The 40,474-nt window shown below is 38.7% G+C and carries 33 protein-coding genes and 1 tRNA gene; 15 read left to right on the top strand and 19 right to left on the bottom strand.

Translation table 11 applies throughout. The annotated features are described in order from the left end of the window. Positions 1 to 102 precede the first annotated feature (102 nt). The 3 genes from AC27E9_RS18640 (at position 103) to AC27E9_RS18650 (ending at position 2,649) form a co-directional block, all read left to right on the top strand. Positions 103 to 187 (top strand) — tRNA-Tyr (locus AC27E9_RS18640). Positions 188 to 455: 268 nt separating this feature from the next. Beyond that, a complete protein-coding gene (locus AC27E9_RS18645) occupies positions 456 to 1,160 on the top strand; it encodes a response regulator transcription factor (protein WP_487132813.1) in 705 nt (234 codons plus the stop codon). A gap of 109 nt (positions 1,161 to 1,269) precedes the next feature. Beyond that, complete coding sequence (locus AC27E9_RS18650; protein WP_487132814.1) at positions 1,270 to 2,649, top strand: DEAD/DEAH box helicase; 1,380 nt, start codon at positions 1,270 to 1,272, stop codon at positions 2,647 to 2,649. A gap of 60 nt (positions 2,650 to 2,709) precedes the next feature. Here the strand turns inward: AC27E9_RS18650 and AC27E9_RS18655 are convergent, their stop codons facing one another. Continuing rightward, positions 2,710 to 3,153 carry a YaiI/YqxD family protein gene (locus AC27E9_RS18655; RefSeq protein ID WP_487132815.1) on the bottom strand — a complete coding sequence of 148 codons (444 nt, stop codon included), beginning with the start codon at positions 3,151 to 3,153 and terminating at the stop codon, positions 2,710 to 2,712. 119 nt (positions 3,154 to 3,272) lie between these two features. Between AC27E9_RS18655 and AC27E9_RS18660 the strand changes: the two genes are divergently transcribed. From AC27E9_RS18660 to AC27E9_RS18670, 3 genes are read left to right on the top strand one after another with little or no spacing between them, the layout of a single operon-like run. Continuing rightward, positions 3,273 to 3,749, top strand: coding sequence for an acyl-CoA thioesterase (locus AC27E9_RS18660; protein WP_487132816.1), 477 nt, complete (start codon positions 3,273 to 3,275; stop codon positions 3,747 to 3,749). 35 nt (positions 3,750 to 3,784) lie between these two features. Next, positions 3,785 to 4,171, top strand: a complete 387-nt coding sequence (locus AC27E9_RS18665) for a DUF2750 domain-containing protein (RefSeq protein ID WP_487132843.1) — start codon at positions 3,785 to 3,787, stop codon at positions 4,169 to 4,171. Positions 4,172 to 4,178: 7 nt separating this feature from the next. Continuing rightward, positions 4,179 to 5,426 (top strand): DEAD/DEAH box helicase, encoded by a 1,248-nt coding sequence (locus tag AC27E9_RS18670; RefSeq protein WP_487132817.1) that lies wholly within the window; start codon positions 4,179 to 4,181, stop codon positions 5,424 to 5,426. A gap of 23 nt (positions 5,427 to 5,449) precedes the next feature. On the opposite strand, the gene AC27E9_RS18675 is transcribed toward AC27E9_RS18670, so the two are convergent. The 6 genes from AC27E9_RS18675 to AC27E9_RS18700 all read right to left on the bottom strand — a co-directional run bounded on the left by AC27E9_RS18675 (position 5,450) and on the right by AC27E9_RS18700 (position 13,716). After that, entirely contained in the window at positions 5,450 to 6,712 is a 1,263-nt protein-coding gene (locus AC27E9_RS18675) for a sensor histidine kinase (RefSeq protein WP_487132818.1), read from the bottom strand. Positions 6,713 to 6,727: 15 nt separating this feature from the next. Next, positions 6,728 to 8,113, bottom strand: coding sequence for a sigma-54-dependent transcriptional regulator (locus AC27E9_RS18680; protein ID WP_487132819.1), 1,386 nt, complete (start codon positions 8,111 to 8,113; stop codon positions 6,728 to 6,730). Positions 8,114 to 8,231: 118 nt separating this feature from the next. Then, positions 8,232 to 10,727: an ABC transporter permease gene (locus AC27E9_RS18685; RefSeq protein WP_487132820.1), complete on the bottom strand. Its 2,496-nt coding sequence runs from the start codon at positions 10,725 to 10,727 to the stop codon at positions 8,232 to 8,234. Continuing rightward, positions 10,724 to 11,431 carry an ABC transporter ATP-binding protein gene (locus tag AC27E9_RS18690; RefSeq protein WP_487132821.1) on the bottom strand — a complete coding sequence of 236 codons (708 nt, stop codon included), beginning with the start codon at positions 11,429 to 11,431 and terminating at the stop codon, positions 10,724 to 10,726. Before AC27E9_RS18690 ends, AC27E9_RS18685 begins: the two co-directional genes overlap by 4 nt. 84 nt (positions 11,432 to 11,515) lie before the next feature. Then, entirely contained in the window at positions 11,516 to 12,754 is a 1,239-nt protein-coding gene (locus tag AC27E9_RS18695; protein WP_487132822.1) for an efflux RND transporter periplasmic adaptor subunit, read from the bottom strand. Between the two features lie 314 nt (positions 12,755 to 13,068). Further along, entirely contained in the window at positions 13,069 to 13,716 is a 648-nt protein-coding gene (locus AC27E9_RS18700) for a thiol:disulfide interchange protein DsbA/DsbL (RefSeq protein WP_487132823.1), read from the bottom strand. Positions 13,717 to 13,924: 208 nt separating this feature from the next. Between AC27E9_RS18700 and AC27E9_RS18705 the strand changes: the two genes are divergently transcribed. Next, entirely contained in the window at positions 13,925 to 14,674 is a 750-nt protein-coding gene (locus tag AC27E9_RS18705) for a TIGR00266 family protein (protein WP_487132824.1), read from the top strand. Positions 14,675 to 14,727: 53 nt separating this feature from the next. Further along, the gene (gene nhaD, locus AC27E9_RS18710; protein WP_487132825.1) at positions 14,728 to 16,122 is read left to right on the top strand and encodes a sodium:proton antiporter NhaD; all 1,395 of its coding nucleotides are present in this window, start codon (positions 14,728 to 14,730) and stop codon (positions 16,120 to 16,122) included. Between the two features lie 40 nt (positions 16,123 to 16,162). On the opposite strand, the gene AC27E9_RS18715 is transcribed toward nhaD, so the two are convergent. The 6 genes from AC27E9_RS18715 to AC27E9_RS18740 all read right to left on the bottom strand — a co-directional run bounded on the left by AC27E9_RS18715 (position 16,163) and on the right by AC27E9_RS18740 (position 22,051). Next, a complete protein-coding gene (locus tag AC27E9_RS18715) occupies positions 16,163 to 17,272 on the bottom strand; it encodes an alpha/beta hydrolase (protein ID WP_487132826.1) in 1,110 nt (369 codons plus the stop codon). Between the two features lie 74 nt (positions 17,273 to 17,346). Next, positions 17,347 to 17,781 (bottom strand): hypothetical protein, encoded by a 435-nt coding sequence (locus tag AC27E9_RS18720; protein ID WP_487132827.1) that lies wholly within the window; start codon positions 17,779 to 17,781, stop codon positions 17,347 to 17,349. A gap of 67 nt (positions 17,782 to 17,848) precedes the next feature. Further along, on the bottom strand, positions 17,849 to 18,058 hold the full coding sequence (locus AC27E9_RS18725; RefSeq protein WP_487132828.1) for a cysteine-rich CWC family protein: 210 nt from the start codon (positions 18,056 to 18,058) through the stop codon (positions 17,849 to 17,851). A gap of 16 nt (positions 18,059 to 18,074) precedes the next feature. Further along, positions 18,075 to 19,079 carry a LacI family DNA-binding transcriptional regulator gene (locus AC27E9_RS18730; RefSeq protein ID WP_487132829.1) on the bottom strand — a complete coding sequence of 335 codons (1,005 nt, stop codon included), beginning with the start codon at positions 19,077 to 19,079 and terminating at the stop codon, positions 18,075 to 18,077. Between the two features lie 82 nt (positions 19,080 to 19,161). Further along, entirely contained in the window at positions 19,162 to 20,697 is a 1,536-nt protein-coding gene (locus AC27E9_RS18735) for an MFS transporter (RefSeq protein WP_487132830.1), read from the bottom strand. A gap of 13 nt (positions 20,698 to 20,710) precedes the next feature. Then, positions 20,711 to 22,051, bottom strand: a complete 1,341-nt coding sequence (locus AC27E9_RS18740) for a GH1 family beta-glucosidase (protein ID WP_487132831.1) — start codon at positions 22,049 to 22,051, stop codon at positions 20,711 to 20,713. A 231-nt stretch (positions 22,052 to 22,282) separates the two neighbouring features. Between AC27E9_RS18740 and AC27E9_RS18745 the strand changes: the two genes are divergently transcribed. The 3 genes from AC27E9_RS18745 (at position 22,283) to AC27E9_RS18755 (ending at position 26,541) form a co-directional block, all read left to right on the top strand. Continuing rightward, positions 22,283 to 23,548 carry a sugar MFS transporter gene (locus tag AC27E9_RS18745; protein WP_487132832.1) on the top strand — a complete coding sequence of 422 codons (1,266 nt, stop codon included), beginning with the start codon at positions 22,283 to 22,285 and terminating at the stop codon, positions 23,546 to 23,548. A gap of 109 nt (positions 23,549 to 23,657) precedes the next feature. Beyond that, a complete protein-coding gene (locus tag AC27E9_RS18750; RefSeq protein WP_487132844.1) occupies positions 23,658 to 26,177 on the top strand; it encodes a glycoside hydrolase family 3 protein in 2,520 nt (839 codons plus the stop codon). 118 nt (positions 26,178 to 26,295) lie between these two features. Beyond that, complete coding sequence (locus tag AC27E9_RS18755; protein ID WP_487132833.1) at positions 26,296 to 26,541, top strand: TIGR02922 family protein; 246 nt, start codon at positions 26,296 to 26,298, stop codon at positions 26,539 to 26,541. 54 nt (positions 26,542 to 26,595) lie between these two features. Here the strand turns inward: AC27E9_RS18755 and AC27E9_RS18760 are convergent, their stop codons facing one another. From AC27E9_RS18760 to AC27E9_RS18780, 5 genes are all read right to left on the bottom strand, one after another. Beyond that, positions 26,596 to 28,086, bottom strand: coding sequence for a tryptophan halogenase family protein (locus AC27E9_RS18760; RefSeq protein WP_487132834.1), 1,491 nt, complete (start codon positions 28,084 to 28,086; stop codon positions 26,596 to 26,598). Between the two features lie 50 nt (positions 28,087 to 28,136). Beyond that, complete coding sequence (locus tag AC27E9_RS18765) at positions 28,137 to 29,165, bottom strand: cupin-like domain-containing protein (RefSeq protein WP_487132835.1); 1,029 nt, start codon at positions 29,163 to 29,165, stop codon at positions 28,137 to 28,139. A 2-nt stretch (positions 29,166 to 29,167) separates the two neighbouring features. Continuing rightward, a complete protein-coding gene (locus AC27E9_RS18770) occupies positions 29,168 to 29,902 on the bottom strand; it encodes a SapC family protein (RefSeq protein WP_487132836.1) in 735 nt (244 codons plus the stop codon). A gap of 25 nt (positions 29,903 to 29,927) precedes the next feature. Then, positions 29,928 to 31,490 (bottom strand): tryptophan halogenase family protein, encoded by a 1,563-nt coding sequence (locus AC27E9_RS18775; RefSeq protein WP_487132837.1) that lies wholly within the window; start codon positions 31,488 to 31,490, stop codon positions 29,928 to 29,930. A gap of 144 nt (positions 31,491 to 31,634) precedes the next feature. Beyond that, positions 31,635 to 34,625, bottom strand: coding sequence for a TonB-dependent receptor (locus tag AC27E9_RS18780; RefSeq protein WP_487132845.1), 2,991 nt, complete (start codon positions 34,623 to 34,625; stop codon positions 31,635 to 31,637). Positions 34,626 to 35,062: 437 nt separating this feature from the next. On the opposite strand from AC27E9_RS18780, the gene AC27E9_RS18785 reads away from it, so the two are divergent. Genes AC27E9_RS18785 through AC27E9_RS18800 form a run of 4 tightly spaced genes read left to right on the top strand, consistent with a single transcriptional unit; the run spans position 35,063 to position 40,195 of the window. Further along, complete coding sequence (locus AC27E9_RS18785) at positions 35,063 to 36,412, top strand: MFS transporter (RefSeq protein ID WP_487132838.1); 1,350 nt, start codon at positions 35,063 to 35,065, stop codon at positions 36,410 to 36,412. Beyond that, positions 36,412 to 38,823 carry a GH36-type glycosyl hydrolase domain-containing protein gene (locus AC27E9_RS18790; RefSeq protein WP_487132839.1) on the top strand — a complete coding sequence of 804 codons (2,412 nt, stop codon included), beginning with the start codon at positions 36,412 to 36,414 and terminating at the stop codon, positions 38,821 to 38,823. The genes AC27E9_RS18785 and AC27E9_RS18790 overlap by 1 nt, the downstream gene beginning before the upstream one ends. Positions 38,824 to 38,835: 12 nt before the next feature. Further along, on the top strand, positions 38,836 to 39,372 hold the full coding sequence (locus AC27E9_RS18795; protein WP_487132840.1) for a gluconokinase: 537 nt from the start codon (positions 38,836 to 38,838) through the stop codon (positions 39,370 to 39,372). Positions 39,373 to 39,406: 34 nt separating this feature from the next. Beyond that, the gene (locus tag AC27E9_RS18800) at positions 39,407 to 40,195 is read left to right on the top strand and encodes a sugar-binding protein (protein ID WP_487132841.1); all 789 of its coding nucleotides are present in this window, start codon (positions 39,407 to 39,409) and stop codon (positions 40,193 to 40,195) included. A gap of 84 nt (positions 40,196 to 40,279) precedes the next feature. Here AC27E9_RS18800 and AC27E9_RS18805 read toward each other — a convergent pair. After that, positions 40,280 to 40,474, bottom strand: a 195-nt coding sequence (locus AC27E9_RS18805; RefSeq protein ID WP_487132842.1) for a peptide deformylase, incomplete at its 5' end; no start/stop codon positions are given.

Consider the following 40,474-nt stretch of genomic DNA (forward strand, 5'->3'; position numbering starts at 1 on the left):
ATGCAGTAGCGCCGATGGTAGTGTGGGAGGTCCCATGTGAGAGTAGGACATTGCTAGGCTCCTTTTCAGAAAACCCAGCTTATGTTGGGTTTTCGTCCCCGTGGAGGGGTTCCCGAGTGGCCAAAGGGATCAGACTGTAAATCTGACGGCTCCGCCTTCGGTGGTTCGAATCCACCTCCCTCCACCATCATTCTAAAACCCGTAACTTATGTTACGGGTTTTTTCGTTTCTATCTAAAATATATCTATAAATTAATAACATACCTCATATTTTTTATATCTAATGATGTGATGGCGATCGTAGTGAGTTACATACGAGATACAATTATTAGCTGTTTCAGTATTGTCGTAGGAGGAGAAAAAGAGCAAACTCAAAATGTAAATAAAGTTCACTTTGGAGATAAGTCATTATGATTTAGGTGAATTTTACGAGATGTATATTTAAGGAACGCCATCATGAAAGAAATATTAATTGTAGAAGATGACAATGTGGTGTCCCTTACTTTAAAAAATCAGCTAGAAAGTAAAGGTTTTAGTGTTACTCAGATTTTTAATGGTTCGGCAGCACTCCGCAAGGTTATTAATAGTTTCCCAGATTTAGTACTTTTAGATATTGGGTTACCAGATGTAAATGGATATGAAGTCTGTAAACAACTTAGAGAGTTTTATCATCGCCCGATAATATTCATAACTAGCTTAGAAGATCCCACGGCGGAAATTAAGTGCTTTGAAGTTGGAGCTGATGACTTCGTCTTAAAAACAGCGCCATTTGAAGTGCTATATCAAAGGATAAAACGTTTAGGGTTAAGGCCTAGTAATTATCAGCCAGCAACTGTTTTAGACTTTGGTGATTTAAAGTTTATTCCTGCAGCAACTGATTGCTTCTATTGTTCTATACCATTAGGGCTTACACAGGAAGAATATGAGCTATTTTATTTTATAGCGACCAAGCAAGAAATGGCGGTATCAAGGCAGGTTATACTAAAAGTGCTAAAAGGTGCTGATTATGACGGAGTTGATCGTTCTATTGATATTAAAGTAGCTCGTATTAGGAATAAGCTTAAAGCTGTAGGCTTATCACCAGCAGTAATTCAATCTGTACGTTCTAAAGGGTATCAGTTTTGCTACGCGATGATTAACGAGCATGTTCCTATAGAGTAACTAGGTAGGTAGTTGAAAAGCGCGCTATCATTGCACTAAAGTCATCTATACTGTATTCTGCACCGCCGTTTGACATTGGCTCAAACCCTTGCGAAAAAGAGTACATTCTATGAGTTTTACTGAGTTAGGTTTATCTGCACCCATTCAAAAAGCTATTGCTGAAAAAGGTTATGATAAACCATCACCTATTCAAGCTCAGGCTATTCCTGCAGTACTTGATGGCAAAGATGTAATGGCGGCAGCGCAAACGGGAACTGGTAAAACAGCGGGTTTTACACTGCCAATTTTAGAATTGTTATCTAAAGGTGATAAGGTAAAAGCCAACCAAGCTCGAACCTTAATTATTACCCCTACACGTGAACTTGCTGCACAAATCGCTGAAAATGTAGAAATGTATGGTAAAAATTTGCCATTAAAATCAACAGTCGTATTTGGTGGGGTGAAGATTAACCCGCAAATGCAGCGTTTACGCCAAGGGGTTGATATCCTTGTTGCGACACCAGGTCGTTTATTAGATCTCTATAATCAAAATGCGGTTCGATTTAACCAACTTGAAATATTAGTTCTAGATGAAGCAGATAGAATGCTAGATATGGGCTTCTTGCGGGATATTAAGAAAATTCTATCGCTATTGCCTAAAACACGTCAAAACCTACTTTTTTCAGCAACATTTTCGCCAGATATTCGAGAGCTTGCTAAAGGGTTAGTAAATAATCCGGTAGAAATTTCAGTCAGCCCTAAAAACACTACTGCTGAAACTGTTGAACAGTTAGTTTATTCAGTCGACAAAAATAAAAAATCACCTTTACTAACACACTTGATAAAGGCCAATAATTGGCAACAAGTTATTGTTTTTATGAAAACCAAACATGGTGCCAATAAACTAACTAAGCAACTTGATGCTGCTGGGATTAAAGCGGCTGCCATTCATGGTAACAAAAGCCAAGGGGCAAGAACAAAAGCACTAGCACAATTTAAAGATGGCAATATTAACGTTTTAGTGGCTACTGATATTGCTGCTCGAGGTATAGATATTGACCAACTACCGCAAGTGGTTAATTTTGAGTTGCCAAATGTGCCTGAAGATTATGTTCACCGCATTGGCCGAACTGGGCGTGCTGGTTCTACAGGCCATGCCGTTTCACTGGTTTGTGCAGATGAAATAGACTTACTTAATGATGTTCAACACGTAATTCAAACTCATTTACCTAGAGAAATAGTTGCAGGCTTTGAACCTGTTCATGTTTTACCTGAGTCACGCAAACTTAGGCCGTTAAAAGCTAAAAAACCTAAGAAGATTAAGCAAGCAAAAAAAGAGCATGTGGAACACAAGGACGGTCAACGATCGGGTGATAATGCTCGGGGTCATAAGCCTACAGGTAAGAATAAGCGTCATACTGGTAATAAATCGCATAATCCTTATGCAAATAGTCCAGGTAAAGCCAATAATACAGGTGGACGTCGCCGGAATACACCAAGCGCTAAATAAAACTTAATAATCAAAAATGCCAACGTTAGCTTGGCATTTTGCTTTTATAGGTTCTAATCACTACTTTTTAGCCAGTAGCTTATCAAGATTATTGGCAAAGGCTTGTCTATCAGCTTGGCTAATTGGTGGAGCACCACCTGTTTCTATTCCGCTTGAGCGCAAGGTATCCATAAAGTCGCGCATATTAAGTCGTTGACGAATATTACTTTCAGTATAAAGCTCGCCTCTGGGATTAAGTGCTAAGCAGCCTTTTTCTACAACTTCTGCTGCTAGTGGAATATCTGCTGTGATTACTAAATCTTTAGCTGCTGCTCTTTTGACTATTTCATTGTCAGCTACATCAAAGCCGGCACTAACTTGCGTGAAGCTAATAACCTTTGACGGTGGTACTTTTAAGTAATGGTTGGCAAGTAATGTTGTAGGAGTTTGTGTTCGCTCTGCAGCGCGAAATAAAATCTCTTTAATTACTACCGGGCAGGCATCGGCATCAACCCAAATTTTCATGATATTCCTATAAATTTCTTCAATAGCTTAACTAATGGTAATGTACCTCTAAATACTATGCATTGTAAGCGCTGTCTTGTATTCGTTAAAATGCGCTTTTATAACGATTAGGAAAAGTCATGAATCAACCACAAAGAGATATTACCTTAAGATTTTTAGCTGAACCACAAGATGTAAACTTTGGCGGTAAAGTCCATGGTGGTGCGGTAATGAAATGGATAGATTTGGCGGCATATGCCTGTGCTGCTGGCTGGAGTGGACGTTATTGTGTTACTGCATATGCTGGTGGCATACGATTTGTTGCTCCTATTCATGTTGGCAGCTTAGTTGAAGTTGAAGCAAAAGTTATTTATACCGGTAACTCTTCTATGCATATTGCCTTGGAGGTGAATGCTTGTGACCCAAAATCGCTTAATCGTAGGTTAACAACCCATTGTATTGTGATCATGGTAGCTGTTGACCAAAATGGTCAATCTGAGCGTGTACCGCAATGGAACCCTGAAACTGAGGCTGATAAGAAACAACATGCCAGTGCAAAAAAATTAATGGAAATGCGCAAACAGATCGGCGAAGAGATGCAAATTTTTGTAGAATAGACAAATTAAATGAATGGTCATTTTTGATAGGAATTATCGTGTTAGAACAAGCCCAAGTTAAGCAAATTTTACAATTAGATGATAGCCAACGTGCAACGTACTTTTTTAAAGAGGCTGCAGCAACTAATCAACTATGGATATTAACTGACGAGCACGGTTGTGTAATGCTTAATACCGAAGATGAAGACTGCGTACCGGTATGGCCTAATCAAGAATTTGCCGAAGCATGGGCGACGGATGAATGGCAGAATTGTCAGCCAGAAGCTATTTCATTAAATAAGTGGTTTAGTCGTTGGAGTCATGGTTTAGCAGATGATGAGCTAGCGCTTGTTGTTTTTCCTAGTCAAAACGAGCAAGGGTTAATTTATTATCCTGAAGAGCTTGAACAAGAATTAAAGCAACAATTAAACAAAAAGCGATAGACCACTGATGAGCTTCTCTTCTTTAGCCTTAAACAAATCATTAACTGATGCTGTTAAAGCGTTGGGTTATCAACAACCAACTCCAATTCAAAAACAAGCTATTCCTGCGGTGCTAGCCAATAAAGATATTATGGCGGGTGCTCAAACAGGAACAGGGAAAACAGCTGCTTTTGCTTTGCCTATTTTACAAAAGCTGAGTGAAAACATCCCAACAGAAAGGCCGATAAGAGCATTAGTCTTAACGCCAACGCGAGAGCTTGCACAGCAAGTGTATAAAAGCTTTGTACGCTATGCAGAGAATACCGAGTTAAATATTGCTGTTGCTTATGGCGGGGTGAGTATTAAACCGCAAATAGACGCAATAGAAAAAGGTGCGGATGTATTAATCGCAACTCCAGGTCGACTACTAGATCATATTATCAATGGTAGTGTTTTATTAATTCAACTTGAAACTATAGTATTTGATGAAGCTGATAGAATGTTAGATATGGGCTTTAAAGATGAGATTGACCGAATTCTCAACAGGTTGCCACCAGAGCGCCAAACTTTATTGTTTTCTGCAACTTTTGATGATGCGATATTTAAACTAAGTAAAACATTACTGAATGATCCTGAGCTAATTGAAGTCAGTGAGCGTAATGCAACTGCAGCTAAAGTTGAGCAAGTTGTTTATACCGTGGATAGTGACCGAAAACGTGAGTTGACGTCATTTCTTATTGGTTCAAAAAACTGGCAACAAGTGCTGATATTTACTCGTACTAAGCAAGGCGCTGACGCACTTGCAAAAGAAATGTGCAAAGACGGTATTAAAACACAGTCAATACATGGCGATAAATCACAAGGTGCTCGAGATAAAGCGCTTGCTGAGTTCAAAGAAGGTAAAACCCGAGCATTAGTCGCTACCGATGTGGCTGCTCGTGGTATCGATATTAATGATTTACGTTATGTAATTAATTACGAACTTCCATACATTGCTGAAGACTATATTCACCGCATTGGCCGTACTGGTCGAGCAGGTAACGATGGTTTAGCCGTTTCCTTAATGAGCCCATCTGAAGCTTGGTTATTGGAAGCGGTAGAAGAAGTACTTGATAGTCGGTTAATGCAGCAATGGTACCCTGGTTATGAACCTGATCTCACCAAGACGGAGCCATCAGCCCGTAAAAATACTTTAGGTAAACAAAAGAAACAAGGGCGGCAGAAAGCCTTTGGCGATAAAAATAAATCTAGACCTAATCGGCAACGCCGACGTTAAGGTTACATAAGATGAGTGAGCCTTTATTTTAATGGCCAGCTCATCAATATTTTTGCGCCACCATTGTCGTTGTTATCGACAGAGAATTGGCCGCTGTGGTTATGAATAATTTCAACGCACAGTGCTAGCCCAATACCTGAACCGTTATTCTTTGTGGTATAGAATGGTGTAAGTACATTAGCTAAGTTGGCAAAACCAGGGCCAGTGTCATTTACTTCCAATATTTGTAGGTCGTTTTGATAATAAACATTAATGTTCACTTCAATATTTGTCTGGCATTGTTCAGCATTCTTAAGAATATTAATCATTACCTGCGTTAATTGTGCTCGATCACCAAAACATTGTTCACTGCCTAGCATGGTTACTTTACAGTTAGCAGTGTCAATCATAGCTTTGGCTTCTTCTAATAATTCACTAAATGAAAACCAGCTTGTTTTTGGTACAGGTAGTTGTGTTAATTGACTATATTCACTAATGAAAGTTAATAAGCGTTTACTGCGTTGTTGTATTCGAGCCAACACCTTACGGGTTTTTGCTTCGTCTAACTGTTCTGAACACAGAAGGGTATCTGTCATTGAATACATAGGCGTTAGTGAATTACGAAGTTCATGACTTAATACTCGAATTAAACTTTGTTGATTGTGACTTTGTTGTTGATTTAACAGTGGCGAAATATTGATGGAAGTAAACAGCCACTGCTTTTCTTGATGTTGATTATTGAGTTGATAACTAATAGTTTGGCTTTGCCATTTATTATTAAATTTTCCATGCTGTAATTGCTCATTTTCCAAACTAAAACCTAAAGATTGTGCTGAACTATTAATGAGCATTGGTTGAGCAATTTGTTGATTCATTGCCTCATTGCGATAAAGCAACTTTAATTGCTGATCAAATAAACAAACCGGAATTGGCCAGGAGTCTAAAATATTACTAATAACATGGTTAAGTGACTGCTGTTCTATATTTTTATTTAAACGTTTAGTTGCAAGTTGGTGTATTTGTTTTTGTAGGTCTAAAAGTAAATTATCGGGATGTTGCTTTTTAAAGGAGAGATTAGCCTCATTTTCTGCTAACACTTGCGTGTAGGTTGTTAACTGCATAATGGTTTGACACCAAAAATGGTAGCAGCGCCAAGCTAACCAGATTAAAGGATAACTTAATACGAAAACTAAGGTCACTATGGCAAGAGTACTCCATGCCATTTGCCAAGTGAGGGCCGCTATTAAAGATAATATTGTTAAAACGGTCAGGCTTAAGCCGGTGACTAGCCACTTTTCATGACTCAAAAATATATCCTTAATTTACTGGTTTGCATCAAATTTTATATTAAATTTTTCTAAACGACGGTACAAGGCGTTACGTGATATTTCCAGTAGTTTTGCCGCTTCAATAACATGACCTGATGTGGTTGCCATCGCTTTTTCGATTAATTTACGTTCAGCGGTTTCTAATGGTTGCAGTTCAACCTCTTGGCTAGCACTTGTGCCAGTATCTAGGAGTAAATTTTGTGCAGATATAATATTTCCTACTGTTAATAATACGGCTCTTTCAATGACATGTCCTAATTCCCTGACATTGCCCGGCCAATGATGGCTTTTTAGCTTTGCAATTGCTTGGTCGTCGAGTGTTAACGCTTGCTTGTGATACTTTTTACTAAAACTATTTATAAAGTTCTCAGCTAAAGCTGGAATATCTGCTGTTCGTTCACGCAGTGGTGGTAAAGTAATCACTAAGGTATTCAGCCGATAGAGTAAATCTTGTCGGAAGTCACCATTATTAACCAGTTGATTTAGGTCGGCATTAGTGGCACTGATTAATCGAACATTAGTTTTTTGCGTTTGGCTTGAACCTAATACTTCATACTGACCAGATTCTAAAACACGTAATAATTTTGGTTGTAAATTTAGCGGTAATGAACCGACTTCATCAAAAAAAAGACTACCTTGGTCAGCAAGTTGAAAACGACCAATTCGTTGTTGCTTAGCATCGGTAAATGCTCCTTTTTGATGACCGAATAGTTCGCTTTCGAATAAGTTGTCTGGGATAGCAGCCATGTTCACTGAAATTAGCGGCTGACTACTGCGCGACGATAGTTGATGAATACGCTCTGCTAAAACCGATTTACCCGTACCGTTTTCGCCGAGGATTAATATATTGGCGTCAGTAGGTGCAATTTGTTTAACGAGCTGTTCAATAGCTTGCATGGTAGGTGATTGACATACCCACTGTTGACTTGTTGCAGGTAAGTTTTGGCTTTTGCTTAAAAGTTGTCGATAACCCTGGTGTTCTTGCTTGATGCGTGAAAAATCTAATTGCTGAACAATACTATTAAGTAGCTTTTCTTTCTGCCAAGGCTTTTCAATAAAATCACTAGCGCCTTGCTGTAAGCCTTTAACGGCTAGTTCAATACTGCCCCATGCGGTCATTAAAATAACCGGTATATTACTTTTTTCTAACTGCTTTAGAATTGCTAAACCTTCTTGTCCGCTGGTGGTATCTCGGCTAAAGTTCATGTCGAGTAAAATCAGATCGGGCTTTTGCCTTTCACTTTCAATAACCACTTCTTTAGCTGTTCCTGCTTCTATGGTTTTATAGTTATTTGCGGACAGCAATAATTCAAGTGCAAGACGGATATCTTCGTCATCATCAGCAATTAAAATTGTGGCTTGTGGCTTATTTGTGTTCAAAACATTCCTTATTGTTTGGCGTTAATTATGGCTGCACCCGACGACATTGACGCCGTCGAGTGTAACGTACGAATTTAGTAGTATTCAAGTGAGCATGCTCAACTCATCATTGTTGATATTACTCTTCACGCAATGCTTGCATTGGATCTGAGCTAATAACTCGCCATGCAGGCGCTATGACGGATAACATCACAATAATAATTAAGCTTAAGTCTAAACTCGACATAGCTAACCAATTAAATGAAGGCAAAATTTCAAGCTGTTGTTCCAAGGTTTGGTAAACAAGTACTGAAATAACAAAACCCAAGCCTAAGCCAACCACTAGCATCCATAAGGCATCCTTTAAGATGAAGCCAACCAGTTTTATTTGCTTAGCACCTGTTGCCATGCGTACTGCCAGCTCATACTTTCTTTGATTGGTGGTCATTTGCGTTAACCCTGCAACGCCGATCGCGGCTAAAAATAGCGTTAATAACGTCATAATAACAACAATCCACATACTTAGACGTTGCTCTAGAGTTTGTTCATTCCAAACTTCTTCTAATGAGCGAACTGATAGGTTACCAAGACGAGGAAACTGGCGTGTTAATTCATCTTCTAACATTGCGGTTGTAATGACTTGGCCTGGAGGCATCATCACGGCAAAATTGATTAGTGAACTATTTATTCTATGTGAATAAACGGCAGGAAAAGACAATGCTTCTGTGATACCTGTTCGGCTAATCGTATTACCGCTAACACCACTAATAATTGGCTGAACGGCATCTTCGCCTCTATTTAGTGCCACAGTTTTACCAATGATTTCTTGATAACTTAAATCCGGAAATAGTGCTTTTGCCATGTTTTCGTCAATAACAATACGGTCCTCGTCATTGTTAATTTGTGTTTGTGTTAAATTGGCTCCTGCAAGCAGGGGAATTTTATAAGCACTGAAATATTGAGGGCTGAGAGGTTTCATTTGGTAGGTAATACGTTTGCCAGCATTTTCTTCCGAACGGTACCCTGACAACCTTATTTCATTAGATAGTGGTGCACTAGAGTTGACAATAACATTGCTGTTAGCCACTTTATTTTCAATAACAGCTGCAACATCGGTTAATAGTCGATTCATTTCACTGTCGTGGTAATTTTCAGTATCAGCTGTCAGCTGTTCACGCCATTCTTCGTCGTTAATGAATAACTCAACACTGTAACTATTACCAAGCTCATAGCCAACATCCCGATATACTGATTGATAGCTTTGTAAAGCTACCATTATCGAAGCTGTTAGCAAGACCGATGCGATAGATAACTGAGAAACCATTAATACTTTACTTAGCCATTGATTACTTTGTGCTTGAATACCTTTACCACTACTGTTGAGGTTATCAGCAATTGCATGTTTGTTAATATCTACCAGTGATAAGGCACTAAATAAGACATTTAAAATAATGATAATTAATAATGACATTAAAATGGTCAATGTATTAATGCCTATATCATTGATCATAGGTAGGCTATCACCAGCAATTAGCGGTAAGCTTTTAATTGCCCACCCAGCAACCAGTAATCCAACTGTTGCTGCCAACAAAAAGCTTGGTAAATTTTCTAAAAAAACTAACGTTCTCACCTTAAGTAAACTGGCCCCGAGACTGATTTGAATGGCGAATTCTTTGGTGCGACTTTGATAATGTGCGATAAACAAGTTTAATAAATTTAGCGTTGCCATAAATAGTAAACCGCATACGGCAAAAAATAACGCGACAATAAGATCTTCAGTGCTGCCGAGCAAATTACTACGATAAGGTGCTGCTCTAACAACCTTATTCATACTTTCCATGAAGTTTAAGGTTTCTTGCAGATTATCGTTGTTAATGTTGTCTTTTACATAGTCGAGTAGCCATTGTTCAGTTTGTGCTTGGCTTGGAAGGGTTATGGTACCGCTGGCGCTTTTATTAACTAAATAGCTCAGATCATTCCTAATAGCACCTACATCTGCAGGCTCAGACAAAGTTGCCTTTAAGTCGGTAATAAACCAGATTTGTTGTGGCAGTATCACGTCGTTACTTGTGACTGACATAACATCTTCAATGACGCCAGCAATAATATAAGACTGATTATTAACTTCTAATTGCTTACCTAAAACTGACTTAGCGCCTGAAAACGCGTATTGCCATAAGCTTTCTGAAATCCAAACATATTTTTCAGGTGCTGCTTTAGTGGTATTGTCACCCAGTATTAAATTGGTTCCCAATACATCGAGAATATTGTCAGATGCATTGTATTGTGTTGTCGGATAAACGACATTGTCGATAACAATATCTTGCTCGGCAGGTGAAATACCTGCCCATTCACCTAAATCGGGAAATGTTTCTTGGAATGATGCCAGTCTTCTCATATTCCAATATGAAATGCTTAGCACTTTAGATGGTTTGAAATTAAGCTCGAAAGTTTGTAATTGTACTTCGTTCTTAACTCCTTTTAATGGTTGGTAGAGTAGGGTGGAAGAGATAGCAATAACACTCAACACTGCACCTAAAGTAAGGCCCAAAGTCAGAATTAATGGAATACTCAATTTAGGCAAAGAAAAAACACGGGCAATACCGCCAATAAGCGACTTTTTAACTAAGCTCATGCAACCCCCTGTAAACTCTTTTCGCTATTAATTTGAGAAACAATTTTTCCATCTAACAGCTGTATTTGGCGACTGGCACAACGAGAGTAGCGACTGTCATGGGTAACCATCACGATAGTGGCGCCGTCACTATTTAGTTTTTCTAATAATGCCATGACCTGATCGCCGTTTTTGCTGTCTAAGTTACCGGTTGGTTCGTCAACTAAGATTAAGTCAGGGCTACCAACTAAGGCACGAGCAATAGCGATGCGTTGCTGTTGTCCGCCTGAAAGTTGATTTGGGCGGTAATTTTTGCGATGTAGCATATCAACTTGCGATAGCACTTTTTCTACACGTTGTTTAATTTCTTCTTTACTTGTTTTTCTATGCTCTAAAGGCAAGGCGATATTGTCAAAAACAGTTAAGTGGTCGATAAGATTAAAAGACTGGAAAACATAGCCAATATGTTGGTTTCTAATTTGTGTTCTCTGATCAACCTTTAAGCCGCGAGTGTCAATGTTAGATATTTTATAATCACCTTCACTGGCGGTATCCATCAAGCCCATTATCGATAGTAAGGTAGATTTACCACAACCTGAAGGTCCGGTGATTGCAACAAATTCACCTTGATTAATTTTTAGTGAGACACCTTGTAATGCGTGGGTTTCGATCTGTTGACCATCATAGTGCTTGTGGATGTTTTTTAATTCTACGACTGTTTTCATTATATTTCCTTATTTGACCCTGTACGTTATATCGTATTTCTGTTGGTTTAGTTAGGTTTGTCGAACTTGTATTCTTAAATAGCGCTAGTGTTCGATTGTTAATTGTTGAAATTGGTTATATTTTGAAATGTCGTTACTGACAATTTCATCGCCTGAGATCAAACCTTCAGTAATCACTAAGCGCCCCTGTGAAAGTTCTGCAAAGCTAACATCACGTTGGCTTAAGGTATTTTCAGCTGTTTTGACAAAAACTGATTGTTTGCTTTGCGGTCGAATACCTGAAACTTGATTAATGAACGTGGCATCTTTTTGATGCTTAACAAAAACCTGTGCCGAAATAGTCAATGATGGACGGGCATTCGATGTTAACTCACCGTCGATAATTGCTTCAGCGAGCACTGAACCATTGGTAACTACACTTTCTATGCGAGTAATGTGGGCAGCAATTTTTCCTTTTTGAGTATCAATAATTACCGGAGCGTTTATATCTATTTGGTCGGCTTGATGTTGTGGCAACCTTAATCGAGCAATTAACTGCTTATTACTACCTACTTTAGCCAATGACTCACCTAGCTGAACACTTTGACCAAGTTCAACTTCCAAATTTTGTAAAGAGCCGGCGATACCTGCTTTTACTTGCATATCCTCAAGTTGCTCTTCAAGTAATGATAGCTGTGCTTGCTGTTGAGATACGGTAATATCGCGTTGAGTTAGTTGGTAGCTTTGCATGTCGATAAACTGTTGGTATTTCTTTTTTTCGAAGGTAAGACGTTTTGATTGTTGTTTTACTGCTAAGTCCGCTCTTTGCAATTCAATTTTTGATGCCACCCCTAAGGTCATTAAGTTTTCGTTTACTGATAATTCTAGTTTTGCTTTTTCTATTTCAGCTTCGATATCAGCAATGCGACCTTGGTAGTCAAGTCGTTCACTTTGTTGTTCGTACTTGAAAGCTTCTCGTTGTGCTTCTAATTGTGCTAATTCCCCTCGAGCCTGACTAACTTCTTGCTCAAGTTTAGGGTTAGAAAGCGTTAAGATAACGGTATCTTCATTTACTTTAGTACCGGGACGAACAATGATCTCGGCAACTTTACCTAATGCCGGCGCTGTCAGTAATCTTTCCCGTGCTGAGGCAAACTCACCATAAGCGTTGCTGTAAATGTCAACAGCGCCACTTTGTACCGTTTGCAGTATAATTTCGTTTGCCGTAATGGTTTTACTGTTGGTGCTTGTTACAGCGTGTGCGGCATAAGCGATAGATAATATAAATAATCCAAGTGCTAACCACTTTTTCCATTGTGCTTTTTGTTGTAATTCAATTTTCATGATTAGTATTCTTGATGAATGTTGAATACTACATTGAAATATCTATACCAAAAGTTAAAAGTTTATATTTAACAATTAGTTAATAGGTTTAAGTTGTTGAGGGAGTAGCAATTTTGTTCGGTTTTGAAAGTGAGTTGTTCGTTTTTGAACTGAGAGTAAATGTTATTGAAGTAATAAATGTGGAAACTATAGTTACTGGGTTAATAATAAAACATGTGCGGTAAAAATGAAAAATAGCTTTAATTGATATACTCGTATGCCGTGTGGAAGTTTCTCCCCTAAACGCGTGATTGCATTCAGGGGAATATCAGTATTTAAAGTGTAAATAAATAGGCAATGAGCTCATTATATTCAGCAAAAAAGTTATTTCTATCGAGTGATTTACTGTCAATTAAGTATTTACCATTAACTACCATAGTTGGAACGCTAGTAAGTTGACGACTATTGGATAGTTTGTCTTGTATTTTTTTCTCTTTTTTAGCTTGACCGATCACCGAAAAGCTCTTCATACCTTTATCAAATTTTTGACCATCTCCACCACTTAAAACAAAAATATTGCGAATATCTTTTTCATTCGAAATTGTTGCTCTATCGGTTTGTAAATATTTAAAAACTGCAGCAGAAAATTTGTTATCAACACCTGTTTTTTCGGAAACTATCAGTGCTTTACTGAGCATAAACTGAATTTCTTCTGAAGTATGCCCCATAAAGTCGACATGTACTTTGTTGAATTTTGCTTGTGCCGGCATCACTTTTTTAAAGCCGTCTAAGTATGGTTCATAAGCACGACAGGTTGGACAGTAGTAAGAAAAGTATTCACTTAACTCTGGCTTTGCAGTTTTTTTCTCAGCAACAACACTATAGTGCGTCCCTTCTTTAAATGTTTTTGCCTGGCTACTGAAGGTAAGCGTAAGTAAAAGTGTTGCCGCAACCCCTATAAATAATGTTGTTATTTTTGTCATGAATATTCCCTAAAATTTAATAAAGTGTTTATTGTAACTCTATCTGGTTGCTTAATATTTTGGGGTATAGACAATGGTAGTGTCAAAATGTTCAGCGATAAATGTAAAAATTTACGTCTAGGCATAGTCAATACTGGCTAAATAACTGTTAATTTGCTTTGATAGCAATATAACTAATCCATCTGTAATCGGTTAACAAGGAAATAACATGCGAAGTGATGAAATAGATTTTAAAATTATTGGCCAGTCAATGCAGTTAGTTGAAGTGACATTAGATCAAGGAGAAACTGTTATTGCTGAAGCTGGTGCTATGAATTATATGGAAGATGGTATAGCTTTTGAAACCAAAATGGGTGATGGCTCTGATGCAAACCAAGGAATTATGGGGAAACTTTTTTCTGCCGGGAAGCGCATGATGACAGGCGAGTCGGTATTTATGACTCATTTTTCCAATCAGGATTACCAACGAAAAACAGTAGCGTTTGCAGCACCATATCCAGGTTCAATTATTAGTGTAGATCTTGCTTCGATAGGTGGCGGTGTGACTTGCCAGAAAGATGCCTTTTTATGTGCAGCATTAGGTACCAAAATTGATATTACTTTTAATAAGCGTCTAGGTAGCGGTTTCTTCGGCGGCGAAGGCTTTATTTTAGAAAGACTTGAAGGTGATGGGTTAGCATTTTTACATGCAGGCGGCACCATCATTGAAAAAGAGCTTAATGGTGAAACATTGCGTGTAGATACTGGCTGTTTAGTGGGATTTAGTGATGGTATTGATTACGATATCGAGATGACTAAAGGGTTAAAGAGTATGTTATTTGGTGGTGAAGGATTATTTATTGCTACATTATCTGGCCATGGCAAAGTATGGATTCAGAGTTTACCTTTTTCTCGCTTAGCTGATCGGGTTATTCAACATGCGCCAAATATTGGTGGTACGAATGCCGGTGAATCATAATTACTAAACGTTAGTTTCAAGCCTATAGAGTTCGCTTGAGAGGATCTTCGCGTATGAGATTTTTGCTGTTAACACTTTTGAGTGTTTTTAGTAGTTTTTCTACTTTTGCGAGTGACAATGAACCGCAAAGAATGTTGCTAACCACGCATTGGGTTGGCTTCTTAGCCCTTGCCATTTTTTTTGTTGCTTATGTGTTGGTGATCTTCGAAGAAAAACTCCATATGCGAAAGTCAAAACCTGTGCTTTTTGCTGCAGGCATAATTTGGTTGCTTATTGCTAGTGTTTATCAACAGTTGGGCGATAGCCATTCCGCTGAAGTTGCTATAAGGCATAACTTTCTTGAATACGCTGAGCTGTTTTTCTTTTTGCTTGTCGCCATGACGTATATAAACTCTATGCTTGAGCGGCAAGTGTTTGATGCTTTGAGGGATAAGCTGATTGTTAAAGGATTTAGTTACCGTACTTTATTTTGGCTAACAGGGATGCTCGCATTTTTTATTTCACCTATTGCTGATAATTTAACGACAGCATTAATAATGTGCGCTGTGATCCTTGCTGTGGGTCAAGGACAGACAAAGTTTATCGCTATCGGGTGTGTAAATATTGTTGTGGCAGCGAATGCTGGTGGGGCATTCAGCCCATTTGGTGATATTACAACACTGATGGTTTGGCAGAAAGGCATCATTGAATTTCAAACTTTCTTTAAGTTGTTTATTCCTTCGGTAGTTAATTTCCTTGTCCCAGCATTTATTATGCAATTTGCTTTACCTTCCGGAAAGCCAAAGGCGATTTCGGGTGAGCAAGTACAAGTTAAAAAAGGTGGTTTAGTCATTGTGGGTCTATTTTTATTGACTATTGTAACGGCAGTGAGTTTTCATAACTTTCTGCATTTGCCGCCAGTATTTGGCATGATGACTGGCTTAGCATACCTGAAATTCTATGGTTACTATTTGCGTGAATTCGGTTATGCGCATATAGATAAATCTGATATCCCGACTAGTCATACTGTTGAGGATGACTTTGATATTTTTGATAAAATAGCTAAGGCTGAGTGGGATACTTTATTTTTCTTTTACGGTGTCATACTCGCGGTTGGTGGCTTAGGATTCATTGGCTATTTATCCCTGGTTTCTGGTTACATGTACGGGGAATTAGGGCCAACATCAGCAAATATTATCGTCGGTATTCTTTCCGCAATTGTCGATAATATTCCGGTGATGTTTGCAGTATTGTCGATGCAGCCAGATATGGGGCAATTGCAATGGCTATTGGTAACCTTAACAGCGGGAGTTGGTGGTAGCATGCTGTCAATTGGTTCAGCTGCTGGTGTAGCTCTTATGGGACAAGCGCGTGGTCAATACACATTCTTTAGTCATTTAAAATGGACACCAGTAATCGCACTTGGTTATTTTGCTAGTATTTGGATGCACTTTTTGGTTAATGGCTAACCAAGTAGAGGTTATTTCTACTTGGTTTTTTATTTTTAAATTAAACCAAACGCCATGTCTGTGTTGATTGAATATCTCTTTTACGAGAATTAGCATTGTTTGCAACATCGTCGATACTCTGGCGGATATCTTCATTTACTGTTGCCCATAAATAATAACTATGTTCAGTTAATCCTCCGACTATATCTGAGCAATTTATTTGGGTTATTTTATTATGTAACTGTAGTGGTCTCGCGGCACCATTATGACCAAGTCGATCGGGATTGCCCTTAGTGTAATCAGAAATGGACATAGCTAAATCCCCATTGTTGTAATATACATTTACCTGGCGGGCTAATTGCTGGACATTCGCCATATTCTGACCGCATTCGAATATATTATCATCTACATCAGGGGCGCACATGAATATATGCTGGAAAAGGCGCGGAAGATGTTTTTGATTATTGATTTCTTGCAGTGAATCTAAAGTGTGTTGCAGAACATAATTGCCCATCGAGTGACAGAGTAAGTGCAATTGTTGCCCACACTCTCTAAGCTGAGGATTATTGTGTTTAGGTGCTAATGATGTTAAAAAGTCGCGTAATTTTAAAAAACCACGAGCGATGGCTAAACTGGAGTCTTCAGCATCTTTTCTATCTGATAAGTAAGCTTTATTTTTCAACATATCGCCATTTGATGGCCATGAAAAAAGAAAAACTTTAGTATCTTTTAGGGAATTAATATCTGCAGAATGACGATTTAACATCAGTTCAAGTGACATAGCTGATGCAACGGCTTCAAACCAGTCAACATTAAAGCCATGAATGAAAATAACGACATCTTTATTGGTTTCCATCGTTGATTTAATTTCATGAAAAGCAGTTGTTGAGGCAAGAGGTTCGTTTTTTGACTCTTTAAAGGCGACTATTGACTGTTTTTTGCGAAGTTGTTCTGTAATGTATCCAGCTAATCCTTCTCCATCTCCTGCCCGTTTATTTACTTTTTTAGTCAGGTATTTTGTTATTTTTGCGTGTTCAAGATCTATAGATACTTTGCCAAACCGTAAATTACTGGATCGATCGCCACTGAAATTCTGACCATAATATCGAGGTGCCCAACGTGGGCCAACATGGTTTCTATTGGTGGCGAAATAAAGTGTGATGGTTATCATGTGAACATCCTTTCCAATCGAAGTCCTAGATGATAAGTGTAGTAAATATTAGGCCCTGAACAAGTTGAATACACTCAGCTAGTTTTGAAGTGTCTGGCTAATTTGCTTATAAAACTTGCTTGTGAGTTTGCTATATCTTCAGCACTATAATTAATATTTAATACTTTGATGCGCATAGAATAGGTTGCACCATGTCCCCATGGCCACCAAATCATTGCCAGAGCAGGCGAATCTTCAGTTGCTGGTCGAGTAAAAACCAATTGTTCTTTATTGAGTTGCGCTAACTGACCAAGTTCTTCTTTCAATGCTTTAGGGGCTTTTTTGATGCTTTTTTTATTCCACTCATCACTAAATAATTGACGTAATTGCTTTAAGATACGTTCTTTTTTTTCCCAAGAAAATTCAGCTAATAGTGCTGACATTTTATCTTCCCAGCGCCATTTTAGCTCGTCGCCAAGCGGTGTTGTAACGGAACTAAAAATGCGTTCTTGTTGCTCGTTGCCGGTCACAAACATTCCTTGTTGTTTTAGTTTATATATTTGGAATGACTTGATATTAACATTTTATTTGCACTTGTTAAGTCCTATCGACAATTATTGCAGTATTGAATTTATCAATGCATTTTTGACATACACATGCCTTACCTGAGAGATTCTTTGGTACCTGTGCTAATAAATCAGGCTTAATATCACTACTGCCACACCAGCATGGCTCTGCACCATTGACACCACAGTGATTATTTTTCTGGCATAACGGGCATTGTGCTTGATCTATTGATGAATCCATAAGTACGGCAATAGTCTTAGTTAGTCAGTAATTTTGTTGAATCACGGACAATCAAAGATGGCTTAAATATTTGCTGAATATTAGGCTCTTTAATTTGATATATTTTCTGTAGCACCAATTTAGCGGCCATTTTTCCCATTTCATTTACTGGGTTTAAAATGGTGGTCAATTTGGGATGGATGTAACGAGCAAAGATAACGTCATCAAAGCCGACAACGGATAAATCTTCAGGTAAAGATAAGCCATTTTCTCGCGCGTAGTTCATAGCACCTGACGCCATTTCATCGTTACCACAAATTAAGCCAGTAAATTTATGTTGTTGTTTCATGATGTGGGCTATACCTTCACTACCACCTGTTTCTTTAAAGTCGGCGCTATAAAATAGCTCTTCTTTAAATGGAATGTTGTATTCAGCTAATGCTCTTTTGTAGCCTTTGAAACGCGCTTTGGCATCAAACTTATATTGCGGCCCAGCAATGCAGGCGACTTCGGTATGGCCTAATTCCAAAAGCGATTTTGTTGCTAAATAACCACCTAGTTCATTATCTAAACTGATGCATTGTTCCGCGAGATCTTCCACGTAACGACTGATAATAAAAATAGGTGTTGTACCTTTGCTTAGCTCTACGAGGTATTCGTCTGAAACGGCTTCAACATGTAAAATGATAGCGTCGCAATTTCTACTGATCAGAAACTCAATGCCTTCCTTCTCTTTATCTTCAATACTATGACCTGTGGTAACTATAATATGTTTACCAGCAGCACGAAGCTCACTTTCAACACCTGCCATCATTTCGCCAAAAAAAGCACCGTCAAGTTCTGCTACTAGTAAACCTATGCTATTGCCACGACTAGAGGCGAGAGATTGTGCAATAGAATTTGGGCGATAGCCGAGTTCTTTCATGGCCGATAAAACTTTTTCTCGGGTTTTATCGCTTACCTTCGCGTTACCATTCATCACGCGCGAAACGGTGGCAAGAGATACTTTTGCTAATTCCGAAACTTGGTAAATGGTTGCCATGATTTTCCTTTTATTTTTTAATTCTTCATGCACAAAAGAGCATTGAATTATATCATATACAAAGTGCTAGCTGTGTGAAATTTTAAATGATTTCAGCATCGCTTCGACGTTGTGCTAGCTCTTTACCTATTTGCTGGTTTTTTTCATTGCTTAATGGATATATTAGAAGCAAAGCTGCACTAATAATTGCGAAAATAGCGGGTATCCAGCTCATTAATAATTTCATGCCAGGTAAAGCTGCTGCGATTGTATTTTGGTCCATGCCATTATAGCCATAGGCAGCCAAAACTATCAGTACTAAAGCGCCAGCAAAGCCACCCCCTGTTTTTTGTACAAAAGTACCTGCCGAGTATATTAAACCGGTTGCTCGACGTTTGTTCTTCCACTCTGAGTAGTCAGCACAATCACCTAGCATGGTGAAGAATAATGTTGGCATCATAGCGGCGAAGAACTCAGCACAACACCCGAGAATAAATATCGCAGTGATATTGTCACTGTTCAACCAATAAAATGAGATGGTGAATAAAGCACTGGCAAGCAATGCAACTATAAACAATTGCGGTTTTCCCCAGCGTTGGGCAAAATAATGTGTGCATAAAGCACCTAAAATTGAGACAACGAGCAAGGCAATAAAGTATTGGCCTGCCATCAATTCATCGCCAACATAGTATTTAAAATAGTAGGCAATTACGCCGTACTTTACCCCGTTAAACATCATGGTAAGAAAGCCAAGTGCAAGCAATATTAACCATGGCTTATTAGTTAACAAATCAACCATATCTCGTTGAGTACTGGACAGCTTTTCAGTTGGCGTTTGAATAAAGCGTTTGATGACAAATCTCATGATCACCATAACAGTAATAAAGAATAAACCGCTGATGATATCTCGGTAATAAAAAAATAAGCTCATTGCTAATAGCGGTAGAACAATCATAGGTAAGTTTTTAGCGAGGTCTTTTAGCTCTTGAGAAAGCCCTTGAGAGTCTGACGCTGAAACAGTTACTCGTTCTTTGGTACTGACAAAGGTAATCACTAATAAGAAAACCAATATTGCGGCAAATACGTACATGGTGGTTTGATAACCCACGGCATCGTTACCTTGACCGAAATAAGCGACTAATTTTGGCAAGAACCCCATAACCAGCAAGCCACCAGCAAAAGCTCCTGCAAAACGAAACCCTGACAAGCTCGTTCTTTCATTGTCAGAGCTAGTCATCACTCCCATCAATGCAGAGTAAGGAACATTATTGATCGTATACGCTAGCGTTAAACCTATATAGGTAAAATAGGCGTATGCAAGTTTACCATTCTCACTAAGGTCTGGAGTACTAAAACACAACACCATAAAGAGTCCAAGCACTGGGGCTGAAAACAATATCCAGGGTCTAAATTTCCCCCACCTGCTTTTTGTTCTATCGGCGACCATTCCCATGATAATATCGGTAACACCATCAGATAGACGGACGACTAGAAATAACATAGCGGTAGCTGCTGCGGTTATTCCAAAGGTGTCTGTGTAAAATACAGCTAAATAGGCTAGGGCACCTCGCCACACTAAATTGGCGGCAGCATCGCCGACGGCATATCCGACCTTTTCTGAAAATGGGAGTTGAGTCATTTTATTGTTCTTATTATTTATCTGTTCTTGAGGCTATCAAATTACGATAGGCTAAGCCACTGGCTTTAATGGTTCGACATTGCGTTTCATAATCAACATGTACAATGCCGAATCGTTTACGATAACCTTCTGCCCATTCAAAATTATCCATTAAACTCCAAGCGAAGTAGCCCTTGATATCAACCCCTTGCGATATCGCTTGTGCAACAGCTGATAAATGTTGGTCGTAGTAATCAACACGACCATAATCGGCAACTTCACCATTGATACAGATATCAGCCATAGCGGCACCATTTTCGGTGATGAATACTGGTGGCAAGGTATATCGAGTATCTAAAGATACTAATAATTCGGTAAAAGCTTGTGGATAAATTTCCCAACCAATATCAGTTCTATCAACATTAGGTAATTGAATTTCTTCATATATATTCGCTAAGTTGTGTCGATATACGGCGCGCGTATAGAAGTTGATACCTAAAAAGTCCAGTGGTTGAGAAATAATCTCCATATCTCCAGGTAATATTTCCGGCTGTTGTTCTTTTGGAAGTTGTTGATTAATTGCGGGATATTCACCGTCAAGAATAGGTTTTATATACCACTGATTAAAATAATCGTCTGCATATTCAGCCGCTATTTTATCTCTTACTGAATCAGTTTCTGGATATGCTGGCGTAAAGTTTAAAACAATACCATTTTCGGTATCAGGGCTGTATTTTTTTAGTGTTTCCATGGCGAGACCATGAGCTAGCAGTAAATGGTGTGCTGCTTTTTTACCGTAGTTTACATCGGCATGGCCAGGCGCATGAATACCTGCTTCATAGCCAAGATATGCACTACAAAAGGGTTCATTTAGTGTTGCGTATGAATGTACCTTATTGCCAAAGGCTAATACTACTTTCTTGACATAATCTTGAAATTTATAAGCGGTTGCTCGGTTAAGCCAACCACCATCATCTTCTAAGTGTTGCGGTAAATCCCAATGGTAAAGAGTGACATAAGCCTTTATGCCTTTATCTCTAAGTCTATTCAAAATTGATGAATAGTAGCTAACGCCAAGTTCATTAATACTGCCATCTTTTTTGATAAGCCTAGGCCATGAAAGCGATAATCGATAAGCGTCAACACCAAGAGAAGAGATTATCTCAATGTCATCTTGCCAACGATGGTAGTGATCGCAGGCGATATCACCGTTTGAGTTGTCAGCGATTTTTCCGGGTGTTGCGCAAAATGTATCCCAAATACAAGGGAGCCGGTCTTCTACACCTCCTTCTATTTGAAAGGATGCAGTAGCTACACCATAAGTAAAACTTGTAGAGCGCATTGGAGAATTCTTTGGCAAAGATAACTTCATCATGATTTACATCGTCTTTTTCTTTTCAACATTGAGAGAAACTCAGCCGTCTCTATAGCAATATTAAGTTTCGGCTTAGATTTATTTTTTGTAAGCGCTTACATTGTGCTTGAAAAAAATTTGAGCTTCTGTAAGAATGAATCCCAAATGAAAGCGCTTACATTTTTAGATGTTAGTGGCTAATATAAAAAAGGTCAACTGGTTTTTATTTAATCGAATAATTTCGGGGGCAATATGGCAGGGCTATCAACGCAAGAGAATATATCGCATCAGGCGGTTAATGAAGGTACAGACTATCGCTTTGCGTTAGGGTCTTTAACTACACTGTTTTTTCTATGGGGGTTTATCACATGTTTGAATGATATATTAATCCCACACCTTAAGGCCGTATTTGATTTATCGTACGGTCAAGCAATGTTGATTCAGTTTTGTTTTTTCAGTGCTTATTTTCTTGTTTCTATTCCCGCCAGTAAAATTGTGGAAAAATTCGGCTTCCAAAAAGGTATTGTTATTGGGTTGCTCGTTGCGGCTGTTGGTTGCGGGATGTTTTACCCTGCGGCATTCTCACATAGCTATCCAGTATTCTTGAGCGCATTGTTTACCTTAGCGAGTGGCATTACCATATTACAAGTTTCTGCGAACCCTTATGTTAGTGCTCTTGGTCCAACTGTTACCGCATCTTCGCGGCTAACAATGACACAAGCCTTTAATTCCTTAGGCACTACAATAGCGCCATTTTTTGGTGCATATTTGATTTTAGATCAAGCATCCTCTGCAATGTCAGCAAGTGAGTCTGCTGCGGCAGTTCAACTTCCTTACTTACTATTGGCGGCTTCGCTTTTAGTCTTAGCGGCACTATTTGCATGGCTAAAACTTCCTGAAGTTGAGCAATCAAAATCGACAGCTCAAAAAGAAAGTCAAGAGGGGAGTATTTGGCAACATCGTCATCTAATTTTTGGGGCCATCGCGATATTTGTATACGTTGGTGCTGAAGTCGCGATTGGCAGTTTCTTAGTGAGCTTCTTATCTCAGGAAAATATTGCTGGCATCGGTGAATCTGAAGCTGCTAAATATGTTGCTTATTATTGGGGAGGCGCAATGGTTGGGCGCTTTGCAGGCGCAGTTATAATGCAAAAAATTGCTGCAGGTAAGGTATTAGCTTTTAATGCCTTTAGCGCGGTTACATTACTGGCGGTAGTTATTTTCTCGGACGGCATGATAGCAATGATAGCTATTTTATTGGTTGGCTTATGTAACTCAATTATGTTTCCCACCATTTTTAGCCTTGCTGTTACCAAGTTAGGGAAATATACCAGCCAAGGTTCAGGTATATTGTGCTTAGCAATTGTAGGTGGTGCTATTGTGCCATTATTACAGGGATTTTTGGCTGATATTGTGGGTATTCATGTCGCGTTTGTTTTGCCAATGTTTTGCTATCTCTACATCGCATATTACGGCCTTTCCGGCCATAAAATTCAGCATAAAAACATAGAAAATTAATGAAATGACGTTATAAACGGTTGGGAAGGTAGTGATAATGAATAAGAAAATACAAAGTAGTGCTAGAGGTGCCAAAGGCGTTGCGCGAATAGGTATTATCGAACTGGTAATGGGTTTAACTCTTGTTAGTGTACTGGGTTGTGGTAGTGGGGAGCAGAAAGAAAACAATGTAGTCGCAAAGGAAAAAGTGGCGGTTGCAGATTTTTGGCCTGTAATACCGCAAGCGCTTAATCCTGATCCTGAGCTTGAGCGTAAAATTCAAACCATGCTGGCAAAAATGACACTTGAGCAAAAAGTAGCGCAAATGATTCAGCCTGAAATTAGAGATATTACCGTTGAAGATATGCGTGAATATGGTTTTGGATCATATTTGAATGGTGGTGGTTCGTTTCCAAATGATAATAAGCAAGCAACGCCTCAAGACTGGATCAAGTTAGCAGAAGATATGTATCAAGCTTCAGTCGACAGTAGTCTAGATGGTTCATCGATACCAACTATGTGGGGAACAGATGCAGTACATGGGCATAACAATGTAATAGGTGCAACCTTGTTCCCACACAATATTGGATTAGGTGCAGCTAATAACCCTGAACTTATTGAAGAAATTGCTGCGATAACAGCTGTGGAAGTAATGGTTACGGGTATTGACTGGGTATTTGCGCCTACAGTAGCCGTTGTTCAAGATGATCGTTGGGGTCGTACTTATGAAGGCTACTCGGAAGATCCCAGCATTGTTAGAGATTATGCTAGTGCGGTTGTTAAAGGACTTCAAGGTTCGGCAAACAAAGACTTTCTTGCTGATAATCGAGTTATAAGTACGGTAAAACATTTTCTTGGTGATGGTGGTACAGTTGCGGGTGATGACCAGGGCGACAATATTTCAACAGAGCAGCAACTATTTGATATTCATGCGCAAGGCTATGTTGGAGGATTGGCAGCAGGCGCGCAATCGGTAATGGCCTCATTCAATAGCTGGCATGGCAAAAAAAATCACGGTAATAAATATTTATTAACCGATATCTTAAAAGATCGAATGGGCTTTGATGGTTTTGTGGTTGGTGATTGGAATGGCCACGGACAAGTTAAAGATTGTACTAATGAAAGCTGCCCACAATCAGTGAACGCTGGTTTAGATATTTTCATGGTGCCAACAGACGCATGGAAGCCACTCTATGAAAATACCATTTCACAAGTAAAGTCTGGTGAAATAGCGCAAAGTCGTATTGATGATGCAGTAAGCCGTATTTTGCGAGTCAAGCTTCGGGCGGGCTTATTTGAAAAACCTAGTCCAACGAACCGAAAATTGTCCGGCAAGACCGAGTTAATAGGACAAGAGAGTCATAGAAACGTTGCTCGTCAAGCCGTGCGTGAGTCACTTGTCCTTCTAAAAAACAATCGCAATATATTACCAATTGACGCCAGTAGTCATATTTTAGTGACCGGTGATGCCGCTGACAACATTGGCAAACAATCAGGAGGTTGGTCGGTTACCTGGCAGGGAACGGGTAATAAAAATAGTGACTTTCCTGGTGCTCAATCTATTTTTGATGGTATTAAACAGCAAGCACTGTTAGCAGGTGGTACTGCTGAATTAAGTATTGATGGCAGCTTTTCACAAAAACCTGACGTCGCTATTGTCGTTTTTGGTGAAGAACCTTATGCAGAAGGTCACGGAGATCGTGATAATTTAGAGTATCAGCGCGGTAATAAGAAAGATTTAGCGTTGTTGAAGAAGTTGAAACAGCAAGGCATTAACGTAGTTTCGGTATTCATTAGTGGCCGTCCAATGTGGGTTAATGCAGAGCTTAACGCTTCCGATGCCTTTGTTGCAGCTTGGTTACCAGGTACCGAAGGGCATGGAGTTGCAGAGGTGCTGTTAACAGATACTAATAATAAGGTAAATAACGACTTTACCGGTAAACTTTCTTTTTCTTGGCCTGCAACTGCCGAACAATCTGCAACTAATCATTATGATAGTGACTATCAACCGTTATTTAAATTTGGCTATGGTCTAAATTATCAAGACTCTGTGATGATTGAGAATACTTTAGACGAAACTGCAAAAGCTTCACAGAATAAAATTGAAACCTTAGTGTTATTTGCTGGCGCAGCGAATATGCCATGGAGAATGCAATTAAAGTCAGGTGGAGAAAGCAGTGCAATAAATTCAAGTAAACAAACCCTAGGTGCTATTACTGTACAAAGCCAAGATAAAGTCGTGCAAGAAGATGCTCGTCGTATTGCATTTGATGGTTCGAACCAGGCAAGTATCGCATTAGTGAGTAACTTCCCTGAAGATTTACGTGCTTACTTTGAAGCAAGCGCTACTTTAAGCTTTTCAGTACAAGTGAACGCTGAAGATGCAGATAAAGTGAATTTAATGATGAGATGTGAACAAAGTTGTCAGAATTCGTTTAAGTTAAGCCAGTTTTTAGTAAATGCTGCGACAAAGGGCTGGTATGACGTGGCCATTGATTTACAGTGTTTCAAAAAAGCCGGAGTAGATTTTTCTCAAGTTGTTAGTCCGTTTCAGCTAAGTAGTGTAAGTTCAGCTAAAGTTAGCTTTGCCAATATTATTATCAAACCAAATAATATTGCAGCCGCAACGATGAATTGCTCGGGGGAATAATACTAAAGTTTGTAGGATTACAATTTGTTGCAGTATCTGCTCAGTTTTACAACAGTAATTGATTGTTGGTTTGGTTAAAATAACAACAATTAACGCTGAACTGAGCAGGGAGCACTATATGCTAACATCTGTGAATACCAACTTCCCTTTAAAAGAAGTGACAATTATATATTATGGAGAAGAGTCACTTGAGTTAAAGCATGGTGTAGAGAGTTTTCCACAATTAAAAAATGGCCGAGTCGTTATTCCTGAAAGCTACAAGCAAGATAAATCAATTATTGCGGTATGCGAAGGTCGGGTTAACATTTTAAATAAATTTGGTGAGCGTATTGAATTTAAAACGCAACCAAATCAAGCGGTATAATATTTATAAAAAAGCAGCCAGAGGCTGCTTTTTTTTATGCGAGCAAGAAAGTTCTTAGATCGTTGACGGACAGTATTGCTTAATAAAGTCACCGTGCGCAGGCAGCTGAGTTACAACATTAGCAATATTGCTTTTTATATGTTTCAGAAACTTAATTAATTCCTCTTCACTCATATTATCAACAATAGGGTGATAGCTTTTAGGCGTTAGCCCTTGCCCAATCATGACTTGCATCCAAGAATCATCAAAAAGCTCATTATTTTTTCTAAATACTCGTCCAGTATCTTCAAACAGTTTGATTCGATGAGCTAGTTGTTGTGGGATTTCCATGTTACGGCAGTGACGCCAAAAAGGGCTGTCGTTACGGTTAGTAACCTTGTAATGTAAAATGATAAAGTCTCGAGTCGTTTCCCATTCAAAACGTGTCTGTTCATTGAACTCGTCGATATCTCCATCATTAATGTCATGCTGAGGGAACATTCTTAGTAACCTAACAATTGACTGTTGAATTAAATGAATACTGGTTGACTCTAATGGCTCTAAAAAGCCACTTGCCAGACCAACGGCAACACAGTTTTTATGCCAATGCTTTCTGCGCATTCCTGTTCTGAATTTTATTACTCGTGGTTCTGTAATTGTTTCTCCTTCGATATTATTAAGCAAAGTTGATTTTGCCTCGTCATCGCTTACATATTGACTGCAGTACACTATGCCATTTCCAACACGATTTTGAAGCGGAATGCGCCACTGCCAGCCAAAGTTGTGTGCTATTGAGCGTGTATAAGGCTTAGGTTGTTCTGTTGCTTTAGTTTGCACGGCGATGGCCGAGTCATTTGGTAACCAATGAGACCAGTCTTCATAACCAGTGTGAAGAGCACCCTCAATAAGTAACGCTCGTTGTCCTGTACAGTCTAGAAATAAGTCACCTTCTATTTCTTCACCATTTGTTAAAGTAAGAGAGGATATAAAGCCAGTACTATGGTCGAGATTTACCTGATCAATTTTTCCCTCTTTTCTTATAGCACCATTTGATTCAGCTATTTTTCGAAGAAATTGCCCGTATCGTGTTGCATCCATGTGATAGGCGTAATTCAGGCCATTTTTAGGTAGTTGAGCAAACTTCTCATTTAAACCGACCACATTCTCCAGACAATATTCCCCAAATTCCCCAGCAATACCAGCGCTCTTCCCTTTCAGCCAAAAGTGCTGAAAGCCCGCAGCCCAACAATCATTTCCCGTTACCCCAAATGCATGCATGTAATCTTCATTAACATCTCGCCAGTTCTCGAAGTTGATACCTAGCTTAAATGTACCATTTGTTGCAGCTAAAAATTCTGACTCATTAATCTTTAGCAGTTGGTGAAAATATTGCAATGTAGGAATTGTTGCCTCACCAACACCAACGGTTCCGATTTCGTCTGATTCCACTAAGACTATATCTAGATTTTTACCAATGGTTTTAGCTATAGCCGCAGCTGCCATCCAACCCGCAGTTCCGCCGCCCGCGATGACAACCTTTTTAATGTTTGTATTTTTATTTGTCATGTGTTTTCCGTTTGTTACTTGGTATTGTTCAGAGCTCTCTAATCTTGTGATTAACGATTAAGTTTATTTAATAATATAGAGCGAATTTTACGAGCTGCTAGCTCGGAGTCCTTTTCTAAGATCCCAAGTTTATCTTCAGGAATATGTGCTAAAGCTTTGCTATCACCATTGAAAATATAATAATTAAACATGCTTTGAACTGCTTGTTGCTGGTCAGTTGAAAGGCTGTTAATAGACAAAAGGGCATGGTATAGCGCATCGTAGGGAGAATCGGTGTAGTTTGCTGTATTTTGCCACCAGTAATTAACGAGTACATTGCAAGAAGTTAAGCTATCAACAGCATGCCACCATAGGCTCGGTAATAATAATGCATCTCCAGGTTCTAATTCAGCAACAAGAGCATTTTCTATCGCAAATTTAAATTTTGGATATTTAACAAAATCAGGGTTATTTAGATCAACCAAACTTATAGGTTGCCCTGCTGGCGTATGATCAAGAGGTCCAATATATAAATTGTCGATCTGCTCAGGAGGAAATAAAGTAAACCTTCTTTTACCAGCAATGCAGCATGCTAAATTATTCGGAAAATCTTGATGGGCAGCAATGCTCGTTTGGCTACTTATCCAAATACTTGAAAGCGCATTTTTATTCGATAACGCTTTTACATTGTGGCTTTGTTTGAACTCAGGCATTAAATGATCAATATGGGTGGAGCCCATATAATAACCGTATGGTTTTTTATGTTCCTCTTGTGAAAACAATGCAGATATAAACTCTGAAAAGTCGCAACTACTGCGTTCGAAATTAAAACCTGATAAGTCACTGTTATAAAATAGTCGGCCTTTTTCAGCCCATGGAATCTTACCAATACCAACTTGTATTGACCGACTCCATTTCAATAAATACTCTTTTAGCTTCGCATTTGACTGTTTTGTTTCACTTATTATTGGCCATTCATCAACCAAGCCTTTTAGTACTATCGGCTTTTCAATGCTGTTAATGTAATTCGATAAATCTTCGTCTGTATATGCTGTTAGCGTTTTGACTTGATTTAACTCAACTTGATTATCTGAGCTCATAGTTACAGGCTATTTTGGCTTTTTACACGTTTATCTTTTTTTTGAATCAGTGATGTTAAGTTGGCGTGAGATGCTATTACCATATAAATTACGTGCAATAGTCCTGATTTGTTAAGGCTTTCAAGTTGTTGGCCGCTAAGATTGGCAAGCTTATCTTCATTAATCGTATGAAAGCCACTTAGGCGATTATTTGAACCGTCGTTTAATTGTATATCTAAATTTAGCGGCTCAATTAATTCTAGGTCTTGAATAGTGTTGAGAAATAAATCTGTGGATTCCTTACTATCATGAAGCGTCTTTAAAATAGTACTAATACGGTTTAAATACTCACTGTTTCCGCCATGCTCTAAAAAGACATTAATGCCTGCCTCTTCATTTACTCTTGGGCTATCCATATCAATATGAATTAATGGCTGTGCTTCACCATTTGATTGTTCTTGTTGAAAACCAATTAAAAAAGGCTCTCTTTCAACAAACATTGGTATGTAGCTCGCTTCCCAGCCTTCATCAGATAGGAATAAGTTTTCCCCTTGTTCAAATCCAAACAATGCAATGGCAGAAAACTGGGTAGTGTCCTTATCTTTCAAAAAGAATATTGGGTAGTCAGCTTGTACATGCTTAAACTCAAAAGGAAAAATGACTGAGTAAGCTACCTTACTACCTAAAAATTCAGATTTCTCAGTAAGTACTTTTAAGTTTTTATGCGTAATATTATTTAGTAATTCATGCTTTGCCATTGGTAATTCCTATTCATCATTGTGATTAACTCGCTATTTTTTGTTGGTATTGTGCGGTTAAGTATTTAATTAATTCACGGTTGCTCGGTAACCCCGCAAGGTATTTACTTGTAAGTTGTTTATTTTCCATAAAGTGCTTTTCTGCCGTTAAATGGTTGTTAAAACGACTTGAAGTTGTGCGAGATTGAGTTTGAAAATTCATTCCATATAAAATGTACTGGTAACTAGCCGCTGGAAATATTTCCTCAATTTCAGTGAAATCATTATAACTAGGTGGTTGAAACTTCCACAAAGACATTAGTTCTTGTAAACGATTAGGAATGGAAGCTATTTTGCGATTGTCTTGCCAATATGTAGATGTACGATCACTTAAAATATAATGTAGTTTTAAGAATTCTACGATACGCTCCCAGCGATAATTAAATCGTTGGTTAAAGCGATTAGCTGTAATTGGCATGATACTGAGATCGGCAGGCAGCTCTTTTGCAATCATTTTGGCAGATAGCTCTACAAGGGCAAGTGCGGAAGCTTCAAGTGGCTCGATAAACCCAGCAGCCATTCCTACGGCAACACAGTTATGATGCCATAAAATATTCCTGTAACCCGGGGTAAACTTAATATCTCTAAATGTGAGCTTATCCACTTCTTTAGCTGGTATTGTTTTGGATAAATACTGATGTAATGTTTGGTGAGCATCTGATTGTGTTAAATAGTTTTCAGCGTATACGCATCCAACCCCGCGTCTTGATGGCAACCCTATGTCCCAAATCCAACCATTATCATGTGCCGTTGAAATTGTATGGCTGCTAATACAAGCTTGTTGATCTACGTATGGTACTTGAACAGCAACGGCACTGTTGTTAAATAACGTATCTTTTAGGTTTACTAAGGGTATTTTATAATGTTTTTCAATAAGTAATGAGTTTAGCCCAGAACAGTCTATAAATAAATCAGCACTTAATTTTCCATGCTCTTTGGTTACTATTGCTTGGATATTTGAATTTATTTCGCCGATAACATTTATAACATCATCTTGTATGTGTTTAACCCCTAGTTTTTCAGTGCAATGACGGGTTAATAATGCGGCAAATTTTCCAGCGTCAAGATGGTAGCCATAATTTGTTACACCAGCAAATTCAGGTGTTTGAAATTGCTTAGGTGCTTTATGTTGATCACATAAATGCGGCTGGCAACTTAGTGCATGTGCAAATGAGGTATCGGAGTGTTTATTTTGCCAATAATCAACTTGATTGGAAGTTCCTAAGCCATGTGGAGCGATAAAGGGGTGGTAATAACTGTCATTAGCATTGCCATTTTTCCAGCCAATAAATTTTGAACCTTGCTTAAATGAAGCATCACATGTTGCGATAAATTCAAACTCTTGAATACCTAAAGTAGTAAGGGTTTCTCGCATCGTTGGCCAAGTGCCTTCGCCAACACCAATCGACGGGATATTTTTTGATTCTATTAGGGTAACTTTAACGCCGGTACTTGCTCGGGCGTTATGTTCGGCGGCGATTATACCCGCAGTAAGCCAACCAGCGGTTCCTCCACCTAAAATAATGATTTCTTTCAATGGTTTATTCATACGGCTTATATCCATTGGTATTTAGTAGTAACGTTATATTTAAGGTTAGCCTTATTAACACGAGCTTGTAAACTTGTAACTAATAGCAATGTATTCGAAAGTAGGGCAAGCAAATACTGCTTGCCCTAGTCATTTCTATACTAATTAAAACTTATATCTTAGGCCGATATTATATCTTGGGCCCATTTGTTGAATATTCTTCACCATCAATTTATGGCGCCCGTAAGAGCGGGTATATTCATCAGTTAAGTTTATACCTTCAACAAAAAGTGTTAAATTTTCGTTGTAGTCATAGCTTATATTGGCATCAAGCTGGCCATAGTCTTCAACATAAACTGGGTTTGAACCTTGTCCATCGTTAAGCCCTTGCAAGAAATCGTCACGCCAGTTGTATGCAAGACGCATTTGTAAGCCGTCTTTATCATAAAATGCCACGAGGTTGTATGAATCACTTACACCGAGTAAAGGTGTATTTTCATCACCGTGATCAGCATTATCGTACTCAACATCACTATCTACTATGGTGTAGTTAGCAATAACACCAAAGCCAGAATCTCCGAATAAATGTTGTAAAGCAAATTCAAAGCCATCAACTTTATTAGAACCTTGGTTATAAGGCTGACTGATTTTAACTGACAAGGTGTCGTTAGCTGTAGGGTGTCCCCATATTTGATTTTTGACTGGATCTCCACCCGGGTCGACAATTATTGAGCTATCGCCACCGTAGGTTGCCACTAAATACGCTCTTATTGCAGCACTGTTTGATGGATCGCCACCGGTAGCTGCAACCGCCTCTTGATAACGCGCACCTTCAGCTGGGCTATTCACTGCCCAAGGTTGTTCAATGGACTCACGAGTACCAATAACATTATCAACATCCTTTTGGAAGAAACCAATTGATGCGTAGCTACCTTCGTTGTAGTAATACTCAAATGATAAATCAATATTTTGAGACTCAAGTGGCAATAAACCAACATTGCCTCGATTACCCGTACCATTATCAACATTGCGTACTACGTCTAAAAAATTACCTGCTGTTAAATTACCATAACCTGGGCGTGTAATTGTTTCACTATATGAAGCACGGAAAACTATGTCGTCGGTGACTTCAATGTCAAAATCTATATTAGGCAATAGGTAGTCATAATCGGCTTTATCGTCATAATATTTCGCTTCACCTCTTACAATTTCAAATTCATTTGTTGATACCCAGCCTATTGCTATAGGATCAGGCGATAAAGTATTTGATGCGACATCTGTTTGTTCGTAACGTAGGCCTACAACTAAATTGGCAGGACGATCGCCAATTTCAAAACTCATATTGGCTTTAACATATGCATGAACAGACTCTTCTTTAGTTCTTCGGTCAGTTTCAAAGTTATTAGGTGCACAAATATCTGTTCCACATGGCGAATCGGCCGGTGAGCCATATCTAGTATGAACTAAATCGGCGATGGTATTGAAATCAACCGCCCAAAATTGGTTAATCATGCTAGATTTATCGCCAGGTAAATTATCGAAGCGGTCAACCATTGTACTCATGCTTGCTAATAGAAAGTCGTCATCAATATCATCTGGCGAGCCTGTTCCGCCCCAATTTGGTCGTTCAGCTTTACCAAATGCGTTACGGTTTTCAACGTTATTAAATCCAACGCCAAAATCAACACTTTCTACGATACCTTCGTCAAAAATATATGCGCCATTCAGTTGCAGTTGGTCAATTTCCGAACGAGTATAGCTATTTCTGAAACTAGTACCTGTTGTTACAACACCTTCAGGCGTTAACCCTGAAGTGCCGTTTGGAAATACCACTTCTACAACAGGGAAGCCCGATGAAAAATCTACTTTTGTTTCTGCACGCGTCCATGTCGCCATTTGGATAGTATTGCTGTTGCCATAAATGCTATCAGGCTTTGACTCTGCAGTAGAGCTATGGAAATCTAGATTAAATGAAAGGTTATCGTTAACTATGTACTCTAAATTAAAACCAATTGATTTGTTTTCATTTACTTTGGCACTTTGCTCAACTTGGCTTACTAAATCAGATGGACCGTCAGTATCATGCAACAGCAGTGGGGCTGCAACATTATCACCGTTAGGGTCTGTCCAAACAGAACCATTAGGTAAACCAGCATAATTTAAGCTCATCCACACTGAATGAATATTTTGATTAAGCTCTTCTTCAAATTTAGAGTAGGTATAATCAAGCGTAGCCGTAAGGTTTTCTACTGGACGATATTGTAAGGTCAGTTGCCCGTTAGTTCGTGTTCTTTCAGTTTCACTAAAGCCATAGAGAACATTATGTGGAACCGCATATGTCACACCATCACCAGGTACATTAACCTGAGTAGGTCCTGGGCCTACAGAGCCCCAATCGCCAACACCACCAGTTTGTGGGCGCCAGCCGTTATCAACTCCAGCACGAGCAGAGCCACTGTCTCGTTCTTGACGACTTGCTGTTACCGCTACACCGAAAGTGCCATCAGCAAATGTATTACTATAAAGAGCAGATAACTCTGGTGTTAAACTGCTACCATTTTCAGACGAAGTGTCATGCACCCCTTTGATACCAAAAGAAGCCTTTTCTCCTACAGATAAAGGCTTAACAGTAATGATGTTAATTGTTGAGCCAATACCGCCTGTAGCGATATCAGCACGACCTGTTTTATAAACTTCAACTGCATTTATACCTTCAGAGGCAATATTTGCAAAATCAAAAGAGCGTGAATCAGAAGCACTGGTGTCATTGATATTCGCCGTTGGCATTTGTCGGCCGTTTAGCGTCACCATATTGAAATCTGGACCAAAACCTCGAACGGTTACCTTTGAACCTTCACCATTATCTCTATCAATTGATACACCACTGATACGCTGTAAAGATTCAGCAAGGTTAGTATCTGGGAACTTACCCATATCTTCAGCGTTAATGGCATCAACGACACCATTAGAATTTCGTTTAATATCCATTGCTTTCACTAAGCTGCCGCGAATACCGGTTACTTGAATGACTTCAATTTCTTTTTCTGCGTTAGTGCTTTCTTCCGCATAAGTTGGTGCAACCGAGCTTACGCCTAATATCAGCGATAAACTTGTTGCTATGCGTGATTTTTTATAAATTTTTGTGTTCACTTGCATCTCCCCTCGAGACATTTAATCACATTCGATCCAGATATTCATATAGTAATTTTGTAAGCGCTTACATTTGTATTTTTTTAAAAAAGGCTATTTAAATTGTAAGCGCTTACATAAAGTTAGTTGAAAAAAATATTAACGTCAATAAGTTTTTGGTTATTAATTGAGCTTTTGTTTTTATTGTTATGATTTTAAAGGGCTTAATTTGTACTGCTTATCGTTAAATAATCAGTAATAGTAATTTCAAGCATCAAGACAACGGTAGAATAAAAACCATAACAAAATAAAATGAAAGCGCTTTCATTTTGTCGTAAATTATGATTAAACTAAAAAGTGAAGTGTGCGACGTTACGGCTATTGATAACAATTAATAGCTATTTATTACGTTATGTTAAAAAAGTATTTTCTGCGTCGCTATTAAATAAGTTAAGGCAGTTATTATGCAAACTCTTAAATTGAAAGAAAAAATATCATATGCCTGTGGCGATGTAGCGTCTAATTTCTATTGGCGTGTATTTGATGTTTTTCTATTTATATTTTACACCGATGTTTTCGGACTTCATCCGGCTGCCGTTGGCACCATGATGCTAGTAACACGTTTGATTGATGCATTTTCAGATCCAATTATGGGCGCGTTGGCTGATAGAACACAAACTCGTTATGGCAAATTTCGTCCGTATTTACTGTGGGGAATAATTCCGTTAGCTGCCGCAGGTGTGTTGGTTTTTACCGTGCCTGACCTGCAAGATGGCGGTAAGCTAATTTGGGCATATGCTACCTATATATTTATGATGCTGGCTTACACCTTCATCAATGTACCGTATGGTGCATTACTTGGTGTGATGACCGGAGAAAGCCAAGATCGAACAACATTAACAAGCTTTCGTTTTATCGGAGCATTTTCCGGTGGTAGCTTAGTCGCATATTTTACACCAACATTAGTCAATGAGTTAGGGCAAGGGAATCAAGAGCTTGGCTGGCAATTAACCATGGGCCTGTATGGTGTCATTGCGGCAATTTTGTTTGCGATTAGTTTTTACAATACCCGAGAGCGTATTACACCGCCTAAGAACCAAAAAACACCAATTCGTACAGATCTAAAAGATTTACTCAACAATAAACCTTGGTTGATTCTATTTAGTTTAGCCTTGATCGTAATGATGACAATTACGCTCAGGGCGAGCTCTGGCACCTTCTATTTTAAATACTTTGTTGGTAGAGAAGATTTAATCGGCAGTTTTTCTTTTGTTTATATGATTGCGCTAGCGTTGGGTGCAGCTTGCACACCGTTAATGACCAAATTCTTTGATAAGCGTACCTTATTAATGATGCTTATGCTGATAGTTGCTTTGCTTTCCAGTGCATTCTACTTTGTAGATAAAAGCCAAATAAGTTTGATGTTCACATTACAAATAGCCATCGGCTTTTGTTTAGGACCAAAGTCGCCTTTGGTGTTTTCTATGTACGCCGACACTGCTGATTATTCCGAATGGAAAAATGGTCGCCGCGCAACTGCAATGGTATTTTCTGCTGCCGCATTTGCCCAGAAGCTAGGTGGCGCTTTTGCTGGTGCGTTAATGGGTTGGTTACTTGCATCACTTGGTTATGTGGCAAACCAAATACAATCGGACGAATCTGCTAATGGCATCGTATTATTGATGACGATTATTCCGGGCGTATTTGCTGTGCTCTCTGTATGTATTATTCGTTTTTATTCCCTGTCAGATGATGCAGTAAAGAATTTACAGCAGGATTTGAGCAAACGAGTACCAGCTAGGGAGTCAACTTAGTGATTAACAGTAAACAAGATTCCGTCAGCCAGGTACTTCCGTATCAACATGATGTTGTAACGAAACGCATAAACTGCTTTAACCCAATAAATATGAAGTTTGCCAGTGGCTTTTTATGGAACAAAACCATGATGATCCATATGAATTGTCGAGGTTATGCCGTTAGTCAATTTATGCAACCTGAACCAAGTAAGTATTCAGCTGCCCCTAATATTGAAGCAAAAACTTTTATGCAACCCGAACAGGGGTATTTTGCTCATCATCCGGGACGCTTTTTCTATGTTAAGTGTCATGAAACTGATGAAGTATTTTCAATACCTTTTGAGCCAGTGCGTAAACCGTTAGATAAATTCACTTTTTCTATTGGCCTTGCCGATATCGTATGGCGAATAGAACATTTATCGATTGAGTTCATTTTAACGCTGACCTTGCCGGTAGATGGCAGTCATGAATTATGGCAATTAGAAGTTAAAAACTTAACCAACGAAGCCAAGAATATTAGTATATATTCTTATTTTTCTGTTGGTTATAAATCATGGATGAATCAATCTGCCAATTATTATCCTGAAAATAATGCAATTTTAGTTAAAGGTATTACACCTTACCAAAAGCTTGAAGACTACTATAAAAATCAGCCACTAAAAGACGATACTTTTTTACTAGCTGAACGCACACCATGTAGCTGGACAACCAGCCAACAAGCATTTGAAGGGGAAGGTTCGTTACATTTACCTGAAGAAGTTAACATTAAAAACCTTTCGAAAACTCCTGCTTGTTATGAAACGTCAGTTGCCGTAATGCAGTACAATATCGAGTTATCTGCTCAGCAAAATCAGCAATTTAAGTTTGTTTTTGGAGCCTGTAAAGGATTGGACGAAGTTGAATCTATTAGAAAGCGTTATTTTAAAAATGAAAACTCATTTGAGAAAAACCACAGTGAATATCAACGATACATCCAGCAATCACAGCAGAGTTTTAGTTTTGAAAGCGAAGATAAAGCACTAAACCAATTTGTTAATCATTGGCTGCCCCGACAAGTTTATTATCATGGTGATAGCAATAGACTAACAACAGATCCACAAACCCGAAATTACTTACAAGATTCCATGGGCATGTGTTTTATTGCGCCAGAAAAAACTAAACAGGCTTTGTTAACCACTCTTTCTCAACAAAAGCGTGATGGCTGTTTGCCCGACGGTATTCTTTTACACCCTGACGCAGAAATTAAATATATTAACTTAATTCCTCACAGTGACCATTGTGTGTGGTTACCGATTTGCCTAAAAGTATATTTAGATGAAACTAATGATGTCGACTTCTTACAAGAGCAAATCGCTTTTGGTGATGATGATAGCCTATACACCGTAGCAGAGCATGTGGAGTTGGCGCTTGATTATTTACTAAATGCCACAGATGAACGTGGCTTAAGTTACATTGAGCAAGGCGACTGGTGCGACCCATTAAATATGGTAGGCCACAAAGGTAAGGGCGTTTCTAGTTGGCTATCGTTAGCAACGGCTTTTGCTCTAAAGCAGTGGTGTAGTATTCAGCAAGACTATGGCAAAGCAAATAATAGTAAACTTAAAGAGTATCAGTTTGCCGCAGATGCAATGAATAGCGCAGTTAATCAGCATTTATGGGATGGCAACTGGTACGCAAGAGGGATCACCGATGACGGTAATTGCTTTGGTATTGCAAACGATATTCAAGGAAGAATATTTTTAAATCCACAAAGTTGGGCAATACTTAGTGGCGCAGCTAACAAGCAAAATATACCCGATATTTTGTCTGAAATTGATAAGCAATTATCGACACCGTTTGGCCCTATGATGTTAGCACCAAGCTATACAGAAATGCGTGAAGACATCGGTCGCTTAACACAGAAATACCCGGGCACAGCGGAAAATGGCTCCGTGTATAATCATGCCAGTATTTTTTATGCTTATAGTCTGTTTCAAATTGGCGAGTCAGATAAAGCACTCGCCATTATTCAACAAATGTTGAGTAGTGAAAAAGATGTTTTGGTTCGTCAGCAATTACCGGGTTTTATTCCCAATTATTACCGTGGTGCTTATTATCAATTTCCAGAAATGGCGGGGCGCTCAAGTCAATTGTTTAATACTGGCACCGTCGCCTGGGTTTATCGCTGTATTATTGAAGAACTATGTGGATTAAAAGGGCAAGCTGGCAATTTGCTTGTTAAGCCTAAACTTCCTGAATCTTGGCATAATTTAACTGTCGAGCGTAAATATCGAAATGCGATTTTTAAGGTGAAAATATCTCGTGATGAAAAAGTGCAACAGCAATTATTGCTTGTTGATGGCGTGCGCTGTGTTAATAACAAAGTCGAAAATATTCAATCGGGCAGATGCTACATGCTGAATGTTGTTTTACCTTTATCTACCCGTTAATTTAAGGGCGACATGACGAATTTATTGATTATTATGGGAGTTAGCGGCAGTGGTAAGTCAACAGTCGCTGAACAACTGGCAGAGAAAATAGATTATAGTTTTATCGATGCAGATGACTTTCATAGCGGTAGTGCAAAAGAAAAAATGGCTGCAGGTGATGCACTCACCGATGAACTTAGAGCGCAATGGATGCAACACCTGCAGCGTTTTTTAACCATTAGCGCTAAGCAAGAAACATCTATTGTTTTGGCACATTCAGGTTTAAAAAAAGTTCATCGTGATATGTTAAGAGCATCAGGCTTTAGGGCGCACTTTTTCTTTTTAGAAGGCAGTGAAAGTTTAATAGCAGAACGTATGCAAAAACGCTCAGAGCACTTTTTCCCCGCCAGTTTACTACGCAGCCAATTTCAAGCACTTGAGCACCCAAAAATATCACAGCAACAAGGTGAGGAATTAGATGTTAGTATCATTAGTATTGAGCACAGTGTTAACGAGATATTGAGGCAAATAGAACAAGCAGCAATAGAGTTCATCTCACAAAATACATAACATTAAAAATGCAGGCGATATTCGAGAATTCAGTATGATAACTAAAAAAATTAACAGCTTAACAAAAGTATCTTTGCTCAGTAGCTTGTCAGTATTTGCTGCAACAGGCCATGCCCTAGAAGCTAAGCAAGCAAAAGTAGCACCTACTATTGACGGCGTTATGGACGCCTCATGGCAAGCCGCTAAATGGCAACCACTTAACCATCATATATTAGGGGAAATGCCCAGTGCTGAAGACTTCTCTGGTCGCTTTAAAATTATGTGGGATAAAAATAAAATTTACCTTTTAACTGAAATTCAAGACGATGTACTTTTTGATAATCACCCCGATCCATTAAAGGCCTATTGGGATGATGATTGCCTAGAAATTTTTATCGATGAAGACAGATCAGGTGGTGAACACCAATTTAACTTTAATGCCTTTGCTTACCATGTTGCACTCGACAACCAAGCGGTTGATATTGGCTATAAAAAACCAAATGGCCAGCCTGATTTTATGTTGCTTAATGACCATCTTAAAAGTGCATGGAAGCGTCAAGCCATAGCGCCTCATAAGCTTATTTGGGAAGTAGCATTAGATGTTTACGATGACAGCTTTGATTACGTAACCACTAAAACAGGTACTAAAGAGTTTAATGATGCGAAGCCAGTAATATTAACCGCTAATAAAGAGCTCGGTTTTATGCTCGCTTATTGCGATAACGACGGTAGCGCTAGCCGAGAGCATTTTATCGGTTCAGTGGCTATAGAGCCTAAGAACGGCGATAAAAACTTAGGTTATAAAGATGCAGGTGTTTTTGCACCATTAACTTTGGTTGAGTGATTTGGAATAGTCGCGCTATATGAAGGCAATATAGCGCCTATCTACATTGTTATCCGTTTGGGAACTTGTTGTAATTTTCTATTTTTATGCAGCAGCTTTGATTGCTTTTTTTACCTTTTTTAAAGCCATTTTTTGTTTTAATGGCGAAAGGTAGTCAATAAATAGTTTTCCTTTAAGGTGATCTATTTCATGCTGCAAAACGATTGCCAAAAAATCATCATTCTCTATTGTTACTTCTTTACCTAAGCGATCTAAACCTTTTACAGTTACACTGGTAAA

It is taken from the genome of Colwellia meonggei, from assembly GCF_057537295.1.

What these genes read in the sequence shown, in the direction of transcription:
- AC27E9_RS18645 (WP_487132813.1), top strand. Translation starts at nt 456, where the DNA reads ATGAAAGAAATATTAATTGTAGAAGATGACAATGTGGTGTCCCTTACT.
- AC27E9_RS18650 (WP_487132814.1), top strand. Translation starts at nt 1,270, where the DNA reads ATGAGTTTTACTGAGTTAGGTTTATCTGCACCCATTCAAAAAGCTATT.
- AC27E9_RS18655 (WP_487132815.1), bottom strand. Translation starts at nt 3,153, where the DNA reads ATGAAAATTTGGGTTGATGCCGATGCCTGCCCGGTAGTAATTAAAGAG.
- AC27E9_RS18660 (WP_487132816.1), top strand. Translation starts at nt 3,273, where the DNA reads ATGAATCAACCACAAAGAGATATTACCTTAAGATTTTTAGCTGAACCA.
- AC27E9_RS18670 (WP_487132817.1), top strand. Translation starts at nt 4,179, where the DNA reads ATGAGCTTCTCTTCTTTAGCCTTAAACAAATCATTAACTGATGCTGTT.
- AC27E9_RS18685 (WP_487132820.1), bottom strand. Translation starts at nt 10,727, where the DNA reads ATGAGCTTAGTTAAAAAGTCGCTTATTGGCGGTATTGCCCGTGTTTTT.
- AC27E9_RS18690 (WP_487132821.1), bottom strand. Translation starts at nt 11,431, where the DNA reads ATGAAAACAGTCGTAGAATTAAAAAACATCCACAAGCACTATGATGGT.
- AC27E9_RS18695 (WP_487132822.1), bottom strand. Translation starts at nt 12,754, where the DNA reads ATGAAAATTGAATTACAACAAAAAGCACAATGGAAAAAGTGGTTAGCA.
- AC27E9_RS18700 (WP_487132823.1), bottom strand. Translation starts at nt 13,716, where the DNA reads ATGACAAAAATAACAACATTATTTATAGGGGTTGCGGCAACACTTTTA.
- AC27E9_RS18705 (WP_487132824.1), top strand. Translation starts at nt 13,925, where the DNA reads ATGCGAAGTGATGAAATAGATTTTAAAATTATTGGCCAGTCAATGCAG.
- nhaD (WP_487132825.1), top strand. Translation starts at nt 14,728, where the DNA reads ATGAGATTTTTGCTGTTAACACTTTTGAGTGTTTTTAGTAGTTTTTCT.
- AC27E9_RS18715 (WP_487132826.1), bottom strand. Translation starts at nt 17,272, where the DNA reads ATGATAACCATCACACTTTATTTCGCCACCAATAGAAACCATGTTGGC.
- AC27E9_RS18725 (WP_487132828.1), bottom strand. Translation starts at nt 18,058, where the DNA reads ATGGATTCATCAATAGATCAAGCACAATGCCCGTTATGCCAGAAAAAT.
- AC27E9_RS18730 (WP_487132829.1), bottom strand. Translation starts at nt 19,079, where the DNA reads ATGGCAACCATTTACCAAGTTTCGGAATTAGCAAAAGTATCTCTTGCC.
- AC27E9_RS18735 (WP_487132830.1), bottom strand. Translation starts at nt 20,697, where the DNA reads ATGACTCAACTCCCATTTTCAGAAAAGGTCGGATATGCCGTCGGCGAT.
- AC27E9_RS18740 (WP_487132831.1), bottom strand. Translation starts at nt 22,051, where the DNA reads ATGATGAAGTTATCTTTGCCAAAGAATTCTCCAATGCGCTCTACAAGT.
- AC27E9_RS18745 (WP_487132832.1), top strand. Translation starts at nt 22,283, where the DNA reads ATGGCAGGGCTATCAACGCAAGAGAATATATCGCATCAGGCGGTTAAT.
- AC27E9_RS18750 (WP_487132844.1), top strand. Translation starts at nt 23,658, where the DNA reads ATGGGTTTAACTCTTGTTAGTGTACTGGGTTGTGGTAGTGGGGAGCAG.
- AC27E9_RS18755 (WP_487132833.1), top strand. Translation starts at nt 26,296, where the DNA reads ATGCTAACATCTGTGAATACCAACTTCCCTTTAAAAGAAGTGACAATT.
- AC27E9_RS18760 (WP_487132834.1), bottom strand. Translation starts at nt 28,086, where the DNA reads ATGACAAATAAAAATACAAACATTAAAAAGGTTGTCATCGCGGGCGGC.
- AC27E9_RS18765 (WP_487132835.1), bottom strand. Translation starts at nt 29,165, where the DNA reads ATGAGCTCAGATAATCAAGTTGAGTTAAATCAAGTCAAAACGCTAACA.
- AC27E9_RS18770 (WP_487132836.1), bottom strand. Translation starts at nt 29,902, where the DNA reads ATGGCAAAGCATGAATTACTAAATAATATTACGCATAAAAACTTAAAA.
- AC27E9_RS18775 (WP_487132837.1), bottom strand. Translation starts at nt 31,490, where the DNA reads ATGAATAAACCATTGAAAGAAATCATTATTTTAGGTGGAGGAACCGCT.
- AC27E9_RS18780 (WP_487132845.1), bottom strand. Translation starts at nt 34,625, where the DNA reads ATGCAAGTGAACACAAAAATTTATAAAAAATCACGCATAGCAACAAGT.
- AC27E9_RS18785 (WP_487132838.1), top strand. Translation starts at nt 35,063, where the DNA reads ATGCAAACTCTTAAATTGAAAGAAAAAATATCATATGCCTGTGGCGAT.
- AC27E9_RS18795 (WP_487132840.1), top strand. Translation starts at nt 38,836, where the DNA reads ATGACGAATTTATTGATTATTATGGGAGTTAGCGGCAGTGGTAAGTCA.
- AC27E9_RS18800 (WP_487132841.1), top strand. Translation starts at nt 39,407, where the DNA reads ATGATAACTAAAAAAATTAACAGCTTAACAAAAGTATCTTTGCTCAGT.